At 37.4% G+C, this 57,671-nt stretch carries 52 protein-coding genes, 2 tRNA genes and 1 pseudogene (1 of these 55 running past the window's edge); 27 read left to right on the forward strand and 28 right to left on the reverse strand.

Annotated features, from left to right (window positions below; genetic code table 11):
• From B045_RS0108295 to B045_RS0108325, 8 genes and pseudogenes are all read right to left on the reverse strand, one after another.
• A pseudogene (locus B045_RS0108295) lies at nucleotides 1–190 on the reverse strand (IS256 family transposase); the annotation flags it as partial.
• A gap of 226 nt (nucleotides 191–416) precedes the next feature.
• Nucleotides 417–596 carry a YgaP family membrane protein gene (locus B045_RS15090; protein WP_081618615.1) on the reverse strand — a complete coding sequence of 60 codons (180 nt, stop codon included), beginning with the start codon at nucleotides 594–596 and terminating at the stop codon, nucleotides 417–419.
• A 12-nt stretch (nucleotides 597–608) separates the two neighbouring features.
• Nucleotides 609–926 carry a hypothetical protein gene (locus tag B045_RS0108300; protein ID WP_018463809.1) on the reverse strand — a complete coding sequence of 106 codons (318 nt, stop codon included), beginning with the start codon at nucleotides 924–926 and terminating at the stop codon, nucleotides 609–611.
• A 7-nt stretch (nucleotides 927–933) separates the two neighbouring features.
• On the reverse strand, nucleotides 934–4,140 hold the full coding sequence (locus tag B045_RS0108305; protein WP_018463810.1) for an efflux RND transporter permease subunit: 3,207 nt from the start codon (nucleotides 4,138–4,140) through the stop codon (nucleotides 934–936).
• 10 nt (nucleotides 4,141–4,150) lie between these two features.
• Nucleotides 4,151–5,224 (reverse strand): efflux RND transporter periplasmic adaptor subunit, encoded by a 1,074-nt coding sequence (locus B045_RS0108310; protein ID WP_018463811.1) that lies wholly within the window; start codon nucleotides 5,222–5,224, stop codon nucleotides 4,151–4,153.
• Between the two features lie 23 nt (nucleotides 5,225–5,247).
• Nucleotides 5,248–6,570 (reverse strand): TolC family protein, encoded by a 1,323-nt coding sequence (locus B045_RS0108315; RefSeq protein ID WP_025884246.1) that lies wholly within the window; start codon nucleotides 6,568–6,570, stop codon nucleotides 5,248–5,250.
• 35 nt (nucleotides 6,571–6,605) lie between these two features.
• A complete protein-coding gene (trxA, locus tag B045_RS0108320) occupies nucleotides 6,606–7,001 on the reverse strand; it encodes a thioredoxin (protein WP_373277757.1) in 396 nt (131 codons plus the stop codon).
• Between the two features lie 19 nt (nucleotides 7,002–7,020).
• The gene (locus tag B045_RS0108325; RefSeq protein ID WP_154650133.1) at nucleotides 7,021–7,281 is read right to left on the reverse strand and encodes a hypothetical protein; all 261 of its coding nucleotides are present in this window, start codon (nucleotides 7,279–7,281) and stop codon (nucleotides 7,021–7,023) included.
• A gap of 360 nt (nucleotides 7,282–7,641) precedes the next feature.
• Between B045_RS0108325 and B045_RS0108330 the strand changes: the two genes are divergently transcribed.
• Complete coding sequence (locus B045_RS0108330; RefSeq protein WP_018463815.1) at nucleotides 7,642–8,214, forward strand: DUF4738 domain-containing protein; 573 nt, start codon at nucleotides 7,642–7,644, stop codon at nucleotides 8,212–8,214.
• Nucleotides 8,215–8,292: 78 nt separating this feature from the next.
• On the opposite strand, the gene B045_RS0108335 is transcribed toward B045_RS0108330, so the two are convergent.
• The 5 genes from B045_RS0108335 to B045_RS0108355 form a co-directional block, all read right to left on the reverse strand.
• Nucleotides 8,293–10,374, reverse strand: a complete 2,082-nt coding sequence (locus B045_RS0108335) for a RagB/SusD family nutrient uptake outer membrane protein (protein WP_018463816.1) — start codon at nucleotides 10,372–10,374, stop codon at nucleotides 8,293–8,295.
• Between the two features lie 12 nt (nucleotides 10,375–10,386).
• Entirely contained in the window at nucleotides 10,387–13,470 is a 3,084-nt protein-coding gene (locus B045_RS0108340) for a SusC/RagA family TonB-linked outer membrane protein (RefSeq protein WP_025884242.1), read from the reverse strand.
• A gap of 222 nt (nucleotides 13,471–13,692) precedes the next feature.
• Nucleotides 13,693–14,073 (reverse strand): hypothetical protein, encoded by a 381-nt coding sequence (locus B045_RS0108345; RefSeq protein WP_018463818.1) that lies wholly within the window; start codon nucleotides 14,071–14,073, stop codon nucleotides 13,693–13,695.
• Nucleotides 14,074–14,086: 13 nt separating this feature from the next.
• Complete coding sequence (gene ribH, locus B045_RS0108350; protein ID WP_018463819.1) at nucleotides 14,087–14,563, reverse strand: 6,7-dimethyl-8-ribityllumazine synthase; 477 nt, start codon at nucleotides 14,561–14,563, stop codon at nucleotides 14,087–14,089.
• Nucleotides 14,563–15,261 carry a tetratricopeptide repeat protein gene (locus tag B045_RS0108355; protein ID WP_018463820.1) on the reverse strand — a complete coding sequence of 233 codons (699 nt, stop codon included), beginning with the start codon at nucleotides 15,259–15,261 and terminating at the stop codon, nucleotides 14,563–14,565. The genes ribH and B045_RS0108355 overlap by 1 nt, the downstream gene beginning before the upstream one ends.
• Nucleotides 15,262–15,422: 161 nt before the next feature.
• Between B045_RS0108355 and recF the strand changes: the two genes are divergently transcribed.
• Together recF and B045_RS0108365 are read left to right on the forward strand one after the other, a co-directional pair.
• Nucleotides 15,423–16,526, forward strand: a complete 1,104-nt coding sequence (gene recF / locus B045_RS0108360; protein WP_018463821.1) for a DNA replication/repair protein RecF — start codon at nucleotides 15,423–15,425, stop codon at nucleotides 16,524–16,526.
• Entirely contained in the window at nucleotides 16,526–16,816 is a 291-nt protein-coding gene (locus B045_RS0108365; protein WP_018463822.1) for a DciA family protein, read from the forward strand. The genes recF and B045_RS0108365 overlap by 1 nt, the downstream gene beginning before the upstream one ends.
• On the opposite strand, the gene B045_RS0108370 is transcribed toward B045_RS0108365, so the two are convergent.
• The 10 genes from B045_RS0108370 to B045_RS0108415 form a co-directional block, all read right to left on the reverse strand.
• Complete coding sequence (locus B045_RS0108370) at nucleotides 16,813–17,349, reverse strand: 5-formyltetrahydrofolate cyclo-ligase (RefSeq protein WP_018463823.1); 537 nt, start codon at nucleotides 17,347–17,349, stop codon at nucleotides 16,813–16,815. The genes B045_RS0108365 and B045_RS0108370 overlap by 4 nt on opposite strands.
• Nucleotides 17,342–19,054, reverse strand: a complete 1,713-nt coding sequence (locus B045_RS0108375) for a S41 family peptidase (RefSeq protein WP_018463824.1) — start codon at nucleotides 19,052–19,054, stop codon at nucleotides 17,342–17,344. The genes B045_RS0108370 and B045_RS0108375 overlap by 8 nt, the downstream gene beginning before the upstream one ends.
• Before the next feature lie 86 nt (nucleotides 19,055–19,140).
• A complete protein-coding gene (locus tag B045_RS0108380) occupies nucleotides 19,141–19,572 on the reverse strand; it encodes a deoxycytidylate deaminase (protein WP_018463825.1) in 432 nt (143 codons plus the stop codon).
• A 27-nt stretch (nucleotides 19,573–19,599) separates the two neighbouring features.
• Entirely contained in the window at nucleotides 19,600–21,678 is a 2,079-nt protein-coding gene (locus B045_RS0108385; RefSeq protein WP_018463826.1) for a M3 family metallopeptidase, read from the reverse strand.
• Between the two features lie 27 nt (nucleotides 21,679–21,705).
• Complete coding sequence (locus B045_RS0108390) at nucleotides 21,706–22,401, reverse strand: Crp/Fnr family transcriptional regulator (RefSeq protein ID WP_018463827.1); 696 nt, start codon at nucleotides 22,399–22,401, stop codon at nucleotides 21,706–21,708.
• Between the two features lie 4 nt (nucleotides 22,402–22,405).
• Nucleotides 22,406–23,437: an FAD:protein FMN transferase gene (locus tag B045_RS0108395; RefSeq protein ID WP_373277756.1), complete on the reverse strand. Its 1,032-nt coding sequence runs from the start codon at nucleotides 23,435–23,437 to the stop codon at nucleotides 22,406–22,408.
• Entirely contained in the window at nucleotides 23,437–24,138 is a 702-nt protein-coding gene (locus tag B045_RS0108400; RefSeq protein WP_026234375.1) for a DUF6048 family protein, read from the reverse strand. Before B045_RS0108400 ends, B045_RS0108395 begins: the two co-directional genes overlap by 1 nt.
• Nucleotides 24,086–24,589, reverse strand: a complete 504-nt coding sequence (locus tag B045_RS0108405; protein WP_026234376.1) for a DUF6452 family protein — start codon at nucleotides 24,587–24,589, stop codon at nucleotides 24,086–24,088. The genes B045_RS0108400 and B045_RS0108405 overlap by 53 nt, the downstream gene beginning before the upstream one ends.
• 1 nt (nucleotide 24,590) lies before the next feature.
• Nucleotides 24,591–25,541 carry a glycosyltransferase family 2 protein gene (locus B045_RS0108410; RefSeq protein ID WP_018463831.1) on the reverse strand — a complete coding sequence of 317 codons (951 nt, stop codon included), beginning with the start codon at nucleotides 25,539–25,541 and terminating at the stop codon, nucleotides 24,591–24,593.
• 16 nt (nucleotides 25,542–25,557) lie between these two features.
• On the reverse strand, nucleotides 25,558–26,079 hold the full coding sequence (locus B045_RS0108415) for a DUF4199 domain-containing protein (protein ID WP_018463832.1): 522 nt from the start codon (nucleotides 26,077–26,079) through the stop codon (nucleotides 25,558–25,560).
• Between the two features lie 192 nt (nucleotides 26,080–26,271).
• Here B045_RS0108415 and B045_RS0108420 point away from each other — a divergent pair, with 192 nt between their 5' ends.
• On the forward strand, nucleotides 26,272–28,836 hold the full coding sequence (locus B045_RS0108420; protein ID WP_018463833.1) for an endonuclease MutS2: 2,565 nt from the start codon (nucleotides 26,272–26,274) through the stop codon (nucleotides 28,834–28,836).
• Between the two features lie 189 nt (nucleotides 28,837–29,025).
• Nucleotides 29,026–29,099: transfer RNA gene (locus tag B045_RS0108425), tRNA-Thr, on the forward strand.
• A gap of 43 nt (nucleotides 29,100–29,142) precedes the next feature.
• Here B045_RS0108425 and B045_RS0108430 read toward each other — a convergent pair.
• Nucleotides 29,143–29,817 carry a hypothetical protein gene (locus tag B045_RS0108430; protein ID WP_018463834.1) on the reverse strand — a complete coding sequence of 225 codons (675 nt, stop codon included), beginning with the start codon at nucleotides 29,815–29,817 and terminating at the stop codon, nucleotides 29,143–29,145.
• A 188-nt stretch (nucleotides 29,818–30,005) separates the two neighbouring features.
• Between B045_RS0108430 and B045_RS0108435 the strand changes: the two genes are divergently transcribed.
• The 6 genes from B045_RS0108435 (at nucleotide 30,006) to B045_RS0108460 (ending at nucleotide 34,266) form a co-directional block, all read left to right on the forward strand.
• Complete coding sequence (locus tag B045_RS0108435) at nucleotides 30,006–30,542, forward strand: hemerythrin domain-containing protein (protein WP_018463835.1); 537 nt, start codon at nucleotides 30,006–30,008, stop codon at nucleotides 30,540–30,542.
• A gap of 144 nt (nucleotides 30,543–30,686) precedes the next feature.
• Nucleotides 30,687–30,771: transfer RNA gene (locus B045_RS0108440), tRNA-Ser, on the forward strand.
• A gap of 198 nt (nucleotides 30,772–30,969) precedes the next feature.
• Nucleotides 30,970–31,335, forward strand: coding sequence for a DUF1304 domain-containing protein (locus B045_RS0108445; protein WP_018463836.1), 366 nt, complete (start codon nucleotides 30,970–30,972; stop codon nucleotides 31,333–31,335).
• A 113-nt stretch (nucleotides 31,336–31,448) separates the two neighbouring features.
• Nucleotides 31,449–32,456: a hypothetical protein gene (locus B045_RS0108450; protein WP_154650134.1), complete on the forward strand. Its 1,008-nt coding sequence runs from the start codon at nucleotides 31,449–31,451 to the stop codon at nucleotides 32,454–32,456.
• A 258-nt stretch (nucleotides 32,457–32,714) separates the two neighbouring features.
• Complete coding sequence (locus B045_RS0108455) at nucleotides 32,715–33,455, forward strand: hypothetical protein (RefSeq protein ID WP_025884237.1); 741 nt, start codon at nucleotides 32,715–32,717, stop codon at nucleotides 33,453–33,455.
• Nucleotides 33,430–34,266, forward strand: a complete 837-nt coding sequence (locus B045_RS0108460) for an agmatine deiminase family protein (RefSeq protein WP_026234377.1) — start codon at nucleotides 33,430–33,432, stop codon at nucleotides 34,264–34,266. The genes B045_RS0108455 and B045_RS0108460 overlap by 26 nt, the downstream gene beginning before the upstream one ends.
• An 889-nt stretch (nucleotides 34,267–35,155) precedes the next feature.
• Here B045_RS0108460 and B045_RS0108465 read toward each other — a convergent pair.
• Nucleotides 35,156–37,885: an outer membrane beta-barrel protein gene (locus B045_RS0108465; protein ID WP_018463838.1), complete on the reverse strand. Its 2,730-nt coding sequence runs from the start codon at nucleotides 37,883–37,885 to the stop codon at nucleotides 35,156–35,158.
• Between the two features lie 547 nt (nucleotides 37,886–38,432).
• On the opposite strand from B045_RS0108465, the gene B045_RS0108470 reads away from it, so the two are divergent.
• The 11 genes from B045_RS0108470 (at nucleotide 38,433) to B045_RS0108520 (ending at nucleotide 49,936) form a co-directional block, all read left to right on the forward strand.
• Complete coding sequence (locus tag B045_RS0108470; protein ID WP_018463839.1) at nucleotides 38,433–39,215, forward strand: alpha/beta hydrolase; 783 nt, start codon at nucleotides 38,433–38,435, stop codon at nucleotides 39,213–39,215.
• A 203-nt stretch (nucleotides 39,216–39,418) separates the two neighbouring features.
• Nucleotides 39,419–40,396 (forward strand): methionyl-tRNA formyltransferase, encoded by a 978-nt coding sequence (gene fmt, locus B045_RS0108475; RefSeq protein WP_018463840.1) that lies wholly within the window; start codon nucleotides 39,419–39,421, stop codon nucleotides 40,394–40,396.
• A gap of 126 nt (nucleotides 40,397–40,522) precedes the next feature.
• The gene (locus B045_RS0108480; protein ID WP_018463841.1) at nucleotides 40,523–41,092 is read left to right on the forward strand and encodes an L-threonylcarbamoyladenylate synthase; all 570 of its coding nucleotides are present in this window, start codon (nucleotides 40,523–40,525) and stop codon (nucleotides 41,090–41,092) included.
• Between the two features lie 93 nt (nucleotides 41,093–41,185).
• The gene (locus B045_RS0108485; RefSeq protein ID WP_018463842.1) at nucleotides 41,186–42,907 is read left to right on the forward strand and encodes a chloride channel protein; all 1,722 of its coding nucleotides are present in this window, start codon (nucleotides 41,186–41,188) and stop codon (nucleotides 42,905–42,907) included.
• A gap of 149 nt (nucleotides 42,908–43,056) precedes the next feature.
• Entirely contained in the window at nucleotides 43,057–44,043 is a 987-nt protein-coding gene (locus B045_RS0108490; RefSeq protein ID WP_018463843.1) for an ROK family protein, read from the forward strand.
• Nucleotides 44,044–44,214: 171 nt separating this feature from the next.
• Nucleotides 44,215–44,898 (forward strand): LysE family translocator, encoded by a 684-nt coding sequence (locus B045_RS0108495; protein ID WP_018463844.1) that lies wholly within the window; start codon nucleotides 44,215–44,217, stop codon nucleotides 44,896–44,898.
• Nucleotides 44,899–44,933: 35 nt separating this feature from the next.
• The gene (locus B045_RS0108500; RefSeq protein ID WP_018463845.1) at nucleotides 44,934–45,488 is read left to right on the forward strand and encodes a DUF4924 family protein; all 555 of its coding nucleotides are present in this window, start codon (nucleotides 44,934–44,936) and stop codon (nucleotides 45,486–45,488) included.
• A gap of 76 nt (nucleotides 45,489–45,564) precedes the next feature.
• On the forward strand, nucleotides 45,565–46,443 hold the full coding sequence (gene rfbD, locus B045_RS0108505) for a dTDP-4-dehydrorhamnose reductase (protein WP_018463846.1): 879 nt from the start codon (nucleotides 45,565–45,567) through the stop codon (nucleotides 46,441–46,443).
• Between the two features lie 55 nt (nucleotides 46,444–46,498).
• Nucleotides 46,499–48,085 (forward strand): peptide chain release factor 3, encoded by a 1,587-nt coding sequence (locus B045_RS0108510; RefSeq protein WP_018463847.1) that lies wholly within the window; start codon nucleotides 46,499–46,501, stop codon nucleotides 48,083–48,085.
• 17 nt (nucleotides 48,086–48,102) lie between these two features.
• On the forward strand, nucleotides 48,103–48,708 hold the full coding sequence (locus B045_RS0108515; RefSeq protein ID WP_018463848.1) for a UpxY family transcription antiterminator: 606 nt from the start codon (nucleotides 48,103–48,105) through the stop codon (nucleotides 48,706–48,708).
• Nucleotides 48,709–48,724: 16 nt separating this feature from the next.
• Nucleotides 48,725–49,936 carry a hypothetical protein gene (locus B045_RS0108520; RefSeq protein ID WP_018463849.1) on the forward strand — a complete coding sequence of 404 codons (1,212 nt, stop codon included), beginning with the start codon at nucleotides 48,725–48,727 and terminating at the stop codon, nucleotides 49,934–49,936.
• Between the two features lie 266 nt (nucleotides 49,937–50,202).
• Here the strand turns inward: B045_RS0108520 and rfbA are convergent, their stop codons facing one another.
• On the reverse strand, nucleotides 50,203–51,081 hold the full coding sequence (gene rfbA / locus B045_RS0108530) for a glucose-1-phosphate thymidylyltransferase RfbA (protein ID WP_018463851.1): 879 nt from the start codon (nucleotides 51,079–51,081) through the stop codon (nucleotides 50,203–50,205).
• Nucleotides 51,082–51,100: 19 nt separating this feature from the next.
• Nucleotides 51,101–52,507, reverse strand: coding sequence for an undecaprenyl-phosphate glucose phosphotransferase (locus tag B045_RS0108535; protein ID WP_025883378.1), 1,407 nt, complete (start codon nucleotides 52,505–52,507; stop codon nucleotides 51,101–51,103).
• A 223-nt stretch (nucleotides 52,508–52,730) separates the two neighbouring features.
• Between B045_RS0108535 and B045_RS0108540 the strand changes: the two genes are divergently transcribed.
• The 5 genes from B045_RS0108540 to B045_RS0108560 all read left to right on the forward strand — a co-directional run bounded on the left by B045_RS0108540 (nucleotide 52,731) and on the right by B045_RS0108560 (nucleotide 56,793).
• Nucleotides 52,731–53,357, forward strand: a complete 627-nt coding sequence (locus B045_RS0108540) for a hypothetical protein (RefSeq protein WP_025883380.1) — start codon at nucleotides 52,731–52,733, stop codon at nucleotides 53,355–53,357.
• Between the two features lie 128 nt (nucleotides 53,358–53,485).
• A complete protein-coding gene (locus tag B045_RS0108545) occupies nucleotides 53,486–53,779 on the forward strand; it encodes a hypothetical protein (RefSeq protein ID WP_018463854.1) in 294 nt (97 codons plus the stop codon).
• Between the two features lie 8 nt (nucleotides 53,780–53,787).
• Complete coding sequence (locus tag B045_RS0108550) at nucleotides 53,788–54,087, forward strand: cell division protein ZapA (RefSeq protein WP_025883382.1); 300 nt, start codon at nucleotides 53,788–53,790, stop codon at nucleotides 54,085–54,087.
• Nucleotides 54,088–54,114: 27 nt separating this feature from the next.
• Nucleotides 54,115–55,650: a ribonuclease Y gene (rny, locus tag B045_RS0108555; protein WP_018463856.1), complete on the forward strand. Its 1,536-nt coding sequence runs from the start codon at nucleotides 54,115–54,117 to the stop codon at nucleotides 55,648–55,650.
• Between the two features lie 138 nt (nucleotides 55,651–55,788).
• On the forward strand, nucleotides 55,789–56,793 hold the full coding sequence (locus B045_RS0108560) for a hypothetical protein (protein ID WP_018463857.1): 1,005 nt from the start codon (nucleotides 55,789–55,791) through the stop codon (nucleotides 56,791–56,793).
• 116 nt (nucleotides 56,794–56,909) lie between these two features.
• Here the strand turns inward: B045_RS0108560 and B045_RS0108565 are convergent, their stop codons facing one another.
• Nucleotides 56,910–57,671, reverse strand: the 3' portion of a protein-coding gene (locus tag B045_RS0108565; protein WP_018463858.1) for a Rid family hydrolase. 393 nt of this gene lie beyond the right edge of the window; only the last 762 of its 1,155 coding nucleotides appear in the window; its start codon lies beyond the right edge, outside the window; the stop codon is at nucleotides 56,910–56,912.

The raw sequence follows: 57,671 nt of genomic DNA on the forward strand, positions 1-57,671 counted from the left end.
CATTACGACGATTGGTTTTATTCAAAGGCTTGGTTGCCTCAAGATGATTATCCAACTCTCCTTCAAGAGCGGCATTAAGAAAATCTTCCAATACACGGTGAAAAGCACCATCTTTACCAAACAAGGCGGTGCCACTCTTAAACTGATCTTTTGCCTGAGATAACATCTCAGAATACTCTTCTTGTGTCATTTTGATAACATTATTATACTGTAAAAACAGCGATTAATACTTTTTATTGTATTAACTCATGACACAGTTGAAATGACATCCTCTCTTGTTTTCCTATTTTGTGTGCAAAATTACATCTATATGTTGAAAAAAAAGTATCTACATGAAATATTTTCCATTTTTTAACGCCCTGTATATGTTGTGATAACACATTGTTTATAGGCTATCTTTAAGGTATTTACGTGTATTATTTTTTCTTTTTTAATATCAAATCTAATGGGCAGAACTTCGTAAACGATGATTGCAATAAATTGATACCAACAAAAAGTGGAAGTAATAACCAAAGTATAGATACAAAATATGCCAGCACGACGCCAACTATAATCATAATTCCGGCTATTCTTCTGATAATATATTCTTTTTCCATAATGATAGTATTTTATAATAATATTGAATTCTTCTCTACATCAATAACAAATGCGTGAGCAGGAAAGCTAAATTCTGAATCCATATTGCATTGGTTAACTTTCTCTATTACAAGTGATGATTCTTCTTCTGTAGTAAAGCAGAAAAACAGAATGGAATTGGTTTTTGCATTACCCGAATTTTCTCCGAACCAATTTAATAGTTGAGAGCTCTTGTTCTTTTTAAATCCGGTTATATCTATTGTGCTAAACCTCTTCACGCCAGCTTGATCAAGTAGCTGGGCTACTTGGTCATGGCTTTCTTTGATACTTAATATGATTGTCAGTTTCATAATTCTGTTACTTTACTTTGTTTTTTAGCATTTTAAAGTATAATAGTGGAACTACAATTAAAGTGAGCACTGTTGATGTGATAGTTCCTCCGATGAGAGATATTGCCAATCCTTGGAAAATAGGATCGAAGAGTATTACAATTGCACCTATCACAACACCTCCAGCTGTGAGTAGGATAGGGGTGGTTCTTACTGCTCCTGATTCCACAATCGCCTGTTTAAGTGGAATTCCTTCTTTTAATCGTAGGTCGATGAAGTCAATTAGCAGTATAGAGTTACGCACCATAATACCCGCTAGGGCAATAAAGCCGATCATGGATGGGGCGCTGAAGTATGCTCCCATGATCCAGTGTCCCAAGATAATACCAATTAGAGATAGCGGTATAGCCGATAATTGTACTAGAGGCGTTATGAAGTTTTGGAACCATGCCACAATCAGTACATAGATAATAATCAATACGAATAGGAATGCGACTCCTAAATCGCGGAATACTTCGTAGGTTATCTGCCATTCTCCATCCCATTTCAGCGTGAAGTTATCTTCTTTGCTTGGTTGCTTGTTGTACTCTTCGTTTAGCTTATAACCTTCTGGCAATTTTACTTTTGATAGATTTTTTGATACATCAGACATTGCATATATTGGACTTTCCAATTTTCCAGCGACATCAGTTGTTACATAGACCACTCTTTTCTGATCTTTGCGGTTAATGCTTTTATCTTTTGGTCCTTCAGTTACTTTTACCAAATCTCCAATAGGTATAGCCATGCCTTGCTTGTTTACAATTTTCATGCTCAGGACATCTTCTATACTAGACTTGTCTTTTTCTGGCATTTGTAATACGATGCCAATTTGATCTACACTAGATGGGCGATGCAATATACCAATCTGCATACCTGCTAAAGCAGCATTGACGTTTTGTAGCACTTGTGCCTCTGGTATTCCCAGTTTCATCGCTTTGTCTTTATCCACTACGAATTTATACTCAGTCTGATTATCTTCTACAGTCCAGTCAGCATCTACAACATTGTCTGTTTTTGACAAGATGTCTTTAACCTGACTGGCAACATTGATTTGTTTCTCATAATCAGGACCATAAATCTCGGCTACGATGGTTGACATAACAGGAGGACCAGGTGGAACTTCAACGACTTTCACATTTGCGTTATATCTTTTACCGATAGCCTGCAAGTCTGCACGCATTGATTTTGCAATGTCGTGACTTTGCTCGCTACGTTTTCCCTTGTCAATCAAGTTGACCTGTATGTCAGCTATATTATTGCCTGAGCGCAAATCGTAATGGCGTATCAGTCCATTAAAGCTTATAGGTGCTGATGTACCTACATAGGTTTGATAGTTGGTCACCTTGTCGTTTTTGCTTACATATAGTCCAAGTTCTTTGGCTACCGCAGATGTACGTTCCAAAGTTGTTCCTTCAGGCATGTCAACAACAATCTGGAATTCATTCTTGTTATCAAATGGTAGCATCTTTACAGGTACTGATTTCGTAAAGAACAGTACGAATGTTGCTAGCAGAATGACGGTTAATGACACCATGAAAGTCCATCTTCTTTTTCTGCTCTCAAGAAATGGTGTTGTTATTTTAGAATATACTTTATATATAAATGTCTCATGCAATTCGGTAGATGACTTCTCTTCTGCCGCACCGTTGCTCTTTTTCTCTTTAAATCTTAAGAAGTGATATCCGAAATATGGTGTTAACGTTAATGCAATCAATAGCGAGAATGTCATCGCAATAGCTGCACCGATAGGCATCGGACTCATGTATGGCCCCATCATTCCTGATACAAATGCCATTGGCAATACGGCAGCGATAACCGTTAATGTGGCAAGAATAGTAGGGTTGCCGACTTCGTTGATAGCAAAGAGTGCTGCTTGAAGTGGCGGTAGATTTTTCATCTTAAAATGTCTGTGCATGTTTTCTGCAATGACTATAGAGTCGTCTACTACAATACCCGTGACAAAGACAAGGGCGAAAAGCGTAATTCTATTCAGTGTATACCCCAGAAAGTAGTAGGCAAACAGCGTTAGTGCAAATGTGATTGGGACAGACAAGAATACGACTAGTCCTCCGCGCCATCCCATAGCGAGCATTACAAACAAGGTAACAGCGACAATAGCAATAACCAAGTGCATTAACAGTTCAGATACTTTGTGAGATGCTGTTTCGCCATAGTTGCGTGTTACATCTACGTGGATGTCATTTGTGATAACATTCTCTTTCAACTGGTTTACCTTGTTAATAACAGTTTCTGCCAGTTTCATCGCATCTGATCCTTTTTTCTTGGCGATAGATATCGTTATGGCAGAATAATCATCTGGCATATTAGCTTTCTCCTTTGCCTCGGCTGCTCCATAACTGAATGAAACATATTGCTTAGGAGTTTCAGGTCCGTCTTCAACGTCTGCAATTTGATAAAGATATACAGGCTGATTGCCATTTGTACCGACAATCATATTCTTAACTTCGTCCTTATTAGCAAAGAAGTTTCCTGTTTGAACAGAGTAGGTCTTATCTCCGGTAACGATATTACCGCTTTGCATCTGGACATTGTTTGCCTGAAGAGATTGTGAAATAGTCCCGAAGTCTACATGACTTTCAGCCATCTTGTCTTTGTCAAGTATCACTCTTACCTGACGGCTTTGCCCCCCAATAACTTTTACTTGTGCAACATCCGGTATTTTTTTGACTTCGTTACCTACAACCTCAGATACCTGTCTTAGTTCATATCCGCTCATCTTATTGCTCCATAGCGTGAATGCCAAAGCTGGAACATCATCAATTGAACGTGTTTTAACGAGAGGTATCGTTGTACCTTGTGGCATGCGGTCCATGTTTTTCATGATCTCGTTGTACAATTTTACTAAAGACCGTTCTGAGTCTTCGCCAACGTAGAATTGTACGGTGAGCATACCCATGCCATTCATAGAGGTAGAATATACGTGTTCCACTCCCTTGATGTTTGATACAATCTTTTCCATCGGTTGTATCACTCCAGATTCCACTTCTTTCGGTGTAGCGCCTGGGTATCCGATCATAATGTCCGCTGTAGGAACTTCTATTTGAGGATCCTCTTCGCGTGGAATATAATATATGCTGAATATGCCTAAAAGCAAAAATGCAAAAACGAGCAATATGCTTAGCTTGGATTTGATAAATGCATTGGCTATCTTTCCTGAAATTCCATTTTCCATAGCTCGTGTTTTAGTTTGTTATGATAATTTTTTGTCCATTGTATAGTTTCACATGAGCGCTCTCTATCACTCGGTCGGTTTCACTAAGACCAGACAATACGATTACTTGATCTCCTGTTTCCTTGCCGAGACGCACCCAATGCAAAATAGCTTTGTTGTCTTTACCTGCAACATAAATACCAGTGAGTTGATCTTTTGTTACGATAGATGATTTATTGACAAGTATTTGTGACGTACCTCCAGCTGCTTTCTTATTTTGAATATGGATTCCGGCATACATACCAGCACGTAGTTTGGCCTTGTCACTCTGACTGATAGAGATTTTTATCCCATATTGTCCTCCTGTCATTGTTGCAGATGGACTTAGTTCGCTGACGATACCGTTTATATTGATACTCAAAGATTTGATATCAATCTTTACATGGTCGCCAACATGTATATACGCTACATAGTTTTCAGGAACAGATGCGGTTACATTCATATCTCCGGATTGTTCTACTGAGAGCAGTGGCATTCCTGGATTGGCAATAGTGCCTTCATCTACCATTTTCTGTGTAACGACTCCAGAGAAAGGTGCCCTTATATTGGTATAAGCGAGCATTGATTTCACTTCTGTTAATCCCTGTCTTGCCATTTGCAGACGCGCTTTAGCCGAAGTGTTTTTTAGTGCAACGTTTTCCAGTTCTTTATCAGAAACACTCTTTTCTTCGTGCAGTACTTTATATCTTTGGTAATCTCGCTGAGCATCTTTTGCGGCAGCGTTTGCCTCGATAATCATAGCCCTGACCTGAGCTTCTTTAGCTTTTATATCACTACTGTTTATGATTAAAAGAGTCTGACCTTTTTTAACCATGTCACCTTGCTTCACATAAATCTTATCAATGTATCCCATCACCTTTGTGCTGATTACAGCAGTCTGTTTGGCAGATACCATACCACTGATAAAGATTTCTTCTCTGTTAGTACTTGTAGGATAATAGGTATTTACTCGTACCGCACTCTCTTCTTTTTCTTTATTTGATTTAGATGAGCATGATGCAAGCACCGCAATTGCTGCTATGTATAAAAATGTATGTACTTTCATTGTTATAACTGATTTGATGTGAATTAATAATTTGATGTAAGTAATTCTGTATAATATTTCGTGATATTATATGACATGATTGTCTGGGCTAAAGCAATTCTCTGCTGAGAGAGTTGTGCTTGGGCTGTGAGAACATCTGTGGTGCTGGCAAGTCCCTCTTTATATCTGTTGTTTAAAATTCTGAGAGCTTCGGTTGCTTGTGCCACACTTGTATCGTGTTTCTTGATTTCAATTTGCAAATCATTCAAATCTCGTCGTGTTTTGTTAAGTTCTAATCGGCTTTCATCAATAAATTGATTCAATTCTTTATTTATCTTGCTAGTTGTATAATTAGCAGATTTTATCTTACTATGGTTCTGATTTCCAGAGAATAGGTTCCATGATAGAGAAATACCAGCCATATAAGAGTTTTTATTAAAGCCAAAAACTTTATTATCATTCAGTTGATAACTACCAAATGCGTTTACTTTAGGTAGGAGAGCCATCTCTGATGATTTAGCCATCATCTTTGATGCGTTAAGAGCAGTTTTCATTGCCATGATGTCTGATCGTGTTTCAGAAAGCTCTTTGTTTTCAAATCCGATAATCTCCTGTGTCAGAGAATCAGTAGAATACAGGCTTTGCTTGTCTTGAGGATTTCCAGCGATGAGGTTCAGTCTTTCAGATGCGTTCTCTATATTACTTGTTGCCTTAGAGAGTGCGCTTTCTACCGTATTTAATTGCACTTCTGCATTCAGTACATCAGATTTTTGTACTAATCCCTGTTTGTAGAAGTTGTTAACTGATTGATTAATTTGTTTTATATCAATCAAAGTTCCTTGTAATATCTGTATCAACTGATATGCAAACTGTAGTTGGGTATAGGCTTTCTTAACTTCAAATGTTATATAATTTTTAGTATATGCCGATTTATATTTGTATACATCTTGCTGAAGTTTTGCGCCTTTGCGTGCATAAATCATATCAAGATTGAATATAGGGAGTTTGGCATCGAGAGAAGTTCCGTAGTTATGTGTCGCTCCTGGATTGTTCAATTTTGAAGGTTCGAAATCTTGTGATGTAGCAATACCTTGCTGCAGTAGGAATCCGAATGCATTCAAGGGATTGTTGGTAACCATAGCTGTATAATTGACAGACAGCTGAGGTAAAAATACAGCGTCTGTTTGATGATAGTTTGCGTTAGATATCCGGTAATCAAGTTCCGCTATCTGTATGTTGGCGTTATTCTTTGCGGCAATAGCAACAGCGTTTTCCATAGAAATATGATTTTCTGGTTGTGCGCTCATTGCTATTGAGTTCATAAGAATATACCCGGCTGCAATCAAAAAAAACTTTATTTTATTCATCTTTTTTCTTGTATGGGGGTTAAAAAGTAATCTTCTTATTTAGCGAGTAGAATATCTTTGATAGCTTTCTCAAAGCCACTTTTTGGCATGGCTCCGACAGACATTTGTGGTGCATTGTTCATCGGAATGAACAATACTGATGGTATGGATCTTATTCCAAAGACAGCTGCGAGGTCTTCCTCTTGTTCCGTGTCTACCTTATATATGTAGATACTGTCTTTATATTCTTCAGCCAGTTCTTCCATAATAGGACTTACTGCCTTGCACGGACCGCACCACGTTGCATAAAAATCAATTATTGCTGGTTTGTCACCAAGGTAATCCCATGTTGCAGGATTATGCTCGAAGTCTGCTACTTTTTTAAGAAACTCCTCTTTAGTCAATTGAATTGCTTTCATATATGCTGTGTTTAAATGTTTATATACTGTTATTTATTCTTTAATGATAATGCTATTTCTTTGGTTTGTATGGTTTTATAATGTCTTTGTAAACTTGTCTTTTATCGTTTGACAAAGAGCAGCCTCCTGCTCCGCAACACGATAAATTAAATATCCCTTGGAACATAAGCAATGCACCGAAAAGTGTTATTACATTCTCTTTAGAAGTTATGCCCATTACGCATAGGCCTATTCCAAAAATCATTCGAATGATACGTGATATGTTCCAATCAACGAGTATTCTGTTCATCCATTTAAAAGTACTCTCTTTCATATTCGTTTTTATTATATTGTTCGTGATTTCTTTCTGATTATAATTCCTTGAGATATATGTTCCTTTGGAAAACAATGCAAATATAAGCTATGTTTTCTATAAAACAAAATTTCCAGAGGAAAATATCGTATTTGTATGTAATGTTTTCTGCTTATTTTACAATATTACTTAATTTCAATGCACATAGAACATAAACTATGGTTTTCAATAAAATATTTAATTCTTTATCTTTGTGCTATTTTTAATGTAATCTAGCAACGATAATGTAATATTCCATTCTGTAAAATATAACACGTTTTATTTTGCTTTTCCACTCGTTTGCAGTATCTTTGCATAATATAATAATTTAAGGCAAGCAAAATGAAGACATGTTATGTTGCGGCATTGGCATTAGCTATAGCTGTTGTATCTTGCAAGCAAGACAAACGAACCGGTGATATAATAACTAAAAAACCGGTAGCTGAAGTTCAGAAGACAATTCAAAAAACTGGCGATTATTCTCAGACACGTCAGGTGAATTGGCTTGGGAATAATTATTCTATTGTAGTACAACGAATGGCAGAAACATCTTCGACAGTTGTTGATGATGCTTCAGGAAACAAATATTATGATAATAAGATTATTGTAAGAATATTGAGAACAGATGGCACCGAATTCTTTAAACGTGAATTTAAAAAGTCAGATTTCTCTTCGTATATTGATAATTCTTATAATGAAAAAGGTGTGCTTTTGGGTGTAGTCTTTGATAGGGCAGAAGGAGACAATATGTATTTTGCTGCAAGTGTAGGCTCACCGGACAAATTGAGTGATGAGTATATTCCACTTGAGGTAAAAGTATCAAGAACTGGTAGTGTCTCTATTTTAAAGGATACACAGCAGGATACAGGAAGTCAACAGCAAAAAGGCGATGATGAAGAAATGACTGAAGACTAAATGATATTGATTATACAACATAAGAAAAAGAGATTAAGGAAATACCTTAATCTCTTTTTTCTTGTTATTAGGAGTTGATTAATATCCTTTATTCTGCCAGAAACCAGTAGTGCTGTTTTCATCTGTTGTCAAATTGGTAACAGAGTTTGTTTCTGCATCTGGTATTGGACGATATAAATGATGACTGTCAATGTTGGCAGATCCCTGCGCATTATATTTCTTCACGTATTCAACGAGTTTACCTGTACGCTTAAGGTCGAACCAACGTTGGAATTCACCACAGAGTTCAACACCACGTTCCTCAAGAATATCGTCGATAGAAGATATGCTGCTTAAAGAGTTATCTTGTCCTGATATAGCACGAGCCTTACGAAGTGCATTGATAGTTGTAAGAGCATCTGTGGCACCACCTGATCCAAGCTGACCTTCAGCCTTGATGAGATACATCTCTGCTAAACGAAGAACGAAAAAATCACGATAAGAGATGTCGTAAGTTGGATAAGTCTTGTCATAAACATTATCCAGGAACTTAGATATACATGGGAAAGAACGATATCCTTCAATCTTTGGATCATTATAGCGTCCATCACCATATACATCAGATACTGTTTTTCCACCAGTTGTAGGAAGAGCTTTTGACTCGTCGGTAGATGTATAGACAGGAATATCTCCACCTATGGCGAATTGAATGCGATAGCGATTTTTTGCCCGAGCCTGTAAAACCTTACCATCTTGCGAGTCTCCGTCTAAGATGCTATAGTAGATAGCTGTATCACGGAACGCTTGTAGTTTACTGGCATCAGTGATATTTTTATCAGCCCATGCACCCATCTTGGTATAGTTCTTTGCATTTTGTGAAAGGTCATGATTTGCAATGCGATATGCATCAAGCATTGTTCCCTGATAACGTTGATCAGTAGTCTGATGCTTTGCAAGTATACGCCATAAGTGTAAAGACGGAAGATAGCGAGTAAAGCCACGACCGTAAGGTGAATATGCTGCAGCTACAGCAACATTCTGTCCTGTTTTCTTACTTGTTATTGTATTCCCGTCATCTGTTGCACGATAGAATACGCATGTGTTCTTTGTTCCGTTTCCACCAAGATCATTACATCCATTGTTCCAGAGAGGTACAAACATCAGCAACATAGAACTACCACCACGAGTGTAACCTGTACGTGTGATAAGGCTGTTGTATTCTGTGTTGCTTCCATAACGTGGAGGTATACAGTTTACAGTAGATTGCAAATCATTTGAATATGAAACTCCAAACAATGCCTCATTATTTTTTGTCCAGTCCTCATTATTCATAGACCATAAATCGCTGTAGTTAGAATATAGAGTAGCTCCACTTCCGGTGATGACAGCGTCAGCCTCTGTAGCTGCAGCTGAATAAAGAGCTTTAGAATCCATGTTTGAATACTTGTCGTTTCCTGCTACTTGTTTATTGAGTTGCCCATTTATCCATGATGCAGCATACAATAGAACACGAGCTTTCAATGCACGTGCAGACCATACTGTGGCATGTCCGCTAGCCTTTGTTGTAACTGCAGCTAAGTCAGTAATGGCATTGTCTAAATCTGCTAGAATCTTACCATATACTTCGTTTTCTGGCATACGTATAGGATTAGTGTTCTGGGCAGTGATTGGTGCGTCATTGTATGGAATGGCACCCCACATGTTTACCATATTAAAATATGTGAGTGCTCTTAAAAATTCAGCTTCACCCTTATACTTGGCTTTGGTTGCATCATCAATCTGTGAACATTCTGCCACATATTTTAATGCATTGTTGCATACATCAATACCAGCATAGCCCATTTCCCAATATTGATCAAGGCAAGGATTGTCATTTACATTATCGTCTAGCGATACAGAAGATATGTTGTATGAGTTCATTGACTTCTGCTTATTATCAAAACCATAATAGAATAAGTCTGTTCCACCTTCTGTAAGACCTAAAGCTGGTTCTTTTCCATACCATCCACGCTGGAATGCGTAGCATGAAGAAATCAATCCCTCAATACCAGATTTCGTAGCATAAGTGATGTCTGCTGTTTCACCAGTCTTGTTCTTTTCATCTAGAAAGTCTGAACAGGACGTTGTTCCAAATAGTAATGATGATGAAACGGCTATATATAATAATACTTTTGTTTTCATGTTCTATTTCTTTTAGAATTCGAGATTAATACCGATAACTGCTTGCTTGGCAAGAGGGAATGAAAAACCACCACCAGCTTCAGGATCGAAGTTGTCTATGTGAGAGAATGTAATGAAGTTCTTTAAGGAACCATAGATTCTTGCATTGCTCAGACCAATTTTTGTAATCCACGCTTTCGGTAGACTGTATGATAGCGTGATATCCTTAATCTTGAGGAAGTCGGCTTTCTCATATAGTAATGATGAACCGTAAGTGGTGTAGATAGACTTGTCAGCTCCAGGACTTGGGAATTTAGCATTTTGATTTGTATAAGTCCAATAGTCTGTGCATCCGCCGCCCCAGTTGGCCGTCTCATAATCAAGTCGGTTATTCATTGCGTATGGTATATAGCCACCAAGGCGTGCCATAAGCTGAACGCTAAGAGAGAAGTTCTTGTATGTGAACGTATTGTTCATACCAAAGAGGTCTTTTGGATCAGCATTGTAAACTTTGCGGTCATCGGCTGATAACTTTCCATCGTTATTGCGATCTGAGATTTTAAGTGTACCTGGATCTCCGTATCCAGAAGGATAACTTGCTGCAACTTCATTACCGTTACTGTCATAGAACTTATGGCTTGCTATGTAGTTAGCGAATTCGCCCACACCCCATGTGCCATAAGTCTCATAGTCTAGATATGTGTTGACGCGTTCGCCTACGATTCTTGCACCATTATTATTACCAGTTTCATATTTGTTAATGCCACCTGTCAATTCTGTAATCTTATCAGACATGTGAGAATATGACCAGTTAATATTCCAACTGAAGTTCTTCGAACTAATGACAAGAGTGTTTAGTTGAAGTTCTATACCTGAACCCTTGGTCTTACCGATATTAGATATAACACTTGGGAATACAGAAGAAGTAGGAGCAGACTTGTAGAACAATAAATCATTAGTTTTGCTGAAATACATATCAACGCTACCGTTTATTCTGTTGTTTAAGAACCCAAAGTCTAAACCTACATCAAAAGAAGAAGTCTTCTCCCATTTAAGGTCAGGATTACCCATGTGACTAGGTATCTTACCAGCAACATCGTTACCAGCAAAATTGTAGTAGATTGACGAGGAGTTCAATGTAGACAAAGTCTGATATGCATCAATGGCTGAGTTACCAGATAAACCCCATGACAAACGTAGTTTTAAGTTGTCTAACCATGATTTTGTTCCTGCCATGAATTTCTCCTCTGTAATACGCCATCCTAATGCTGCAGAAGGAAAATATCCCCATTTGTGACCTTCTGCAAGTTGTGATGCTCCATCAGCACGAAGTGATAATGTTGCCAAATACTTGCTATCATAAGAATAGTTCACACGTGAGAAGAATGACAGCATACTATTCTTTGTATATCCGTTTCTAATTGTAGGAGACGCGATTTTTGATAAGTCATAGAAAGAACTTTCATAATAATGTGTTGTTCCTGCGTCACCGAATATATTAGTAGATTCATATACAGACTGCAACAGTTCATGACCAACTAATGCTGTTAAGTCACTTTTTGAACCACCAAAATTAGTATTGTAGTTGATGGTGTTATCCCATGTCAGGGCTGTTGTGTTGTATTTGTTTGATGAAATATAATTAGTATGAGGGCTCTGATAGCGAGTTGTACTTTCATAATCCTGATACAAACCATCGCGAGCATCTGAACGATCAACATTAAATAATGAGCGATACATCAGACCTTTGAATGGGGTGAACTCAACGTATGCATTTCCAAAGAAACGTGTTGTTTCTATATTATGCTGGAAACGACCGTCTACCATGTCAAGAAGAGGATTGCTGTGAGCAGCATACCATGGGTTAGGAGTTGTGTTGATGCTTCCGTCTGATAGATAGGCGTGAGTTATTGTTGTCATCTTCAATGCTTGAGCAAATACTCCAGAATTGGCTTTGTCGTTATTCTTATAAGAGAACATTAGACTACCGCCAATCTTAAACATATTGTTGATTTTGTGGTCTATATTTACTTTACCGTTATAACGGCTCAATTTATCCTGATCCATAAGACCATTATCATACATTGCACCGAGAGAAACATTGAAGTTCGTTTTTTCGTTACCACCAGATACTGCAAGATCGTAGTTCTGTGATGCAGAGTTCTTTAGAATAAGGTCGCCCCAGTTTGTGTAAGACTTGTCCTGATAAATGCTGTAAGTCTCGGTACCGTCATCAAGTTTATATCCTGCTGTTACTTGTTCAGCTGTGGCATTTGAAGTACCCCATTTACCACTTGTCTTATCTGCAATGTAGTTGGCCTTGTCAATCAGTCGATTCATTTCGGTGTCACCATACATTGACGTTGGAGTACTTGTAGGACTGTTGAATGAGTTGTAGACATTAAGGTTTACCTTTGTTTTTCCAGCTTTACCATGTTTTGTTGTTATGATGATTACACCATTTGCACCTCTACTACCATAGATTGCAGTTGATGAAGCATCCTTCAATACTTCCATTGACTCTATGTCATCAGTGTTGATATCAATAGTTGAACCATATTGAACTCCGTCAACAAGAACTAATGGACCGTTTTGTGCCAAGAGAGAGCGAGTTCCACGCAACGTCATGTTTAGACTGCCACCAGCCTGACCAGAAGATTGTGTAATGTCTAGTCCTGGAATCTTTGCCTGCATGGCCTGCATAGCATTTGCTGAAGCAACTTTTTCCAAATCAGATGATTTGATAGATGATATTGATCCTGTCAAATCACGTTTTTTCATTACGCCATAACCAACGACAACCAATTCATCAAGTGTCTTGTCATCGCTTTGCATAACGATATTAAATTTAGTTTGGTTGCCTACTTTTATGGACTGTTTCTTGTAACCAACATAAGAGAATTTAAGGATAGTACCGTCGTTGACATTGGTGAGAGTAAAATCACCGTTAAGGTCTGTTACTGTACCACCAGTGTTTCCGCTGACTATGCTTACGCCAATAAGTGGTTCTCCAGTGTTGTCTTTGACTGTACCTTGAATGGTTTTTTGTGCAAAAGAAGCCATACAAAGCATGCTCAAAAGCAAAGCCAATGAGACTTTTCTTAATTTTAAATACATAGAATTTGTTTTAGTTTGACATGTTACTATTTATATTAGATATAAGTGAATTGTTTTTCCGGTACTTAAGATTGACCAAATTTAGTGATTATTCTCAGATTTTATTAAAATGCCATCTGTTTTCTCGTTTATTTAATAATGTTATACGGTTTTTTTAATTAGTTAACAAAAAAAAGCTGCATCATTATAATGATGCAGCCTCTTACTTAACTTATATATCTTTTACTCTCTAAGCAATGCTTGATGAGCCTTCTCAAACGCTTGAGGATATCTTCCAAGGAAGCACATGTTAACTAAGCAATTTGCTAATATCTCTATATCATTGAGGTCTACACCTTTTTCACGAGATACGTCTTTGCCAAGTGTTACTTCCCATGGACCATTGAAGCATGAATCTTCGGCACCCATGTATTGTTCTTCACCTTTGCCCTTGTTCAGCTTATATTTAATACTCTTAGAAGAAGCTACAGGACGTATAGAAACCATAATGTTGTAGGCTTCATTTAATGGATCACGAAATTGAGCCGTACCTGGAAACATATCGTTAATGACAGGCATTATCTCGTCAAACTCGTATGCTTTTATTAATTGGTGAAGTTTCATATTCTGTATTTATTTAGAATTTAGCCATTTTAATGGCATCTATGGCACATTCGTCACCCTTGTTTCCAAGTGAACCACCACTTCTATCCTTAGCCTGTTGCAAGTCATTTGTTGTTAACAAGCCGTAGATGACTGGTATTTCCTGAGTTGCATTGAGTCTTGCTATACCATAAGTTACCCCCTGACATATATAATCAAAGTGTGGTGTCTCGCCTCTGATAACACTTCCGAGGATGATGACAGCATCATATCCTCCATGAAGAACCATTTGGCGTGCTCCATAAACAAGTTCAAAACTTCCAGGAACTGTTCTTACATGAATATTCTCTGGCAGAGTTCCGTGCTTTTTCAAAGTGCTCACCGCTCCGTCGAGGAGAGCCCCTGTTATATCTGGATTCCATTCAGCAACAACAATGCCGAAACACATATTGCTGGCATCAGGTATCTTACTTAAGTCGTATTCTGAGAGGTTATGTAATGCTGTTGCCATTATCTTGATGCTCTTTCTATATATTTGTCTATATCCTGACTCTGAACAAGTGGAGAGTTGACGTATTTAGATTTAATGTTTTGATAAATCTCCAATGCGTCTTCTTTCTTTCCCTGACTTTCTAGAAGTATTCCTGCCTGAAGGCGGAATGTAGGAGCCAAACTGTTGTTTACTCCATTTTTACCTTCGCCGTCAGCCATATCTGCAGCTTTCTTAAGACTTGTTATTGCCTTATCCAATTGGTTTACGTGTGCATAAGCATTGCCAAGTGCAGCAACAGCAGCTGGGCTAACCATTGCGTCGTTTGATGGTGAATACTCATCAAGATATTTCACAGCATCATTCCACTTGTTAAGATTTGCATAACTTAATCCAGCATAAAGATTAGCCAAATTAGCAGCATCAGTTCCACCATAGTTGTTTATGATATTAACGAAACCGGTAAATCCTGCACCGTCGCCGTTAAGAGCTTTGTCAAACTGTTCTGCATTGAAATATTCTTGTCCCTTTGCTAATTCTGTAGAAGCCTTTTCTTCACGAGGACCACCTACATAAGCTTTGTAAATAAAGAATCCTGCGATAATTACGATAATTGCCAATACAGCAATGAGGACAACTTTCTTGTATTTATCGAAGAAAGTCTCTGAATTTGAGAGGGAATCATTACTATATACCCTCTGTTGGTTTTTGTTTGCCATTATTATTTGTTTTTTTATTTTTATTTCTTTTTCAGTATCCCATCCAAATTGGATAAGTGGTATAACGTCGCAAAATTACGTAAATAATCTCACATATTGAAATTTATTTCCTTTTTTTTTCGTTTTTACGTTATAAAACCGATAACTTTGCAAATGCTATTATGATACTGAATAAACTTTCCATAATAAATTATAAGAATATCCGAGAGACAACTGTATGTCTGTCGCCAAAATTGAATTGTTTTATTGGTAGTAATGGAGTAGGGAAGACCAATTTTTTGGATGCTGTTTACTATCTTTCTTTTTGTCGAAGTGCGTTCAATCCGATAGACTCACAAGTTATTACTCATGATCAGGAATTCTTTGTCCTTGACGGAAGTTATGTGACCGATAAGGGTGATATAGAGAATATTTATTGTGGAATGAAGCGTGGAATAAAAAAACATTTCAAGCGGAATAAGAAAGAATATAGACGTTTGTCTGAGCATATTGGACTGATTCCGCTTATATTTGTTTCTCCGTCAGATTCTGTTCTTATCGAAGGTGGAAGTGAAGAACGCAGAAGGCTTATGGATATGGTTATTTCGCAATACGATAATTCATATATAGAGGCTTTATCTTCATATAATAAGTCTTTACAACAGCGTAATGCATTGTTGAAAATGGATGACGAACCAGATGCCGCTATCATGGAAATATGGGAAGAGCAGATGGCGGTAAATGGTGAAATTATTTATCATAAGCGCGATGAGTTTGTAAAGTTGCTTGTTCCTATTTTCCAAGATATATATAATCGAATATCAGGTAATCATGAAACTGTTTCATTGAATTATATATCTCATTGTCAACGTGGCGATCTACTTGATGTTATTCGTCGAGACCGTTACAAAGACAGAGCTGTAGGTTATTCTTTGCACGGAGTGCATCGTGATGATTTGGAAATGCTTATTGATGGCTATCAAATGAAACGTGAGGGAAGTCAAGGGCAGCACAAAACTTTTGCATTAGCACTGAAACTTGCTCAATTTGATTTCTTAAAGCGTACATCTTCTAACACGACACCACTGTTGTTGCTGGATGATATTTTTGATAAACTTGATGCAAATAGAGTGGAACAGATTGTAAATCTTGTTGCTGGAGATAACTTTGGACAGATTTTTATTACAGATACTAATCGTGATCACCTTGATAAAATATTAGCAAGTGGTGAGTTTGATTATAAATTGTTTTCCGTTAATGACGGTGAAATAGAAATTAAAGATTGATGTTTAAACGCGATGTAAAAACATTGGATGAAATCTTGAAGCGCCTTTTGCGCTCTGAAGGTTTTGAAACGCCTCTTCTACAGAAGCGCCTTGTTGATTCGTGGGATTCTGTAGTTGGCAGTTCTATTGCAAAGTATACTGGTGAAAAGTTTATAAAAAATCAAACTCTATTTGTGAAAATACTCAATCCTGCTTTGCGCCAAGATCTTAGCATGATGCGGTCACGAATTGTTAAACATCTTAATGAAAAGGTTGGGGCAATGATTATTACTGATATAAAATTCTTCTAGCAGATTACTTCGTCCATTTTTATATCAGTTTCCTCTGTTGGTACAACATCTGTTTTTTGAAAATTAAAACATATACCAATCTTGTATGTTTGTGGTATTTGGCTAAGAAATCTGTCATAATACCCTTTACCACGTCCTAATCTGTTTCCATAATCATCGAAACTCATACCAGGCACAACTACAACATCTATATTCTTGTAGTCAGCATACTTTTTACCTATAGGTTCCATTATGTGGTAGGCCATACCTTCTCTAAGGTCATTTTTATCTTTGTACTCTCTAATCTCGAGCTCTTCTCCGTTTATAACAACAGGAAGTAATACTTTCTTGCCCATAGCAACCAATGTATCTACAACATTGTGTGTATTAACTTCGTCGGGCATAGAATAGTACATTAGAATAGTTCTTGCCTTTTTTATTTTCTCATTTTCAAGGAGTTTATTAATAAGCATAAGCGACAGCTCACCTAGCTTTTGGCTAGTGAACTGTCGCTTGCGCTCTCTAATATCTTTTCTTAATTCCTTTTTAAGCATTTGCAATGAAGTTTCTCCTTAGTCCAACATTATCAAAATGTTTACCAATCATTGCTACCTTTTGCCCTTTCAAAACTTTTTTCACAGGTTTCTTTGGGAAAGCAGACTTATTTTTGAATACTCTCATAGCCGATAATACTACAGGATCGTCTTGATTTATGTATTCATTCCAAGCCTCTTCGTCAAGCATGTTGTAGACTATTCTACTATTGATGTAGCGTTCTAGCAACTTATGGCTCTTCATAATCATAAGGTTACGTCGCTGTAGTCCATGATGGTCTGCATAACCAGCAAACTTCTCAACTGTATTCTGCTTTGTTAGATAGTCGCTGAGTTCCATCATCTCCTTAAAGTTGTTCAACTTAGGACGATTATCATCAGTGTATGTAAATGCAAATTGCAGAATTAGTCCGCTCATAGATGCCTGTTTGTAGTATGATGTGATGCCTGTAGTGTCTTCTGGCACAAATATATCCGGAGTTATACCACCACCACCATAAACAGTACGTCCGTTTGCTGTGTGATATGCTGGACCTGTATGTTTAATGCTATCTTGAGAGAAGAATTCTCCGTGTAGATATCTACTCATAAGATCTTGTTGATATTCTGGATCTTCACCATTTACATAAGGTTTCTGTATACAACGTCCAGAAGGAGTATAGTATCTGGCTATTGTAAGTCTGATCATGCTTCCGTCAGGGAATCCAATCTGTTGCTGAACAAGTCCCTTACCAAATGAGCGACGACCGATGATAGTAGCACGGTCATTATCCTGCATCGCACCAGCGAAAATTTCGGAAGCTGAAGCTGAACCCTCGTTAATCAAAACTACCAATGGTATATTCTGGTATGTACCCTTACCATCAGAACGATAGTCTTGTCTTGGACTCTTTCTACCCTGAGTATACACAATTAGTTTATTCTTAGGAAGGAATTCATTGGCAATTTGTACGGCACTATTAAGGTAGCCACCGGTGTTATCGCGCAAATCTATTACTAGATTGCTGAAACCTTCTTGAGAAAGTTTAGCCAATGCAATTAGCATTTCTGGATAAGTTGTTTCTCCAAAGTTCTTTATTCTGATGTAACCAGTTTCATCGTTAATCATGTAAGTAGCAGAAATACTCTTCTGTGGTATTTCACCTCTTGTAACAGTGAAATATTTAACAGCTTTCTGTCCAAATCTCTCTACTCCAATCTTTACTTTTGTATCTTTAGGACCTTTAAGTCTATGCTGTGCTTCTTCGTTAGTAACTATCTTACCAACAAATCTCTTACCGTCTACATTTACAATTTTGTCACCAGCTAATATTCCAGCACGTTCTGCAGGTCCGTTTTTGATGACATTCTGTACATGTATAGTGTCTTCCCGAATGGTAAATTCGATGCCGACACCAGAGAAAGAACCTTTCAGATCATCATTTGCTGCTTGTACATCCTTTGCACTGATATACACAGAATGTGGATCTAACTCTGATAGAATCTGTGGAATTGCCTTGTCGACAAGTGAGTCGATGTTAACTTTGTCAACATACTGATCATCAATAATGTGCAACAGATTGTTTAGTCTGTTACTTCCTGAATTGATGATATTCAGTCTGTTACCCGAAAAATGATTAGCATAAAACGTTCCGATAAAGATACCTGCCACAACGCATAATGCCATGATAATTGGCATCCATCGGTTATTTCTTTTCTGCTCCATATTGTTTAATATTGTTTCTCTTTTTTGCAGTTACCTGCCTACTTAATAAAACCCTCTCTTGCCATATAGACAAGGATGATGTCTCTCTATTCTTTTTCTCCTAAATAAATAACTTCAATACCTGCTTTTTTCATCAGGTTTATACCGTCTTCAAGTCGATATTTCTCACCATAAACTACGCGCTTTATTCCTGATTGTATAATCAGTTTTGAGCATTCAATACAAGGCGATGCCGTGACATAAAGGGTACTGCCGTCACTGTTGTTATTGCTTCGTGCCAGTTTGGTAATGGCATTAGCTTCAGCGTGCAATACATATGGAAGAGTGACATTGTTAGCATCTTCACACAAGTTTTCAAATCCACTTGGCGTTCCATTATATCCGTCACTGATAATCATCTTGTCTTTTACGACAAGTGCACCTACCTGTCTACGTTTGCAGTATGAGTTCTCAGCCCATATCCTTGCCATACGCAGGTATCTGTAGTCTAACTTCTCTTGTTTTTCCTCAGCAGTCATATTGGTTATATTTATTTAGTAGTAAAACTATTCTTTTATTCCGTTTCTTTTCAATAATGCCTCAATAGTCGGTTCCTGTCCTCTGAATCTCTTATAGAGTGCCATAGGATGTTCGGTTCCGCCCTTTGAGAGGATATTGTTTCTGAAGCTTTTTGCTGTATTCTTGTCAAATATACCATTCTTCTTGAATACGCTGAAAGCATCAGCATCTAATACTTCTGCCCATTTGTAGCTATAGTATCCAGCTGCATATCCACCAGCCATGATATGACTGAACTGTACGGTCATACATGTATTTGGTAGTTGTTCAGACAGCATAGCCTTTTCCCAAGCTTTCTTTTCAAATGGGATTATATCTTCATTAAACTCGTCCTTCTTAGTGTAGTATGCCATGTCAAGGAGTCCAAAGCTTACTTGTCTCATGCAGCCGTAAGCAGCCATGAAATTTCTGCTCTTAACGATTCTGTCTATCAGTTCGTCTGGAATAGGTTCACCTGTTTGATAATGGAATGCGAATGTGCGCAAGAAATCTTTCTCTACAGCATAGTTTTCCATGAACTGTGAAGGTAGTTCTACAAAATCCCACCATACGTTTGTACCGCTTAAACTCTCAAAGCGTGTGTTTGCGAACATACCATGTAGTGAGTGTCCGAATTCATGTAGAAATGTTTCAACTTCGCCAAGTGTAAGCAATGCAGGTTTATCATCAGTTGGTTTCGTCAAGTTCATGACAAGACTCACGTGTGGTCTACTATTGTTTCCCTTGTGGTCTATCCATTGTCCCTTGAATTCTGTCATCCAAGCTCCACCTTGCTTACCGTTTCTAGGATGGAAATCAGCATATAGCACAGCTAGGAAGCTGTTGTCTTCGTCAAACACTTCATAGGCTTTCACGTCTTGGTTATAAACCGGTATATCGTTATTTTCCTTGAATGTTATTCCGTATAGTTTTGTTGCAAGTCCGAATACACCTTTTATTACATTTGATATTTCAAAATACGGTCTTAGCATTTCTGCGTCTAGATTGTATTTTTCCATTTGTAGTTTGTGTGAGTAGAAGCTGAAGTCCCATGGTTCTAGTTTGAAGTCTTTTCCTTCAACCTTCTTTGCCATAGCTTCAATCTCTCCAACCTCATTTTGTGCAGTTGGTTTATATGCATCTATTAGGTCGTTGAGCAGCTTATATACATTATCTGTATTGCTAGCCATTCTATGTTTCAATACATAGTCTGCGAATGTATCAAAGCCTAGTAGTTGTGCTATTTCCCTTCTAAGGTTTATGAGTTTCTTGCATATTTCCAGATTGTTTTCACTATTGTCGTGAGTACATTCTGTATTCCTTGCCATATACATATCCTTACGTAGATTACGCATTGTGGAATATGTCATGAATGGACTATAGCTAGGATAATCCAATGTAAATATCCAACCCTCTTTGTCTTTTTCTTTTGCTGTTAGTGCAGCTGCCTCTTTTGCTGTGTCTGGCAGACCGTTAAGCTCATCTTCATTTTTAATATGTAGTTCGTAAGCCTTAGTCTCTTTCAATAAGTTCTGTGAAAATTGCAATGACATCATGCTTGCTTCCTCAGTGAGTTTGCGCAATCTATCCTTGTCTGCATCATTCAGCAAAGCACCGCTTCTGACAAAGCCATCATAGCTTTTGTCTAATAGCATCTGTTCTTCTGCTGTTAGTTCGCGATGATGCTCATGCACATATTTTATTTTCTCAAAAAGTTTCTTGTTAAGACTAACGTCATTTGAATGCTTGGTGAGTATAGGACTTAATTTTTGCGCAAGTGCGTCCATCTCGTCGTTTGTATCAGCACTAAGCATGCATGAAAAAACATTTGATACTCTATCTAATAGGTCGTAGTAATGTTCACCTTTCTCGTTGTCAACTCTTGCAATTGTATTATCAAATGTTGGTTCAGCTGTATCGTTGATGATTTTATCTATTTCTTCATCATCACGCTTAATGCCCTCCATAAATGCCTCTTCGTAATCAGAGGTTTTTATGCGTTCAAATGGAACAGTATAATGTGGTGTTCCGTAGTCTTCAAAAAATGGATTTATTCTTTTTGTATTATGTTTATTATTCTCAATCATACTAACTTGTGTTATTATATATCTATATTATATTGTAAACTCTTTCGCCTGCATCATTGCAGTTTCAATCTTTTCAATATAAATGTAACCACGTTTAAGTTTCAAAATTCCTTTTTCTTCCATTCTGTTCAATGCCTTTGACACATCCAGTCTGCTATCGTTTATTTCCTTCGCAAGTTGTGTCATCTTGATGTTGATGATTTTTCTTCCTGCTGGTCTAAGGCATCTGTCAGAGATAAATCTTATAATCCTGCTTTCCAGATTGTCGGGATACTTGCGTAGCAATTGCCTTTCTTGCTTTTGTATAATTGTTGACAGCATATTCATAATATTAATTCTGAATATCATGTATTTGTCACTAAGTCTCATCACCTCGCTCTTGTCGATTTTCAATATTCTGCAAGTTGTCTTTGCTTTGAAAGTCTTTGTATAATTTTGTATCAGACCGAATAATCTTTCAGGCTGTAGAATCTCTGGTGATGAAATGTCTTCAATAATTTGGTAGCAATGATCCGCAGCAATAGTAACAACTTCTGCAATTCCGTTTAGAAGAAACATAAGATGATTACAGTTCTCGTTCTCGTCTATGATAGTTTCTTCTGGCTCGTATTTATGGAAATCGAATTTCGTATGTGCCACAACATCTCCAAGGTCTGCTTTTCCAAGTCCTTGAAATAAAGGCAGAGTTAAAAGCTTGTTGTATAATTGAAATTCGTTCTCCATATCTTTATTTCTCTATCTTTTTCTGTAATGCCGAAGAATACCACACTTTGTTTTTGCCGTCTTTCCCTACATAGATAAAGTATGCCATCAATTCAGGATGTCTTTTCAATACTGCTTCAGATTTTTCTACTCCCAAAACCATGAATGCAGTTGCATAGGCGTCAGCTTCAGCACATCTGTTTGCCAAAACGGTTGATGATAGAAGACTATGTTGAACAGGTCTACCAGTCTTCGGGTCTATTTCATGTGCGTATTTCTTGCCATTTTTATAGTAGAAATTACGATAGTTTCCACTTGTAGCCATTGCCTTGTCTGTGATATTCAACACAGTTTGAAGTTGCTGATTTGTGTTCAGACTGTCATCGGTAGGTTGGGTGACTCCAATCTTCCAAGGTAATCTCTTTTCGCTCAGACCGCTTGTAACTACTTCTCCACCAATCTCCACCATATAGTTCTTTATGTCATGGCGTCTCATTACGGTTGCTACAGCGTCACTGCCAAATCCCTTAGCAACAGCACTGAAATCAAGCATCATGTTTTTAAGTTTCTTAGAAAGATATGTCTTTCCGCTCAACTTCTCCACGTTGATGTTTTGCATTCCTACGAGTTTCCTCAGACTGTCTACCTGTTGCTGATCTGGCATCTTCTGGTGTTTGAATCCAAATCCCCATGCGTTTACAAGAGGAGCTACAGTAATATCAAAAGCTCCATTTGTGTTCTTGCTCACGTCTTGTGACAATGTCAGCACATTCATAAACATATCACTGGCCTCTACTTTTTTGCCATTGTTGAAAGCTGCTACAGTAGATTTCTTATTGAACATTGAAAATTCACCATCAACTTTGTTAAGTTCAGCTAATATTTCATTGTTTAGATCCTTGTTATATTGATATGTAACGTGATACACCGTTCCGAAGATAAAACCCTCATCTTTCTGATAAGGCATATCCCTCTGTTGCTTTACGATAAGAACCGTACCGACTATAAGAGCCAGTAAAAATGCAACTTGTGCGTAAGTTTTCTTTTTTCCTTTCATCATAGTTCAAATGTTATGTTAAATTCTCCACCAAGTCGGCTGTTGCCGCTTTTACCGTAACCTGGCACATACCATGCTTCTCCGATGTCTCCGTGTGTATGAAATAGTCTGCGCTTGTATCTCATGCTCCATCCCATTCTCACAGGTCCAAATATCTTTGCGTCAATAGTGAATACAGCTTCAAGCCAGTGATAAGTGCAACTTACGTCTTTAGCATTGAAGTCTGTCTTGTCGCCCCATATTGGATCAACGATCCCTGGGCTGTTTACGTCGTATTTAAAAGATGTATAAGCATATCTGAAACCTCCGTACACACGATATATATCATGTTTGTTTTTGCTAAGATTCCAGTCCATACCTATTCTGCCGTATGGGGCAGTTGATTTATATGTCAATTTTGTTGTAACATCCTCTGCGTTAGCTTTTCCTATACCTAGCTCTATGATAGGAAACCATTTGTCTTTAAGATTCACTCTCATTGCAGCTTGATATTGTCCATAGCTGCCGAATGCCAATTGAGCAGGTCCTACAAGATCTGTAGAAACGGCTATGCCTCTGAATAGTGGAATTGTATCAGGAGCAACTGTCGTCATGACTTTCTTTCTGCCTTGTTGTGCGTTAGCAGTAAGGAAAGTAAGCATGATAACACTAATTACTGCTGCTATTCTTGAAATGTATGAGGAATGTACTCTTTGTAGCATCGTAAGTTACGTTTGGATTATTTATGACAATTGTGTCTATTCTGTTCTTGGTGTATTTTACACCAGTTACAACGTGGAAGATGGCTGGATTACAATCCACTGCTTCAAAATGAGGACTATTTGTCTTGGTCACCTTTATTGTATCAAACTGAGAATCCGTGGAATTCTTTATTTCCATAAAGTATACGTCTTCGTTGCGTTGATAACTCATTGGTAGTTGAAAACTGTCTGTATTTACCGATTTGTTAATGATAACAGAGTCGTTACCGTCACCTAGGTTTGCCGACAAGGTTAGCGAGTCTGCCAGTGATTTAATACTACCTGCCAGTTTGTATTTTGCGTACACACGATTATTCAGCGGACAATCAATGCTCGAACATCCTGCTACGACAAACAGCGTTATCAATATGTATAGGGATAATTTTAAATCCCATCCTCCGTTTTTCTTCATTCTATATTTCTTTCTCTACTTGATAGTCGTTCCTTGAAGGGTTCTGTCTGCTTATAAGATCACCAAGAAATCCGGCTAGGAAAAATTGGCTACCTAAAAGCATTGTTGTAAGTGCTATATAGAAATATGGCGACTCTGTTATAAGTCTTTGTGGAATACCGTTGTATAAAGCGTATGCTTTGTCGGCACCTATGCATATAACAGCGAATAAACCAATCATGAACATTATCGAACCAAGGAATCCAAAGACGTGCATAGGCTTCTTTCCGAAGTTGCTGAGAAACCAGAGAGTTATCAAGTCAAGATAACCATTGAAGAAACGGTTAAGCCCGAATTTACTACTTCCGTATTTTCTCGCCTGATGTTGTACCACCTTTTCTCCGATTTTATCGAATCCTGCGCTCTTTGCAAGATATGGTATATATCTGTGCATTTCTCCATATACCTCAATGTTTTTAACAACATCCTTGCGATATGCTTTAAGTCCGCAGTTGAAATCGTGCAGATTGTGAACTCCGCTTATCTTTCTTGCCGTGGCGTTGAAAAGCTTTGTAGGTAGAGTCTTTGTGATAGGATCGTATCTCTTCTGCTTGTAGCCCGAAACAAGATCAAATCCATCTTCTGTTATCATTTTGTATAGTCCAGGTATTTCATCTGGAGAATCCTGCAAATCTGCGTCCATAGTGATTACTACGTCACCTTGTGCTTTTGCGAATCCACAATATAGTGCTGGACTTTTTCCGTAGTTTCTGCGGAACTTTAATCCCTTTACATTCTCGTCTTTTTTAGCTAAATTCTCAATCACATTCCATGACTTGTCGGTACTTCCGTCGTTCACGAATATTATTTCATAGCTATAGTTATTGGCTTTCATCACGCGCTGTATCCACGCGTGTAGTTCTGGCAATGATTCTTCCTCGTTGTAAAGAGGAATTACAATAGTTATATTCATCTTGTTCTCAAACTTTTTATTTCTTAACTTTAAATCTTCCGAATGCTGCAATGAATATTGAGCATATCCAACCTATTATCAGATTGTATACCATTATCATAAATGATAGTTCAAGAGGCGTCATTTTGTTGATAAGTGTCATTGCGTCGTTGATTTCTTTTGTGTCAACGCCGTTTTGCTTATATGCAGTTTGCATTGCTAGCATCATCGTACTTATTGTTCCCATGAATCTTCCTTGGTCAAGAAACCTGAAATAGAGAAATTGTGCTACTCCGAATATCAGCGAACTGTAAAAAAAAGTATACATGCAGTACACAAGTGCTCTCCTGTAAGATATGGTACCTTCTAGAGCGTAGTTCTTGAAACTTATCATTCGCCATGCTACAAAGAATGGTGTTGACAAAGCTAGTAATCCACCAATGCTTGATTGTGGAGTGAAAATAGTAAATGCAAATGCTGAAATCCACAACAATGAGAGCAATGCTCCATCCTGTCGTGCGAATGCCTTTGTCTGATTTATGGCACTAATATTAATCATTAACTGAATTTATGTTTATAAACAGTGCAAAGATAATTATTTTCTATCATATAAATTCATAACAAGATTACTTTTTGGCTTATTTTTACTTTTTAAACGTAAAACTTTCGTTATCTGTCGGGTAACTTTAAACTTTAAAGCTATTTGCATTCTACCAAAAAGTTGTATCTTTGCACCAAAGTAATGTCATTTATGATTTATCCTGATAATTTTGAAGATAAAATCGGTTTTACCGATATACGTAATATGCTGCGTGAACGTTGTTTGTCCACGCTTGGAAAGTCACAGGTTGACGCTATGGAATTTTCGTCAGACCATTCGTTAATCAATGAACTTCACGACCAAACTCGTGAGTTAGCGGCACTTCTTGAAGAAAATTCTGATTTCCCATTGGGGAATATATACGATATGCGTGAGAGCTTGAAGCGTGCTCGTATTGCCAATACTCATCTTGAGGAAGAAGAATTTTTCAACCTCCGCCAAAGTCTTGACACGATCAACAGGATTGTTGGTATTTTGCATCCTGATGAAATAGAAAATGCGCCAGGAAAGGCTCTGTTTCTTTTGTCAGATGGCATTGCTACGTTTCCTAATCTTATTCAACGTATTGATCAGGTTATAGATAAGTTTGGACACATGCGTGACAACGCTTCTCCAGAATTACTTAGACTTCGTCGTGAACTTGCTAAGGCTGAAGGTTCGGTGTCTCGTACTTTGTATGGAATTTTACGTTCTGCACAGGCCGAAGGTGTTGTTGATAAGGACGTAACTCCAACAATGCGTGATGGTAGACTTGTGATACCTGTTGCTCCAGGTTTGAAACGACGTATAAACGGTATTGTGCATGATGAAAGTGCTACTGGTAAAACTGTCTTTGTAGAACCTGCTGAGGTTGTTGAGGCAAATAATAAAATTCGAGAATTAGAAGCTGAAGAGCGTCAAGAGGTTATCAGAATACTCATCGCTATAACCGATCATGTACGACCTAATGTTAGAGAAATCCTTGACTCATTTAATTTCCTTGGCATAATGGATTCCATAAATGCCAAAGTTGAGTTGGGAAAGAGTCTTCATGCCATTTATCCTGAAGTTAAGTCGTCACCATATATGGATTGGATAGAGGCTAGACACCCTTTATTAGAAAAACGTTTATCTGCTCATGGTGGTAAAATTGTATCGTTGGGTATAACTCTTAATTCAGATAAGCATATTCTTATTATTTCTGGTCCTAATGCTGGTGGTAAATCAGTCTGTCTTAAAACTGTAGGACTATTGCAGTATATGTTGCAGTGTGGTCTGCCTATTCCTGTCAGCGAACGTTCCACTTGTGGAATCTTCGATGATATGATGATGGATATTGGAGACGAGCAGAGCCTTGAAAACGATTTGTCTACATATTCTTCTCATTTGTTGAATATGAAGAATATGATGAAGCAGTCTTCGGATCGTACCCTTATCCTTATTGATGAATTCGGTACAGGTACTGAACCGCAGATAGGTGGTGCTATTGCCGAGAGTGTTTTGGATAAGTTTTGTTCAAAGGGTGCATGGGCTGTAATCACAACCCATTATCAGAATCTTAAGCATTTTGCCGATTCTCATCCTGGAGTTGTAAATGGTGCAATGTTATATGATCGCCATGAGATGCGTGCGCTCTTCCAACTTGCTATAGGAAGACCAGGTAGTAGTTTCGCTATTGAAATAGCACGCAAGATAGGACTTCCTGAAGACGTCATCTCTGAAGCTTCAGAGATAGTTGGAAGCGACTATATACAAAGTGATAAGTATCTGCAAGATATTGTTCGTGATAAGCGTTACTGGGAAGCCAAGCGACAATCTATCCATCAACGTGAAAAAGATATAGAGAAGACAATCTCTAAATATGAACAAGAAATTGAGGAACTGCAAAGCCAGAGGCGTGATATTGTAGCAAAGGCTAAAGCTGAAGCTGGAGAATTGTTGAAGGAAAGTAACAAACGAATTGAGAACGCTATTCGTGAAATAAAGCAGAATCAGGCTGAAAAAGAAGCTACACGTAAGATTCGTGAGGAACTGCGTGACTTTGAAACAGCTGTTAGTGAAGGAAATACCGCTGCGGGGAAACAGTCTCATGGAATTATTTCTGATGATGATTTCGAAAAGAAAATGAAGCAGATTGAGCAGCGTCGTCAACGCAAGGAACAGCGTAAGAAAGAAAAAGCTGATAAGAAAAGCAGTCAACCTGTTTCTGATTCTGATAAGCCAATCAATATAAATATGTCTGTCGTTGATAGTTCAACAGGAGCTATTGGAATTGGTTCAACGGTACGTATAAAAGGGTTGTCTTCAACAGGAACAATTGAGTCCGTTGATGGAAAGATGTGTACAGTTATATTTGGCGGTATGCGCTCAAAGATGCGCCTTGATCGTTTGGAAGCTGCAAGTGGAGTAGGGAATAAAGAAAATGATGAGGCTGCTGATAACTCATATCAGGTAAGCCGTGCTACCCGTGCCACAATAGATGATCATAAGAAAAACTTTCATCAGGATTTGGATGTCAGGGGAATGCGTGGTGATGAGGCACTTAATGCCGTTCAGTATTTCATAGATGATGCAATACTTGTAGGCATGAGCAGAGTGCGTATCTTGCATGGAAAGGGAAACGGAATCCTTCGTAGTCTTATAAGGCAATATCTTGCCGGGATTCCTAATGTCACCCATTATGCAGATGAGCATGTGCAGTTTGGTGGTGCTGGAATAACGATAGTAGATTTCTAATAGATGTTAAAATCGTAAAATAGTTTATGTATTTTTTTTGCTATTCAAAAAAAACATTTACTTTTGCACCCGCTTAACAAAAGCAACATGGGCAAGTCCCTTACGGTCTGCTCCCTTGGAATCCCCCAGGACGGGAACGTAGCAAGGGTACTTGGTCGAAGCGTCGCGATAAGGATCGCTTGCCCACCCGCCTCTTTAGCTCAGTTGGCCAGAGCACGTGATTTGTAATCTCGGGGTCGTTGGTTCGAATCCGACAAGAGGCTCAAAAAAAAAGAAGGATGTAGTTTTCACTACATCCTTTTTTTTTTATGCTTGTTTAGCTCCGTATCTGTCTATAAGTATATGTTTCTTACCTTGTATACCTTCGAAATAAGGTGGCTCGCATCTTAGTTGCATGTCATCATAAATAAACTCTGCAATAACAGTGTCTTTTCCGTCAGGTAGTATTAGTCCCATTTTGCCGTTCTTCTTTGCGATGACAGGCATCATGCATAAGTCATCAACATATACGTATGGTGTCCTCAAAAAATCATAGAGTGGGTGTATGAGGATTTTTCCTTCATGATCTTTAATACCAAACTTTTCATTTTCTTCAAACACACTATGAAACTTGATATATTTTCTTTTTATTCGCTGTAAGTAAGCTACCGTCTTTCTTGGATTGCTTATCATTCTATGCCAGTAACTGTATGTGTCACAGTAGTTGGCTGCAGCCCTCGCAATCACCATCTTCCAGTCAAGTCCACTAATGGCTTTTCTGTTAAGGTCTATGTATTTAGCAATGGCTTTTTCCTTTTCTGGAACACTTAGCTTCGACAGCGATTCCTCAAATCTCACCATAATGGTTTTTGAACCCGACATGCCTTTTATGTATCTGTGTATCTGTCTTGACATTTCACAGCATACAAATTTGTCTATTTCCGCCAACTCAATTTTGTCAACGTATAGCTCATCGAAATTATCAGCTGTTATTTTTTTCATTGTATTACCTCCGTTTCTCCAAAAATACGAACTTTTCTTGATTCAGAAAAATTTTTAATTGGGAAATTGCTAAAACTATGTTATAAAACACGTCTTAACTAATATTAACCACGGTAAGGTAACAAATGTTACCTTATTATATAATCGTTTTCTTCTATCTTTGCCAAAAATAATAAAACGTAGAAAATATGAATACTATTTATTCTTTTGAACAATGGGATATTGATTTATTGGTTGATTACATTCAGAAAGTTCATCATCGTGGGATACGAGAAAAAGGGCCAAAGGTGCTAGATAAACTAATTGCTGTGGCAGAAGTCCACAAGGCAGACGCTCCAAATCTTCTAAAGGTAACAGATCATTTCCGTAATTCTCTCTATGATCTTGATGTGCATTGCAGTAAGGAAGACAACATTCTCTATCCTTATGTTTTAGAGATGTACGAGGCTTATGCACAAGGTCACAGTGTTCCGCCGTTTCATTGCGGAAGCGTTCAGAGTCCAATCAGTGCAATGATGGCTGATCACGACGAAGAAGTGTCACGTCATAACCGCATAGCTGAATTGACTAACAATTATACTGCTCCAGATTCTTCAGATAATGATTATGTAGAAGCAATGCAATTATTGCGCGAATTTCGTCAGGCATTGGATGAACATGTGGCGATTGAAAACAATGTTCTTTTCCCGATGGCTGTTAAATTAGAGACAATGGTACAGCGTTAGAAAACGCCTTAAAAGGCAATAAAACGGCAATTATTTTTAAAGAAAAGCGATTTTTTTTGAAAAAAGTTTCAGAAATATTTGGAGGTTTAAAAAATATCCATTACTTTTGCACTCGCTTTAAGAAACCAAGCTAACATCATCAATGGAGAGATGGTAGAGCGGTCGATTACAGCAGTCTTGAAAACTGCCGTACCGAGAGGTACCGGGGGTTCGAATCCCTCTCTCTCCGCAAAGTCCTCAGTATTATTACTGAGGACTTTTTTTATTTTGCTCTATGTAAATTATTATGGCTAAGTTCGGGCGACTCAGTGCCTACTGATATACATGTAATATCAATAAGTACGTTTCTTTAATTTAAATAGACCTCACATTCAATTTATTATACTGAAATGATTGACATTTCGAGAATATTTTGTATCTTCGCTTTATGAATATTCTAACAGATATTTTTGTGGTGCTTGTGGCCATAGAGTTCGTATATATCTTCTATCTCGAAACTATTGTTACAACATCAAAGAAAACTTCCGAGACCTTTGGTATAACCAAGAAGGCATTGGAGGATAAGAATGTGAATGTACTTCTTAAAAATCAGGGAGTGTACAACCTTCTTATTGCCGTGATGCTATTGATTGCGTTGTTTATCATGCACTCGGAAGAAACGATAGTCCTTCTGTTGAGCTATATTATAATTGTAGCTGCTTACGGAGCCGTTAGTTCTAACCCGAAAATTTTCCCTAAACAGGGTGGATTGGCACTTATCGCGCTTATATTATTATTGATCTTCGGTATATGATTTGAGAGAAGAGTAGTTTGATATTTGGCTGTTGATAAGTGAAGCCAGTACGACAGTAACTGCCCACTAGTGTGAAATAAAGATATAAAAATCAGCATTATAAGATTTCCTATATGAATAACAAAGACAAGAAGAAAGGATTACAGATTTTCTCAAATATCCATCAGAGGGTTTGTCTGTTAAGCCTTCCTTGTATGTGTACAGGCTGTTCTGAGCCTTCAATAAATTCTCATCTATTACAGAAGAAAGGTATATTGTCTAAGGTTTTTGAAAGTGGGCACATGTATGAACCGAGACCATCAAATATATTCCAAGAAAAGTTCATTCACAATCCTTCAGAATTAAAGAGGGTTGGAGTCGAACAAGCTTTGAGTGTACATACTTTCTGTAAGACCCATGACGAAAATATATTTGGGGAAATAGAGAAGGGTAATTTGGAGCTAAACAATTACAGGCATTGTCTTTTGTTGTCATATCGAGCAGTCTGTGCTGAAGCTAGAAGAAAGGAATATGAAGTAGAAGTATATAGAAGGTTTATTGAGTCCAACACAATAAGACAAATGGTTAATGCAAAGCAACTTGATGATCTTGAAAAATTTCGATGTAGTTTTAAGTTAGGGCAGAGAGACTTATTATCTCATCGTTCGAAAATAGAAAAAGAATTAGAGCAACCAAAAAATGAATACATGTTCTATCATAAAGAATTTTCTATCTCTGGCATATATTGCTCTACTACTCTTTCTTTGGGTAACTTTTTAGACACAAATTTGGAAAAGCCACTAGACCTGTTTCTTTTGCATGTTATTCCAACAGAAAATAAAACACATATTTTGTTAGGTTTTGACAAGAATTGCGAGAGTAATTGGGCAAAGTTATATTTCCAAGAACTGATGTCAAAAGACGATAATACGATTGAGGAATATCTGACATCGTTGTTAATAAGAACTAATGGATGGGGAATATCACCATCAGTATATGAGGAACTAAGCAAGGATAAAATTACCCAGTTCTTCAAATTGTATGACGAAGATAGGGACGCTTTCATTTCTCAAAGATATGAGAATTTTAATCTTTTCGATGGAGTCTTACTTGAAACTTACAGGAATAATCATTCTTCTTAGATAGATTGACATGACAAATCGGTTATACCTTCTCTGCTATAATGCATTATCTCACCTCATGAGCTTGCTATTTTCCCATCGAATAATAATATAAGGTATCTTGAGTTGTAATAATCAATAGGGACTAGCCTACGCTGTTGGTAAAGAGTTGTTCAGAAATCGTGCAAGCACATCAACTTGATAATAACTAGAATGTCCTCTATGGGCATGTCCTCGAGATTGAGTTAAATACTATTTTAGAATAAAATAAATATAATTATGAAAGAATTAGAAGACCTTCTTGGCAAGGCAAAATTAATAATGAAAGAAGAAGATGCCCAAAGTGTCTTTGAAAAGATCGCAAAAGGTCTTTTCAATAATTTCTGCTTCAAGAAAGGAAATGTTGAATTCCGATTCCTTGAGATTGAGTTCTATTATTATTCCCAATGCCATAAAGACTTGGTTTATAATGAAAAGAATGAGCCAAAGCCTTTTGTGTATCCACGGGCATGCACGAAGGATGGACAGTTTCTGCTCCATGCCAGCGGCTTGGACATCTGCTTTAAAGGAACTCTGGTCGATAAAGAAAATGGTGAGGGTGGTGGCATATTGGTTCGTTCCCTGCTTATGATTGAGGAAGGTAAGGAAGATAAACTTGTTGCAGGTCCTTGGGATTGTTATTCAACTCTTTTCAGCTATACTGACAATGATAATCATCTACAGCTGGAATTGCTTCCTGAAGACGCAAGGAATAAAGCTAAGGTTACCTCATTCACTAGAAAGATTGGTGAGCCAAAACTAAAGGATGATAAGTCGGGGTATACTAAGACTTATACCATGGCAAATAAACCTTATGCCTTCTATGATGCAGGGTATGTGAAAGACGACAAATTCATGCAGAACGATAAGCCTATTGAACGATACGACTACCAAATTCCCGGCAATAAGAAAAAATCTCAATATTATCTCCACATCGAAAAAAGAAATAAAGATAATGCTGCTCTCCAACGAAACAAATAAGGTGTACTTCTCTAATTGCTTGGAAAGTCATTGTGGCGATTTTTTCAAGCGGATTAAGGCAGTATTGGAACAGTATAGTATAGAGGTTGGTGTGCTCCAGAATACAGAGGACTATTGGTGTCGCGACTATATGCCTTTGCAGGTAGCTGAGGATAGATTCGTGAAATATAGATATTTCCCCAACTATCTTGATAAGCCTTATGTTTGTGGCTACAGAACCGAGGTGGAAAAGCCTTGGAGTCATCTAGGTATTGATGATAAGTTTCTGGTGGATTTAAGCGACATCACTCTTGATGGTGGCAACATGGTGAAGACACCCTACCACGTCATCATGACCGACAAAATCTTCACTGAAAACAAAAACTTTAAGCGTAACGTCCTCATCAGACGACTTGAGGATGCTTTCCAAAATGAGGTGCTGATAGTGCCATGGTACGATCCCCAAAAAGATCTTTGCGGACATACTGACGGTATGGTGAGATACATAAAAGGCTGTGAACTTCTCACAGATAATTACTCTAAGTTTAATGCACCATTTGCCGAGCGTCTTTACAATATATTGGAACAAAAAGGATATAATGTGAATGAGTTGGAATTGCCTTATGTTTCCGACTATTCTTGGGCGTACATCAACTTCCTGCAGACCTCCAAGGTGATAGTTATTCCTAAGTTGAACTTATTGTCTGATGCATCTGCTCACGAGGATCTATCTTCTTTTTTCGACATTCCCGTGTTGCAAGTCAAGGCTCCAACTCTTATCAAAAAATATGGTGGTGCTTACAACTGCATGAGCTGGAATATCAAAGGATAAATTAATTCTTTTTGTAGAAATATCGCTCGCTTATCCCTTATAAACAAAGGTTTTGTGACATAAGTGACATTAAAAAAACTTTTTTATGCTTGAATGCTAACCCTCATTTATCTTTAGCCAGAATAGGTTTATAGAGAATATCCCCCACAAAAACTGCTGAAGAGCTTATTTGTACATAGGTTTTGTAAATAAACTAGCGTCGAAACGTCTATCCGCTGTCTATCAGTACGTTAGATGCACTTTTTTCAAAAACAAAGTGTCGCGAAAACGTCAATTTGCATTTCCGTTTCTATATAGAAACGCAAACTTTACATCGTAGAAACGCAAACTTCGTGTCGTAGCAACAGAAACGTTTCCACGTAATAACGCAAACGTTACGTCGTGGAAACGTATTTTCGATAAAAAATAACAATAAAATAGAATCGAACTATCAAAAATAAATGTCTTGTATAAAACAAAAAACGAAATCAAGCAAAAAATGAAGAGTCTTGACGATCTGTTATTTAAAATATTTTCATCTATCTTGCAAACCAAAAAGAGATTGCAACAAACGACACAGTGGTGACACTTGATTAATTCAGATTGGAGATGCAACATACTGATATTCAGAGCATAGACACTTCGACACTGGTATTTTTGAAAAACCCTATGTATGCGCGCGCGTGAGGATGGTGTTAAAGATGGCTTGAATGCGTTGGAGGGACTCTCGCTGATAGATGTCTGCGATCATCAGCGAAATCTGCGAGAGATATATGGGTTTCCTTTGTGCAGACAGATTGAGTACTCTTGCGTGTTATTCTCTCGCAGATAAGGCAGAGGTCGCAGAGGAATGCAGCAAGCCTGCTGCATTTATTTCGCAGATGTTTGTATCTTTATTGGTTTATGAAAATCAGTTGTTCTTCTTTGGGTTAATGTTAAATCGCCAAGCAAGTGAAAGCATTACATAACGAGGAATGCTGTTGTGCCATACTTCTGTTCGGCCCTGTGCATTCATGGCATATTGCGTGCTTGAAAGCTCATGTAGTAAATCAAAGCCTTGTAGCTTAGCTAGTAGTTTACCTTTGACGAAACTGCGGGTGAGCTGAGCATTCCAAACCCAATCTGTGGTATTCATCTCGGCTTGCTGATATCCTCTGCGTGCAAACATGGTCATGTCGGTAGAAATCTGGAAGTTCCACGGTAGACTTAACGTGGTGTTTAGTCCCACGTTATAGTCGCCTGCATGGATGTTGCTGAATCCCTCACGTTGGCTATTGATAAGATAGTAGTTGCCACCACCATGAAGTGTGAACTCATAATCGTCGCTGGCATGAAAAATCAACTTAGTTTCGCCGCCCATCTTCCAGTTGTTTACAATGCTGCGTTGAGTCGTTGTGAGTCCGCTCACTGAAGCTAAATCTACATTGTGATAGTAATTAATCCATAGCAGATTATCGGTGGTAAACTTCTGAGCATTATCTAAGGTGCGCGTGTAGCCCATTCCTCCATTGGCATCCCAATTGCCGTTAACACTCATAGGGCGGAGGGTAGAGATACCTGTTGATTTATCGTAAGTGAGTTGGTAGGCTGTACTGTTGTCGGTCTTGTGCCAAGTAGTCCATAGGCTAAACGCCCGTTGATGTGGTCCGTGGAATGTGGTATTGGCCTCTATACTGTATCGATGGATATCCTTTAAATCGGAGTTGCCTTCTTTGATATAAAGTGGTTCGCTGTCGTCGCGATAGTCGGTCATGGCTGTAAGGTCGGGAAGGTCAGACTGCAATTCTGCTGTTAGTCTCCATTCAGTTTTGTTGCTCTGATGGTGAATATAGAGCGAAGGTTCGAAAAACACACTCTTGCGCATCACGTCGTGACGCCCCATACGCTCATAATAGAGGTTAGCGTTGACTATGCGTATCGGCATTTTTAGCTGTACATCCGCTTTGAGGAGCTTACAGCTAAGATCTTGATAAAAGAGGCTGAACTCATGTTGGTTGCGGTATTCGTGGTAACGGTAGCTGTTTTCTCCGTCAAGAGAACCGGCTAGTGCATTCACCGCTGATGGCAATATATCAAATCTGCTACTATCTCTGCCTGCCAGTTTGTCTAATCGATAAAACAGATTAGAAGCCTTGTTGTAAGAATAGGTATAAGTATATTCGGGCATGATAGACTTTTCACGGAACTGAAAGGTGTAGTTTGTATTGCCAGAGAGTTTAAGATGCTGATTGGGAGCATTGGTATATGGATTGCGATAGTCTCTAGATGGAGTGCCTTGCAGATATTGTATATCTTGCATGGCAAATGTTTTTTGAGTGTTGCGGTTGTATTCTACAGACAGACCTAGACGCCACATGTCGGTAACAAAGACCCGTAGTCCGCTTTCGGATTCTGCTCTGAAGTTGAATTCGCTCGATTCAATACTGTTTTCTGCAAGCAAACGGTTGACGACAGAAGTTGAGTCAAGTGTTTCCGTGTTCATATTTCCTCTGCCATTGGTGTGCTGATAGGAGAGGTTGAGGGAGTTGTGTGTGAAGACACCATCATGCCACAGGTTGAATACAGTATTATTTTTCCACAGATCTCTACTTTGCAAGTCCTTGGCATAGCTATTCTTGTAGGCGTCGCCACCAGGTAGGAAGGTCTGCGCGTTTTGCTTTGTTACATTGTCAGATGAAGTATGCGTATAGGTTATGTCACTGCTTAGCCATGTATCCATGCCATTGAGGAAGTTGAGATAGGAGAGTCCTGCTGTCTTAGTAGCCAATAGTCCATTGGGCATATCCTGTGGTTTCCATTCACCATTAAGTTCGGCGCGCTGATTGTCGTTGAGGTTATTGATGTTGACAAAAGTTCCGATTCTCTCTTTATTAGAGAATTTCATACCAAAGCCTCGCACTTGATAACGATCTTTAGTACCCATTCCGGTTTCTAGATTACTCATGTATCCAGTGGCATATTCACGTTTTAATCTTACATCCATCACATAACTTTGATCACCCATGTTACGCCCCATCATCACAGAGGCGGCACCTGCTTTATTAAACACCTTTATCTTATTCACGGTGTAGGCAGGAAGATTCTCTAAAGCTAGTTTCGGATTGCCAGAAAAAAACTCATGACCGTTGACAAGAAGGCTCTCGACGTATTTCCCATTAACATAGATTTGTCCATCTTTATTAAGTTTGGCACCGGGCAATTTAGCGATTAATGCATCGAGCATACTGCCATTGGCTAAGTTGAAAGCATTGGCATTGTAGACTATCGTGTCGCCCTGCATCACCATTTTCAGCTTAGTAGCTTTAACAAGGACTTCAGGAAGTTCGTGAAAAACCTTCATCATGCGAATGGGCTTGGCAAAGATCGCAGACTGACGATTACTTCGTAGCTCACAATCAGTATAGGTATCGCTATAATTCTCCATCACAGCCTTAATGATGTATCGTCCCTTCTGGTTAATCTTATAAAAAATATAGCTTCCTATTTTACCACCTGTATAGGGGTTATCTTCAAGTTCAGCGGTAGTCGTGTCTATCACTACGCTATCCGCAGTCATCAGTATAATTTTTGGGGTAAGCCCATCTCCGCTGATATTGTCCATTACAAGTCCTTCTATTTCATGGTCATAGTTCTTGCTCATAGCTTGAATGTTGGTGATGGCTATTACTAAAAGTGTGAAAAAGAAACGGGCGTGTAGAAATCTGAATTTAGTCATAATAAATGGGATTGGATTTTATTAGTGAAATTTAGCGTAATTGAGAAACATACCATTATATGTCTCTGTTGAGGTTTATGAACTTCTTAACAAAGTATTAGCCTCCCAACATGTAAGGCCATAACGGAATGAATGGTATTGACTTTTTTGATGATTTTCTTTTAGGAATATAAGCACAATAATCTTCTAGAGAAGTATATTTATTAATGTTTTTACGGCCGCTATATATTTGCCTAAATACCATTTTTATTGGTGAGTTACCAATATAAGTAAAAGTCCTTGATACGTTTTTTTTCATAGTTAAAGTTGTAAATGTCAATAGATTATTGCACAAAGATACTAAAAAATCATATCTTTGTACAAAATAAATTAGAAAAAACACTATTTCCCTGTATAAATCACTGATAGTGTTTGTAAATCAATATGAACATATATAATGTATCGGCATTGATATGATAAATAAAAATGAAAAATGAATAAGTCAAGAATAGAGAAAGTTATAATTCAAAGTAGAAGTTTAAATAAAGAGATGTCTATGCTCGTATATTTACCTTGTGGATATGATGAAGGTGAGGCTTTTCCTACATTATATTTCATGCACGGCAGAAGCGGCAATGAGAACTTTATGACACACATAGATTTGAATGTTGTTTCTGACAGACTGATAGAAGCTAACAGAATACGTCCTATGATTATTGTCTGCCCAAATATGGATAATAGTCGAGGAATAAATTCATCATTGGACAGCAAAGAAGTCCTTGATTCATTGAATAGAACAATAAATATTGGCATGTATGAAGATTATTTTATCAATGAGGTAATCCCTGAAATAGACAAACGGTATAAGACGATAAAAAATAGAGACGGTAGATATGTTGGAGGAGCTTCAGCTGGGGGATATATTGCTCTTCATAATGCTTTTAGGCATGCAGATATGTTTTCAAAGATAGGTGGGCATATGCCTGCTGTAGAGTTACAGTTAGAAGATGAAGATAAAGCTTATTTTCAACACCAAGGAGACTGGGATAAATACGACCCAATCACAATTGCGAAAGAAATGACGTGTGCCGATTTTAAGGTTTATCTTGATGCAGGAGACAAAGACGAAGGTGGCTTTTATGAAGGCTGTTTAATTCTAAATAATATATTAAAAGAAAAGGGGATTGAATCTCAGAATCATGTTTTTGAAGGACATCATAACGTTGAATATATCAAATCAAATATAGAAAAGTATATGCTGTTCTATGGAAATTAATGTGAAGAGTTTGAAACTAATGCAGCTTTGATTAACAGGGCAAACGGTATATCGTTGATTGCTAGGAAATATTGCTGTATTGCAATAGATAGTGCAGAGTAATTTGCAGGATAACAAAAGGGGAATGAAATCTAACTTTTTTGTGGATAATAATAATAAACCGAAGTATTTTTATTAATTTTGCGCTATAAACATAGAATCAGATGAAAAAGGAAGACTTACGAATCATATTTATGGGTACACCCGAATTTGCGGTGGAATCATTGAAAAGCCTTGTTGAAGGTGGATATAATGTTGTGGCTGTTGTAACACAACCTGATAAAGCGGTGGGAAGACACCAAGACCAACTGCAACCGTCACAAGTGAAACAATATGCAGTGGAACACAATCTGCCGATTCTGCAACCAGTGAAGATGAAAGACCCAGAATTTGTAGAGTCGTTACGTTCATATAAAGCAGACTTACAGGTGGTTGTGGCTTTCCGTATGCTTCCAGAGGTTGTATGGGATATGCCACGCTTCGGCACGTTTAATGTTCATGCAGCATTGTTGCCACAATATCGTGGTGCAGCACCTATCAACTGGGCTGTTATCAATGGTGAGACAGAAACAGGAGTTACAACATTCTTTCTTGACAAAGATATTGATACAGGTAAGATTATTATGCAAAAACATTTCCCAATTCCTGATGACGCAGACGTTGAATACGTGTATGACGGATTGATGAAACTCGGTGCAGAGGCAGCAAAGGAAACAATTGACTTGATTCTGGCAAACGAAGGAAATGTCGACGCAATGGAACAGTCTCAGTTTGCCGGTTCTGAATGTGGAGAATTGAAAGCTGCTCCAAAAATATTCAAGGAAACATGCCAAATTGATTGGAATAAAACAGCAAAGGAAGTACATGATTTCGTGCGTGGGCTAAGTCCTTATCCCGGAACATGGACAAACATGACAGAAGGTGAGGACAAAACTTCGGTGCTGAAGATTTTCAAGACAGCGAAAACTGATATCCATGAAGATGCCAAACCTGGAACTGTATTCAAGGAGAAAAATTCACTATACGTGATGTGCGGTGACTGCCGCCTAGAAATCAAGGAACTGCAAATGGCAGGCAAAAAGAGGATGGATGCAAAGGCTTTCCTGAATGGTATGCGAGACAAGACATTCACCCTTGAATAAACGCTAAGTTTAAAGATAATATTAGTAATTTCATTATTTTTGTAGCGGTAAAATAAGTTTAAAGTAATTTGGCAGTTCAAACTTTTTACTATATATTTGCGCTTGAAAAGATTTATAAATAAAAAGATGACACAACAGGAAGACATTAAGAATGCCATTGAATGTATGAGACATGGCGGAGTAATTCTTTATCCTACTGACACAGTTTGGGGGATAGGATGTGATGCTACTAACGAAAAGGCTGTAGCTAAAGTTTATGAAATTAAGCAACGTGACGATTCTAAGGCTCTTATCTGCCTTGTTGATTCTGACAACCGAATGCAGAAATATTTCAGAAATGTGCCTAAGGTTGCATGGGAACTCGTTGAAGCAGCTGTAAAGCCAACAACAATTATTCTTGATGACGCTGTTAATGTAGCTGATAATTTGATTGCCGAAGACGGAAGTCTCGCAATGCGCATTACACAGGAAGCATTTAGCAAGGAACTATGCTATAAGTTTCAGAAACCAATTGTAAGTACTAGTGCCAACGTAAGTGGCGAGCCAGCAGCTTCAAACTATTGTGATATCAGCGAGGAAATACTCAATGCTGTTGACTATGTTTGCTGGACTCGCAGACAAGAGCATAATCCACACGCTCCAAGCTCAATTATCAAATTGGGAAAAAACGGAGAAGTTACTATCATCAGAAAATAAAGTTATAGGAAAACGCAAATAAAGAAAGACAAAATAATTTTGGAAACAGAAAAAATATTGAAGTGGAGAAAAGAACATCTGTCTGACAGGCAGATGACACTCATCTTATCGTTTGTTATTGGTTTCTTCGCTTCTGTTGCCGGTTATATCCTGCATTGCATAATCAAGGAAATACAGCATTTGCTAACTGCAGGATTTGATCACACAACATACAACTGGCTTTACTTGCTGTTTCCTATTGTTGGTATATATCTCACATCACTTTTTGTGAGATATATTGTTAAAGATAATATTTCACATGGTATCACACGTGTGCTTTATGCCATTGCTACAAAGAGTTCGAGACTTAGAGCACACAATTGTTGGTCGTCGGTAATAGCATCAAGTATAACGATTGGATTTGGTGGTTCGGTAGGTGCTGAGGCGCCTATTGTGCTTACTGGTTCAGCAATAGGAAGTAATCTTGGCAAATTGTTTAAGATGGATCCTAGAACTGTAATGCTGCTTGTGGGATGTGGTGCTTCTGCAGCCATTGCTGGTATATTCAAGGCACCGATCGCAGGACTGGTTTTTACACTGGAAGTGCTGATGCTAGACCTGACAATGGCTTCGCTGCTACCTATTCTTATTGCTAGTGTCACTGCAACATGCTTTACCTATGTATTTGCTGGTAGTGAATCTTTGTTTACTTTTCACATGGACAACGCATGGGTGATACAACGTGTACCGCCATGTATTCTGTTGGGTATATTCAGTGGTGTAGTGGGATTGTATTTCATGAGGACTATGACAGCATGTGAAAACGTGTTTGCTAGGTTGAAAAACCATACTTATGTGAAACTTATTCTGGGTGGAGTGATGCTTAGTAGTCTGATCTTCATCTTCCCGTCATTATATGGTGAAGGCTATAGTGCAGTAAATGTATTGCTTGATGGGAGTACAGTCGCTGACTGGGGTAAGGTGATGAATGGCTCTATATTTTATGGTCATAGTGAATTGCTTGTGCTATATATAGGATTGGTAGTGTTGACAAAGGTATTTGCTACATCAGCTACTAACGGTGCTGGAGGCTGTGGTGGTACATTTGCTCCATCACTTTTTATCGGAGGCTTTGCAGGTTTCTTCTTCTCTCGTCTATGGAATATGTATCAAATTGGAACATATATACCAGAGAAGAACTTCACGTTAATGGGTATGGCTGGAGTGATGGCTGGAGTCATGCAAGCACCCCTTACCGGTATATTCCTTATTGCTGAACTAACAGGTGGATATGAGTTGTTTATTCCGTTGATGATAGTATGTATAAGTGCATATCTAACTATAAATATATTTGAACCCCACAGTATTTATGGTATGCGACTGGCGCGTGAAGGAAAATTGCTCACGCACCATACTGATCAGTCTATTTTGACATTGATGAGTCTTGACAGTATCATTGATAGACAGTTTACTTCTGTAACTCCCGATATGCAGTTGGGACAGTTGATAAACTACATAAGTAAGAGTCATACAAGTTTTCTACCAGTTCTTGATAATGCAGGCGATTTGCTTGGAGAAATTGATATCACCAAGATACGACATATCATGTTTCGCAATGAACTGTACACCAGATTTACTGTGAAAGACATTATGACACCTGTTCCAGCAACACTCGTAAAAGAGGACAAGATGATAGACGTGATGCACAAGTTTGAAAAGGCTAACTGCAACTATCTTCCTGTTGTTAATGTAACTGGTCAACTGGAAGGTTATGTGTCACGAACTCGTATGTATAGCATGTATCGCCACATGGTAGCGGATTTCAGTTCAGAATGATTTTCAGCAATTATTCTCATTGAAAATTTGCGTGTGTGGTATAAAATCAATATCTTTGCACGGATGCAATCATATAGTTTTATGACAAATAAATATTGATTGCTAGACTGACCAAATGCATTAAATAACTAACAATTAAATAGAAAAACATGAATTCAAATGAAACCATGAAACCGTATGTTATCGGTTTAGATCTTGGAGGAACCAATTCTGTATTTGGAATTGTAGATTCTCGTGGTGAAATAAAGGCTCAAATAGCTATAAAAACACAGGGATATGATAAGGTTGAAGATTATGTTAATGCCTCTATAGACGCATTGATGATTATCATTGATCAAGTAGGTGGACTTGACAAAATCAAGGCTATGGGTATCGGTGCTCCAAATGGTAACTACTACAAGGGTACCATAGAATTTGCTCCAAATCTTTCATGGGGACATAATGGTATCGTTCCATTAGCAGAATTGTTCAGCAAGAAACTTAATAATATTCCTGTTGGTCTTACAAACGACGCTAATGCCGCAGCAATCGGCGAGATGACTTATGGTGTAGCAAGAGGATTGAAGAATTTTATCGTTATCACTCTTGGTACAGGTGTAGGTTCTGGTATTGTGATCAACGGACAGATGGTTTATGGTTGCGATGGTTTCGCAGGTGAACTTGGTCATACAACAATGCGCCCTGACGGTCGTTTATGCGGTTGTGGAAGAAAGGGATGCCTTGAGGCTTATTGCTCTGCAACAGGCGTGGCAAGAACAGCTCGTGAATTTCTTGAAAAGACAGATGAAGACTCTTTGCTGAGAGCTTTGAAGTCTGAGGATATCACTTCTCTTGATGTAAGTATTGCTGCATCAAAGGGTGACAAGTTGGCCAATAAAGTATATGAATTTACTGGTGAGATGCTAGGAGAGGCTTGTGCCAACTTCACTGTATTCTCTAGCCCTGAGGCATTTATATTCTTTGGTGGACTTACAAAATCTGGTGACTTGCTGATGAAACCATTAGTAAAAAGTTATAATGAGCATGTTTTGAAAGTTTTCAAGGACAAGGCTAAGTTCCTTATCAGTGGTTTGGAAGGTTCAAGCGCTGCAGTTCTCGGAGCCAGTGCAATTGGTTGGGAATTATCAGAAAAATAAACTAATGATATATTAAATAGAATAAAGTGTGGATAAAATTTTTATTCACACTTTTTTGTATTTAACAAGTTGTTATCTACCTAGAAAACAGATGATGTATATAATGTGAAATAAAATATAACTGCTTTTTTTTGGAAAATTCAATGCTTTGCAGTAACTTTGCAGGCTAATATGGGCATGTCATTTCCTTTTCAAATAAATATATTGGAACTCATTTTAAAGGGGATTCTGATTGGCATACTTGCGTCGGCCCCAATGGGACCAGTAGGTATCTTATGTATCAACCGTACCCTCAAAAAAGGACGTTGGTATGGTTTTGTAACCGGATTGGGTGCAGCGGTAAGCGACCTTATATATGCGGTTCTCACAGGTGTGGGAATGAGTTTTGTAATGGATATCGTAAGTAATCAGCAGACAAAATTTTATTTGCAGATTTTCGGCGGAATACTGTTGCTTGCTTTTGGTATATACAGTTACCGTAGTAATCCTATGCAAAAAGCTCATCCCGGCGGTGGTTCGGGCAGAGGTTCATTGCTTCATAATGCAATAACGGCATTCTTTGTTACTTTTTCTAATGTACTTATCGTACCGTTCTTTATGATGCTATTTGCATTGTTCTCTTTTGTTATTCCCGATCATCCAGTTGAGATGTGCATAGGATATTCTAGTATTATCTTTGGTGCTTTGTTGTGGTGGTATGGACTTACTTGGCTTATCAATAAAGTAAGATCTAAGTTTGACGATAACGGTATTCTGATAATCAACAAAATTATTGGAAGCATAGTAATAATATTCTCTATAATCGCTCTTATCGGAACGATTTTCAATTTATATCATCTCCCAGAGTTGGCTTAATGCCGACGTATTGGATAACATAATAATTTTACGACATGTTTATAGCTAAGGAATTAAGAAAGAAGTCAATTGCCGAATACTTGCTCTATATGTGGCAGATTGAGGATATGATACGAGCTATGGGATGCTCGCTTCCACTCATTAAAAAGGCTTATGTAAGTAAGTTTACTGATTATACTGAAGACCAGAAAGAGGAAGAACTGGATTGGTTTGGTAATCTTGTCAGGATGCTTAATGAAGAAGGCAAGCGTGAACAGGGACATCTGGATATCAATATAATTGTTGTAAAGGATATGGTTGACTTGCACAACAGGATGCTTCAAAGTAATAAGTTTCCGATTTACAGTGCAGAATACTATAAAGTGTTGCCGTTTATTGTAGAATTGCGCAATAGGGGAGATAAAGACGTGAATGAGATAGAAACATGTCTTGATGCACTTTATGGCATAATGATGCTGCGTATGCAGAAGAAGGAGATAACTCCTGAAACAGAACATGCAATAACTGAGATTTCAACCTTTATTGGTTTACTCAGCGATTATTATATCAAGGATGAAAAAGAAGGCCTTGATTTTGGAGAAGACGAATAGAACATAATATTTAACATGCAGCGCGTCTGTTTCTCGTGTTGGGCGAGGCGGCATGCTATAAGTTAATATAGAAAAAATGAATATTTTAGTAACAGGAGCCAACGGACAGTTGGGAAATGAAATTCAGCTCACATCAAAAAACAGTAAGGATACTTATATATTCACTGATGTTTGTGATGGATATTGCAAATTGGATATCACTAATATTGAGGATATCAGAAAAGCTGTAGCCGAAAACAGTATCGAATGTATCATTAACTGTGCTGCATGGACCAACGTAGATTCTGCTGAAAGTGCAGGCGAAATCGTGGAAACGCTTAATGCCAAGGCTCCTGAAAATTTAGCAATTGCTATGAAGGAAGTTGGTGGACTGCTTGTTCACGTCAGTACAGACTATGTATTTGGCGGTGACCCATACAACGTTCCTTGTAAGGAAGACCAAAAGGGTACTCCTACAGGTGTGTATGGTTTGACAAAACTTCATGGCGAGCAGAACATACAGAACAGCGGAGCAAAATATATTATTATACGCACTTCATGGCTTTATTCAGAGTTTGGTAAAAACTTTGTTAAAACAATGATGAACCTTACTGCTACTAAGCCTGAACTGAAGGTGGTATTTGACCAATGTGGTACGCCAACATACGCAGGAGATCTGGCTTCAGTGATATTCGATATTGTTGAAAACAGAAAGTATGAAGGTAATGATGGTATATATCATTTTAGCAATGAAGGAGTATGCTCTTGGTATGATTTCACTATAAAAATAGCAGAGTTGGCTGGAAACACTAAATGCAACATACAACCATGCCATAGTGATGAATTTCCTTCTCCAGTTAAACGCCCTTCTTATTCTGTTCTTGACAAAACTAAACTAAAGGAAACCTTTGGTATAAAGATACCTTATTGGACTGACAGTCTGAAGAAATGCATTAGCAATATGCTTAAGGCATGATGACTGGAACAATGTTGTCGGTCTGTATTTAAAAATTATATATTAGATTTTATTCATGAATGAAATTCAGAGGCGAAGAACCTTCGCCATAATATCTCACCCAGATGCCGGTAAGACAACTCTTACCGAAAAATTTCTTCTGTTTGGTGGACAGATTCAGGTTGCTGGAGCGGTAAAGAATAATAAAATTCGCAAAACTGCTACTTCTGACTGGATGGATATAGAGAAACAGCGTGGTATCTCTGTTTCAACTTCTGTAATGGAGTTTGACTATCTTCCTGATGGTCAGACTGGTGAAACCTATAAGGTGAATATCCTTGATACTCCAGGACACCAGGATTTTGCAGAAGATACATATAGAACTCTTACTGCGGTTGATTCTGCTATTATCGTAGTTGACGGCGCGAAAGGTGTAGAGGCACAGACAAGAAAATTAATGGAAGTATGCCGTATGCGCAATACTCCTGTTATTATATTCATTAACAAGATGGATCGTGAAGGTCGTGATCCTTTTGACTTGCTTGATGAACTTGAAGAAGAACTGAGTATAAAGGTTCGCCCTTTGTCATGGCCTATCGGTCAAGGACTACGCTTTAAGGGTGTATATAATATTTATGAGCAACAGTTGAACTTGTTTACTCCTAATAAACAGAGAGTTACAGAAAAGGTAACTGTTGACGTAGCATCAAAGGAACTTGACGCACAAGTGGGAGAGCGTGAGGCCCAACAACTTCGTGAAGATTTGGAATTGGTTGACGGTGTTTATCCTGAATTCGAGAAAGAGACTTATAGAAGCGCTGAAGTTGCACCAGTATTCTTTGGATCTGCACTTAATAATTTCGGTGTTCAGGAATTACTTGATTGTTTTGTTGATATCGCTCCAAGTCCTCGCCCAACAAAGGCTGAAGAGAGAATGGTGGAAGCTACCGAACCTAAGTTTACAGGATTCATATTCAAAATTACTGCTAATATTGATCCTAATCATAGAAGCTGTATAGCATTCTGTAAAGTATGCTCAGGAAAGTTTGTTAGAAATCAGCCATATCTGCACGTACGTCAAGGTAAGACTGTAAGATTCTCTTCTCCTACGCAGTTCATGGCTCAACGCAAGAATACTGTTGAAGAGGCTTATCCTGGTGACATTGTTGGTTTGCCAGATAATGGTATTTTCAAGATTGGAGATACACTAACAGAAGGCGAAATACTCCATTTCCGTGGATTGCCAAGTTTTTCTCCGTTATTGTTTAAATACATCGAGAATAATGACCCGATGAAGAGTAAGCAATTTCAGAAAGGTATTGAGCAACTTATGGATGAAGGTGTAGCTCAGTTGTTTGTAAATCAGTTTAACGGTAGACGTGTTGTCGGTACTGTAGGACAGTTGCAATTCGAGGTTATAGAGTATCGTCTGGAACATGAATATAATGCAAAGTGTCGTTGGGAACCTGTACATCTGCATAAAGCTTGTTGGGTGGAGTCTGATGATGCTGAAGAACTGGACAATTTTAAAAAGAGAAAATATCAGTATATGGCTAAGGATACAGAAGGTCGCGATGTATTTTTGGCTGATAGTGGTTATGTGCTTAGTATGGCACAGCAAGACTTTAAACATATTAGGTTCCATTTCACTAGTGAATTCTAATTTTTCTATTGCATACCATGGACAAAGATAAAAATATAGTATCTACCAATATGGAAGATATTGATGCTCATAATTATGCTGTTGGTGAAGACGAACAGCATCGTTATCCTTGGTATGCAATAAGATTATATGGTTTTAGTCAGAAAAAGGTTGAGGAATACTTAGCTGATAATGGTCTTGAGACATTTATTCCACAGGAGTATGTTGATGAAGAAGATCGTGAGCACAAAGTAAAGCATATTTTGCGTCCGGTAGTGAAAAATCTTATATTTCTCAAAAAGACAAAGGATGATGCTGATATCAAGAAAATAATCAGCTCTTCAAATATTAAGATGAGTATCATTACGGTAAGCAAAATTGACAAGAGGTATTGTGAAATACCTGCAGGACAAATGGACGAGTTTATGATGATGTGCAATCCTGATATATCACTTAAAAAGTTTATTAGTGAAGAACAGGCACACCTAAAGACAGGCACTCTAGTAAGAGTAAAACGAGGTCCATTGCAGGGACTTTCTGGTAAGCTTGTTAGAGCTAATAAAAACTACTACTTATTGAAGGATGTTCCTGGAATGGCTGTGTTGTTGAAGGTAACTAAATGGTGTTGTGTGGCTTTAGAATAAATAGATTAAAATAAAAATGAAACACGAACTAAAATTACTACTATATTTAATGTTACTATCACTTAATTGTGTTGCGGAATCAAGCGATATTCAAAAAATTAATAGCGAAACAGAACTTGTTGACGGAAATATATATATTCTACGTGGATTTAACTCTGATGTAAATGTTAGCTACACATTTGATGGGTGGCACGTCATTAATGATGATTCTATTTATCAATTTAAGCGAATTGATGAATTGAGCATAACTGAAAATAAGTCTATAGGTTACAGTAATTTGTGGAAATTGTGTAAAATCAATGGTCAATGGGGACTTATGAACTTAAACTTCGGTAGTAGATTTTTAAGTTCTTCACCAAATGATTATAATAATTCTTATACATACCTTAAAAAGACTTTTGATAATTCTTGTTATGTGAAATTTATTGGTTCGGGTGAAGATCTGAAAATAAATGTTGGAGGTAAAGACCTTGTATATTTTAACAATACCTATTATACTTTTAATCCACCAAGTCTAAAAAAATGTGTAAATGTGCAGATTTGCAGAATGGATGATCCAGTAATCCTTGTTGATGAAAATAGAGACTTAGAAAAAATAAGTCCTGTTGTCGTTAGTATTAAATTGGCTAGAACATTGAAGGACAATGAAGTTAATACGTTTGTTATTCCATTTGATATACCTGATTATAAAAACATTTTAGGTGCCAATGCTCATGTATATCTTCCAACTGATTATGCAGATTATAACATAATATTCACAGAATTGAGCGATAATGATATTATTAAAGCCAATACACCTTATATAATAAAGGGAACGTTCAATTCAAATGGATATGTTGTCAATAATGTACAGTTAGATTTTAGTGGTGAAGGGGAATGTATTTATAAGGTGGGTGAACTGACTATTCACGGATTGTATAAAAGTGAGAATATAGGAATGAAAGATTCATATATCTTTCAGGGTGATCACATATGCAAATGCTGTAATACGCAGCACGTTTATATATCTCCATATAGATGGTATTTTACTTCTGATAAAGAGCAACTTGATAATATGTTAATGAAATTAATTTATGATAAAGGTGAAGTTACTGTGATAAACACTCCGTATGCTGATAGTCAGATGAAAAATGAAATTTACAGTCTGGATGGTGTAAAAATGAATTGTGACGATAGACAACTCCAACACGGAATTTACATTATCAATGGAAGAAAAATAATGAAATAAGCATATAGACTATTTGAAATAGTAAACAACTAAGATGAAAAACAACTATATAAAACCACAAATAAAAAATATTAGAATTATAGAGAATTCATTATTGATGAGTGCATCAATAAATCCTTCTAAACAAGATGTTATCAATTTTACTCCTGATATTATTCCTGATGCAGAAGAGGGTATGGAGGCATCATAAAAGGATAATGCAGTTAATGGCATCATAAAATAATTATGTCACATTAACTGCATTAATTATATATATCTTGTTATTATCATTTATTGCTAGCGATCTCCATTAAGTATTTGCCATATTCATTTTTAAGCATCGGCTTAGCATCATCTATTAGTTGCTGGATGTCAATCCAACCTTGTCTGTAAGCTATCTCTTCAAGACATGCAACTTTCAGTCCTTGACGCTTCTCTATAACCTCAATGAATGTGCTTGCTTCAGACAAACTGTCATGAGTACCTGTGTCCAACCATGCAAAACCGCGTTGAAGAGGTTGCACTTTCAAACTTTTGAGATTAAGGTATTCTTGATTAACGGTGGTAATCTCTAGTTCGCCTCTTGCGCTAGGTTTGATGTTCTTAGCTATGTTAACAACACTGTTTGGATAGAAATACAGTCCTACAACAGCGTAGTTGCTCTTAGGATTTTCTGGCTTTTCCTCAATGCTAAGACAGTTGCCTTTCTTATCAAATTCTGCCACACCATATCTTTCCGGATCGTTAACGTAATATCCAAACACGCTAGCCTGATTGTTCTTTTCTGCATCAACGACACATTCTTTTAAAATACTACTGAATCCCGCACCGTGAAATATATTGTCACCTAATACGAGGCAAACAGAATCATTTCCAATAAATTCTTCACCTATAATAAAAGCTTGAGCTAGTCCATCAGGACTAGGCTGCTCTGCATACTGAAAATTCACTCCTATATCTTTTCCATCACCAAGTAGTCGCTTAAATCCTGGAAGATCAAAAGGGGTAGATATAATCAATATATCCTTTATTCCAGCAAGCATTAATACTGAAATAGGATAGTATATCATCGGTTTGTCGAAAATAGGTATAAGTTGCTTGCTTATGCCTTTTGTGATAGGGTAGAGGCGAGTGCCAGAACCACCTGCTAAAACAATGCCTTTCATTTATATTTGTCTTTATATATTAATATGCGCACTTGTCTGGTATAATGACACTCTTAATTGTCTTGTAAATTATTTTGATGTCAAGCATAAATGTCCAATGCTCAATATACCAGATGTCTCTTTCAACTCTTTCTTCCATTTGCCAGAGTTCTTTTGTTTCACCACGAAATCCTGTAACCTGTGCCCAGCCTGTTATTCCTGGTTTACAGAAATGGCGAACCATATATTTATCAATTAGCTCACTGTATATCTGTGTGTGGTGTAGCATGTGAGGGCGCGGACCAACAATACTCATGTCTCCCTTCAATACATTCAAGAACTGAGGAAGCTCGTCAATATTGGTCTTTCTCATAAAATTTCCAAAAGAAAATTTTCGTGGATCGTTTTTCGTTGCCTGTGCAGTATCTGCGTCTTTATTTACATGCATGCTGCGGAACTTATAGCAGTAGAAAGTCTTTCCCTCGAATCCAGTACGTTCCTGTTTAAAGAATATAGGACCAGGACTTTGAATCTTAATAATTAAAGCGATAATCGGTATTATCGGAATCATACAGATGCAGCAAAATATACTTACTGTGACATCAAACAATCTTTTGATTAACTTGTTTGTTGTACATGAAAGTGGTTCCAAATGATTTGTATATGTCAAAGTATCACCCATCATTTCAGGCTTTAGTCTTAGTCGGTAGTTACCAAACATACGTGGAATATAATAGAAGTGTATTAAATGTGAGTCGCAGAATTTCATTATTCGGGCAATTTCATCATTATAGTCATGGCTTAGACTGCAGAATACATCGTCTATTGACGTGTCTGGACTACTTTCCATTTTATGATATAGAGCCTTAATGTCACCTAAATAATTTAGGATTTGTGGATTACTGGCAATAATATTATCGCTGTAATATCCTTTAACTCGATAACCTGTTGTAGGATCTCCAATCATGGTATTATATAAGTTTACCAATGCTGGGTCATTACCTATCATTATAACACTTCTCGTATTTCTTCCCAACTGTCGGATATGCCTTAGTAATTTCCTTTCGAAAAAGCGAGCTAGCATTATGACTGAGTAAATGGATATTCCATAGATGATTGAGAATTTGAAATACGAGGTGATGTCGCTAAGATAACTTAATAGTATAACCATTGACACAACGTGCGTTAATACGAGTTTTGCAACCCTAGCAGATACTTCTTCAAAACTGATTTTACGATAATGGATTTTGGTCTGGAAAAAATATTGACCAATTGCCATCGCAAAATTAGCAGTTAGAATAGTTATTTTTGTTGCGCTATGGAAGTACCCTGGAACGAAATCAGGAGTCAGTAAAATGTAACATAATAATATAATATTAATAATCACGAAATCACTACCAATTACTAATTTCCTTGCAAGATCATTCCCACTTAAGTTCTGTTTCATTTGAATGTCTTTTCTCTAAAGGTTTGTATCAGATCACCAAAATACTGATTATTTCGCAAAGGTAGTAAAAATAATATTAAAAACATTCATCCATGCTATCCTTTTTTTTTAATAATGTTTCTGTCATTGTTATTAGCTTAAAAAAATTAGGTTTATTGGATAAAAATATCTATCTTTGCACAAACGTAAACTATTTTAAGAAAAAGTATTATTGAAAAAACGTATGGAAATATTTTCTAAACTATTTAGTAAAAAAGATAAAGAAGTGAAAGTTGGCGGCATGGAAGACTTTATGACTCTCATCAGGGTTTACTTTCAGGCTTCATTAGCAGCTAATATTGGTATTAATAATCTTGGAATGTTGCCAGATTTAAGAACTTTTAAGGCAACACTTCATGTTCCAACATTAAATAATAAATTGGGATTAGGTGAAAGAAATCATTGTAAAAAAATGATGAAAGAAATTTATGGACTAAAAGATGATTTCTTTAAGGAAATAGATTTAAGCATTCGTAAGAATTGTCATAAATTACAGGATGTACAACCTTATATGATTCAGTTTCAAGGATTCTCTCAGGATCTTATGATGCTAATGGGAAACTTGATGAAATTTAAATTGAGACTTCCTTCTTTCATGAAGAAATTACTTTATTCCATGACAGAAAAGACCGTGAAAAATTTGTTTGCGAAAAATGATTATAGCGATCCTAGTGTTATAAAAGCAGTTATGGCAATAAGACAATATGAAAAACGTCTAGGTTTCAGCGAAAAATGGATTACTGAATTTGTGTTTAATGTCGTAATGTTAGCAAAGAAAGAACCTAAACCTGATACAGAAACAAAGAAATAGAATAGTTTTTAAGTTGATATCCAATTGAAACTTAATATCGGTTTTTTGTTTATGATTAAACAGAAACTTTAAGTAAAATTTGGATATTTCAATTTATTAAACTAAATTTGTAACCAAATTGTATATTTATGACCGCTACTGAGGATACTTTAAACCTTTTTTCTACCAGAGTGAGGCAGATGATTCTTCAATACAAGGAATTGAAGAAAGAAAATGCTGAATTATATTCTATGGTTGAAGAGAAAGATAAGCAGGTGGAAAAGCTGAATGCTCAGATTACTCAGGCGCAAAATGATTACAATAGTTTGAAGATGGCTAAGATGCTGGAGATTACAGACGGCGATATGGAAAACGCTCAGAAACGATTGCAGAAGCTAGTCCGAGACGTAAACAAGTGTATAACGCTACTGAGTGAAAAATGACAGAAGCGATGGCTGAAGATAACAAAAACAAGTTACATATAAGATTACACGTATATGATACAGAAATGTCCGTGAACGTTGTTCGCGAGGAAGAGAAAATGTATCGTGACGCAGCTAAACTTATAACAGATACTGTAAATACTTATGCAGACGTTTTCAAAGGACGTAAGAGTGATAAGGATTTATTGTATATGGCTCTTATTGATATTGCGCTTAGATATGAAAAAGAATCTACACGTAATGATACAGGACCTTATAGTGATATTCTTGGAAAGTTGACTTCAGAAATCGAAGATGTATTGAAGTAAGAAGAATATTATTAATTACATAAAACTATGATAGAATCAATAATAATTGCATTAGTCGCACTCTTTATAGGAGGTGCTGTTGGCTATGCTTTTTTCCGTTATGTTGTAAAGGGAAAATATAAAGAAATGGTTGATGCTGCCGCTAAGGAAGCTGAAGTTCTAAAGGAAAAGAAGCTCTTGGAAGTAAAAGAGAAATTTCTTAATAAGAAGAGTGAACTGGAAAAAGAAGTTCAGCAGCGCAATATGAAAATCCAACAGAGTGAAAATCGCTTGAAACAGCGTGAAATTTCACTTAATCAGCGTCAGGAAGAAATTGGAAGAAGAAAGTCTGAAGTAGAACTGGGACAGCAGAGAATTGACAATGAAAAGAAATTGTTGTCTGTTAAGCAACAGGAACTTGAAAAGATGCAGAAGCAGGAACAGGCTAAGTTAGAGGAACTTTCTGGACTTAGTGCTGATGAAGCTAAAAGCAGACTTGTTGAGAGTCTTAAAGACCAAGCAAAACTTGATGCAGCAAGTTATATTAATGAGATTATTGACGATGCTAAGCTAAATGCTAACCAGCAAGCTAAGAAAGTTGTAATCCAGACTATACAGAGAGTTGCTACTGAGGCTGCAATCGAAAACTCTGTAAGTGTTTTCCATATAGAAAACGATGAGGTAAAGGGTCGCATTATTGGTCGTGAGGGTAGAAATATTCGTGCTCTTGAAGCTGCAACAGGTGTAGAAATCGTTGTTGATGACACTCCTGAGGCAATTGTAATAAGTGCATTCGATCCTATTCGTCGTGAGATATGTCGTCTTGCTCTTCATCAACTTGTTGCTGATGGTCGTATTCATCCAGCACGTATTGAGGAGGTTGTTGCTAAAGTTAAGAAGCAACTTGAAAATGAAGTTATCGAAACTGGTAAGCGTACTGCTATAGACCTTGGTATTCATGGTTTGCATCCAGAACTTATCCGTATTATCGGTAAGATGAAATATCGTTCAAGCTATGGACAGAACTTGTTGCAGCATGCTCGTGAGACTGCCAATCTTTGTGCTGTAATGGCAAGTGAGCTAGGACTTAATCCAAAGAAAGCTAAACGTGCAGGATTACTTCATGATATTGGTAAGGTGCCAGATGAGGAGAGTGAATTGCCACACGCATTGTATGGCGCTAAGATAGCTGAGAAATATAAGGAGAAACCAGATATTTGTAATGCTATTGGAGCTCACCATGATGAAGAGGAAATGACAACATTGCTTGCTCCTATTGTTCAGGTTTGTGATGCTATTTCTGGTGCTCGTCCTGGTGCTCGTCGTGAAATCGTAGAGGCTTACATCAAGCGTCTTAATGATTTGGAGGCTATTGCAATGAGTTATCCTGGAGTTACTAAGACTTACGCTATTCAGGCTGGTCGTGAACTTCGTGTCATTGTTGGCGCAGATAAGATGAATGATGACGAAAGTCTTAAGTTGAGTGATGAAATCGCAACTAAGATTCAGAATGAAATGACTTACCCAGGACAAGTTAAGATTACTGTTATTCGTGAGACACGTTCTGTAGCATACGCTAAATAAAAGAAAACTATATTTATAATATACAAATCCTCCCTCATTATTGTGGGAGGATTTTTTTTGTTTAAATCACAATTTTTAGGTATTGCAAATCACTTGATTTTGTAGTTAACTTTGCAGCTGTAAAGAATTTAATAATTTATGGCACATGTAAGGTTAGTATTGTTTGTATTTTTTTTGTATTGTGATAATAAGGTTTTTGCTCAAAATGATTCATTGCATCCTGTTGTTTTTACTGGTGTAGCAAATATGGAAGTTCGTTTTGGTCCAAATTGTATGGGTAATGAACAGGCATCCTTGAGTTGCCCACATATCATAATAGGTGGTAGGTTAAGTCTTTTAAATGGATGGTCTTTTACATCTGAATTTGAGTATGAACATTTGTATGATAATCATGCATGGAGTCATAATTTAAATAACGAATTTTGCACTAATGCGCTATATGTTATTAAAAGTTTTACAGATGCCTTAAATGTAAAGGCTGGTATAGTTGACATTCCTGTAGGTATGACAAATAGTAGAGGACCTGCACTTACGATAGATGATCCAGAGAGTGAAGCAGATATGCTTCCAATGGTGTGGCATGAATCAGGTATATCTTTATTTGGTGAGTATAAAAGGTTGGCATATTCTGTAACAGCGACTTCTTATCTTAATAAATTTGAGGTGCTGGGATTAGCCGCTCGAGCAGATTATCGTGTTGCTGAATCTTTAAGATTGGGCTTTAGTGGGTATACCGGAAAGAGGTGTCATGGAATGATAGGTAGAGAAACCTCAAAACAATATTCATGTGCATCATTGAATTATCTTTCACTTGATATGAATTATTCTGTTAATGGTTTTTTATTAGACGGTTCAATGATATATTGCAGCGAAGGTAACGGTAACTCTTTTGGGTGTGAATGTGGATATGACCTCATGTTTAATAGTGATGATTCTAAATTCCGTTCTCAAATAATTTCTTTCTTACGTTATGACTATGTATGTAGTAAGCTTTTGAATAACACAAAAAAATATACGATAGGAATGAATATAGTTCCGATTCCAAATCTAATATTCAAGGCAGAGTATGGTATCCGTGATTATGATTGTTTAGAAACTAGTACTCAATTTGCTTTAAGTCTAGGGTATACCGTCAGCTTCTGATGAAAGTTTATTTATCTCATTAAACCAGAAAATTCACGAAGTGATATCTATTGATAACATCATTTCATGAATTCTTTTTTAATATTTTGTTTATGTGTTTAGTTTAAAAACACATTTTAAAATGTCTTGAATTGTTTGTTTACAAAATCTTTAACGCCAATACATTCCATTTCGATTAACCAACCAGGTCTGCATACAGATGCATGGACAATTATGCATGGAATGTTTTTAAATTTATGGTTGAACATCTTTTTAACTGTTGCGAAATCTGCGATATCACGTAAATATGCAATCATTACACCTATATCTGTAAAGCCCATATCAGCTTCTTGTAATAAGGCTTCTACATTTTCAAGCATGCGTAGAGTCTGTTGTTGTATATTTCCTACATGTAGTATATTACCTTTGTTATCAATGCTTGCTGTTCCAGAGATATAAATATGTCGTCTGTCTCCATAGTCAATATATGTACCTCGTTCAAAGCTTACACCATATTCGCTTGTGGGGTTCATATGATTTGGTGCATAAACGTATTTCATTTGACCTTGCTTTAATCCGTTTATAGAATATGCGTCCATTTGGACTAATATTTTATGATTTGATTGCCGTCCACCAATCCCTGTACTTGATATGTAATGCGAATGGGGTGTCAGATTTTGAGTCATGAAAATGTCATTACGAGCTTTTACTACTCCATTATAATTATTATCAATATCATTTATAAAGAACCAAGTCCTTACGCAATTATCAGCAAGAGTACATCCTGTTTCAATAAGTTTCATTACGTAATTTTGAAGTATAATGCGTGTTTGATATTCTGAATTGAATTCTAGTTTGTTGTAATTCCCTAACCAGAGATGTGTATACGTATTGTGTTC

Source organism: Segatella paludivivens DSM 17968 = JCM 13650 (genome assembly GCF_000373185.1).
Taxonomy (GTDB): domain Bacteria; phylum Bacteroidota; class Bacteroidia; order Bacteroidales; family Bacteroidaceae; genus Prevotella; species Prevotella paludivivens.

Coding starts and splice junctions, on each gene's coding strand:
- B045_RS0108560 (WP_018463857.1), top strand. CDS start 55,789: ATGGCACATGTAAGGTTAGTATTGTTTGTATTTTTTTTGTATTGTGAT.
- B045_RS15090 (WP_081618615.1), bottom strand. CDS start 596: ATGGAAAAAGAATATATTATCAGAAGAATAGCCGGAATTATGATTATA.
- B045_RS0108495 (WP_018463844.1), top strand. CDS start 44,215: ATGGGCATGTCATTTCCTTTTCAAATAAATATATTGGAACTCATTTTA.
- B045_RS0108480 (WP_018463841.1), top strand. CDS start 40,523: ATGACACAACAGGAAGACATTAAGAATGCCATTGAATGTATGAGACAT.
- B045_RS0108410 (WP_018463831.1), bottom strand. CDS start 25,541: ATGAATATAACTATTGTAATTCCTCTTTACAACGAGGAAGAATCATTG.
- recF (WP_018463821.1), top strand. CDS start 15,423: ATGATACTGAATAAACTTTCCATAATAAATTATAAGAATATCCGAGAG.
- B045_RS0108385 (WP_018463826.1), bottom strand. CDS start 21,678: ATGATTGAGAATAATAAACATAATACAAAAAGAATAAATCCATTTTTT.
- B045_RS0108430 (WP_018463834.1), bottom strand. CDS start 29,817: ATGAAAAAAATAACAGCTGATAATTTCGATGAGCTATACGTTGACAAA.
- B045_RS0108470 (WP_018463839.1), top strand. CDS start 38,433: ATGAATAAGTCAAGAATAGAGAAAGTTATAATTCAAAGTAGAAGTTTA.
- B045_RS0108365 (WP_018463822.1), top strand. CDS start 16,526: ATGTTTAAACGCGATGTAAAAACATTGGATGAAATCTTGAAGCGCCTT.
- B045_RS0108345 (WP_018463818.1), bottom strand. CDS start 14,073: ATGAAACTTCACCAATTAATAAAAGCATACGAGTTTGACGAGATAATG.
- B045_RS0108335 (WP_018463816.1), bottom strand. CDS start 10,374: ATGAAAACAAAAGTATTATTATATATAGCCGTTTCATCATCATTACTA.
- B045_RS0108460 (WP_026234377.1), top strand. CDS start 33,430: ATGCTGCTCTCCAACGAAACAAATAAGGTGTACTTCTCTAATTGCTTG.
- B045_RS0108455 (WP_025884237.1), top strand. CDS start 32,715: ATGAAAGAATTAGAAGACCTTCTTGGCAAGGCAAAATTAATAATGAAA.
- B045_RS0108315 (WP_025884246.1), bottom strand. CDS start 6,570: ATGAATAAAATAAAGTTTTTTTTGATTGCAGCCGGGTATATTCTTATG.
- B045_RS0108445 (WP_018463836.1), top strand. CDS start 30,970: ATGAATATTCTAACAGATATTTTTGTGGTGCTTGTGGCCATAGAGTTC.
- B045_RS0108435 (WP_018463835.1), top strand. CDS start 30,006: ATGAATACTATTTATTCTTTTGAACAATGGGATATTGATTTATTGGTT.
- B045_RS0108515 (WP_018463848.1), top strand. CDS start 48,103: ATGGACAAAGATAAAAATATAGTATCTACCAATATGGAAGATATTGAT.
- B045_RS0108420 (WP_018463833.1), top strand. CDS start 26,272: ATGATTTATCCTGATAATTTTGAAGATAAAATCGGTTTTACCGATATA.
- B045_RS0108415 (WP_018463832.1), bottom strand. CDS start 26,079: ATGATTAATATTAGTGCCATAAATCAGACAAAGGCATTCGCACGACAG.
- B045_RS0108450 (WP_154650134.1), top strand. CDS start 31,449: ATGAATAACAAAGACAAGAAGAAAGGATTACAGATTTTCTCAAATATC.
- rfbD (WP_018463846.1), top strand. CDS start 45,565: ATGAATATTTTAGTAACAGGAGCCAACGGACAGTTGGGAAATGAAATT.
- rfbA (WP_018463851.1), bottom strand. CDS start 51,081: ATGAAAGGCATTGTTTTAGCAGGTGGTTCTGGCACTCGCCTCTACCCT.
- B045_RS0108465 (WP_018463838.1), bottom strand. CDS start 37,885: ATGAGCAAGAACTATGACCATGAAATAGAAGGACTTGTAATGGACAAT.
- B045_RS0108485 (WP_018463842.1), top strand. CDS start 41,186: ATGACACTCATCTTATCGTTTGTTATTGGTTTCTTCGCTTCTGTTGCC.
- B045_RS0108490 (WP_018463843.1), top strand. CDS start 43,057: ATGAATTCAAATGAAACCATGAAACCGTATGTTATCGGTTTAGATCTT.
- B045_RS0108545 (WP_018463854.1), top strand. CDS start 53,486: ATGACCGCTACTGAGGATACTTTAAACCTTTTTTCTACCAGAGTGAGG.
- B045_RS0108375 (WP_018463824.1), bottom strand. CDS start 19,054: ATGGAGCAGAAAAGAAATAACCGATGGATGCCAATTATCATGGCATTA.
- B045_RS0108355 (WP_018463820.1), bottom strand. CDS start 15,261: ATGGCAAACAAAAACCAACAGAGGGTATATAGTAATGATTCCCTCTCA.
- B045_RS0108305 (WP_018463810.1), bottom strand. CDS start 4,140: ATGGAAAATGGAATTTCAGGAAAGATAGCCAATGCATTTATCAAATCC.
- B045_RS0108535 (WP_025883378.1), bottom strand. CDS start 52,507: ATGAAACAGAACTTAAGTGGGAATGATCTTGCAAGGAAATTAGTAATT.
- B045_RS0108325 (WP_154650133.1), bottom strand. CDS start 7,281: ATGAAAGAGAGTACTTTTAAATGGATGAACAGAATACTCGTTGATTGG.
- B045_RS0108540 (WP_025883380.1), top strand. CDS start 52,731: ATGGAAATATTTTCTAAACTATTTAGTAAAAAAGATAAAGAAGTGAAA.
- fmt (WP_018463840.1), top strand. CDS start 39,419: ATGAAAAAGGAAGACTTACGAATCATATTTATGGGTACACCCGAATTT.
- B045_RS0108510 (WP_018463847.1), top strand. CDS start 46,499: ATGAATGAAATTCAGAGGCGAAGAACCTTCGCCATAATATCTCACCCA.
- ribH (WP_018463819.1), bottom strand. CDS start 14,563: ATGGCAACAGCATTACATAACCTCTCAGAATACGACTTAAGTAAGATA.
- B045_RS0108390 (WP_018463827.1), bottom strand. CDS start 22,401: ATGGAGAACGAATTTCAATTATACAACAAGCTTTTAACTCTGCCTTTA.
- B045_RS0108395 (WP_373277756.1), bottom strand. CDS start 23,437: ATGAAAGGAAAAAAGAAAACTTACGCACAAGTTGCATTTTTACTGGCT.
- rny (WP_018463856.1), top strand. CDS start 54,115: ATGATAGAATCAATAATAATTGCATTAGTCGCACTCTTTATAGGAGGT.
- B045_RS0108340 (WP_025884242.1), bottom strand. CDS start 13,470: ATGTATTTAAAATTAAGAAAAGTCTCATTGGCTTTGCTTTTGAGCATG.
- B045_RS0108405 (WP_026234376.1), bottom strand. CDS start 24,589: ATGAAGAAAAACGGAGGATGGGATTTAAAATTATCCCTATACATATTG.
- B045_RS0108500 (WP_018463845.1), top strand. CDS start 44,934: ATGTTTATAGCTAAGGAATTAAGAAAGAAGTCAATTGCCGAATACTTG.
- B045_RS0108300 (WP_018463809.1), bottom strand. CDS start 926: ATGAAACTGACAATCATATTAAGTATCAAAGAAAGCCATGACCAAGTA.
- B045_RS0108330 (WP_018463815.1), top strand. CDS start 7,642: ATGAAGACATGTTATGTTGCGGCATTGGCATTAGCTATAGCTGTTGTA.
- B045_RS0108310 (WP_018463811.1), bottom strand. CDS start 5,224: ATGAAAGTACATACATTTTTATACATAGCAGCAATTGCGGTGCTTGCA.
- B045_RS0108380 (WP_018463825.1), bottom strand. CDS start 19,572: ATGACTGCTGAGGAAAAACAAGAGAAGTTAGACTACAGATACCTGCGT.
- B045_RS0108550 (WP_025883382.1), top strand. CDS start 53,788: ATGGCTGAAGATAACAAAAACAAGTTACATATAAGATTACACGTATAT.
- B045_RS0108520 (WP_018463849.1), top strand. CDS start 48,725: ATGAAACACGAACTAAAATTACTACTATATTTAATGTTACTATCACTT.
- B045_RS0108370 (WP_018463823.1), bottom strand. CDS start 17,349: ATGCTTAAAAAGGAATTAAGAAAAGATATTAGAGAGCGCAAGCGACAG.
- B045_RS0108400 (WP_026234375.1), bottom strand. CDS start 24,138: ATGCTACAAAGAGTACATTCCTCATACATTTCAAGAATAGCAGCAGTA.